We start from the raw sequence: 57671 nt of genomic DNA on the forward strand, positions 1-57671 counted from the left end.
GATCAGATGTGAAACCAGCTATACAAAAAGCTGTTGCATATTTATATAACGAACAGCTGCAAAATGGCGGTTTTTCAGCTGATGGACAAGAAAATTCAAATAGTACTGCGCAAGCAATTATTGGATTATCGCTTGTTAAAGATGTAGATCAAAATCGTCTTCATAAGGCAATGCAAAACCTATTATCATATCAACTTTCAAATGGTGAATTTAAATGGTTACCAAGTGATCAAAATGGTAACGGAATGGCTACAGAACAGGCTCTTTTAGCATTACTTCAATTTAAGGAAATGGGAAAATCTATTTATGATTGGTCTAATGTAGACGCTGGTGATGTAATTAAGCCAAAACCGATTGAAGAGCCAGAAAAGGTCGTTGAACCAGAAAATAATGTAGTAGAAAAAGAAGTTATTGAAGAACCGAAAGAACAAAAACAAGTACAACAAGAAACAAAAGATGAAAATCTAAAAGTAGTTGTAGATAACGAACCGGTTAAGAATAAAAAAATCGGAAACGGTAACAGTCTACCAAAAACAGGAGCACCTTCTCATAGCGCAGCAACAGAAGTAGGTATGGGTGTATTATGTATTGCTTCTGCATATGTATTATGGAGACGTAAAGCAGCTTAACAAAAAATTAGGAGCAATTATTTGCTCCTAATTTTCGTATGAAAGGTGAGAGATAGGATGAGTAAGGTGAAATGGTTCATTTCTTTACTGCTTTCGCTCGGGCTACTTGCCGGATGTGAAGAGGCAGCTGTAAAGCCTGAGAAGAAGGTAGAACCGAAGCAAGAAGAGGTAGCGAAACAAGAAGAACAAAAAGATGAAGCGAAGCCGGAAGAAAAAACAGAAGAAAAGCAAGCTGAATCAGAACAAAAGCAACAAGAAGAACAGAAAGAGAAACAAGAACAAAAAGTAGAAGAGAAGCCGAAAGAGGAAAAGCTGCAGGCACAACCAGAGGTAAAGAAAGAAGAGAAACAACAGGAACAACCGAAAGAACAGCCGGCTGTAAATAAGCAACCAGAGCAGCAACAAGCACAAGAAGAGAAACAACAACCGAAAGCACCAGAAGTAAAAGAAGAAGCAAAGGTTGTGAATCAGCCGAAAGAAACACCGAAGCAGGAGCAAAAGAAAAAGCCAGAAGAGAACAATAGTGTACCAGCTCCACCAACACCGGTACCACCACTAAACCCAGTGCCACCACCAGTACCACCAGTACCTAAAGCAAAACAAGTAACAATCTCGGTAAAAGGAAATAACGGATATATAATGGGTGCGAAAAAGATGGATGTACAAGATGGCGATACTGTGTATAAAGTATTACAACGTACAGGATTAGATGTTGATGCAAGCGGATCTAGAGATAGTATTTATGTAAAAGGTATTAATGATTTATATGAAAAAGATATTGCGGATACTAGTGGATGGAAATATCGTGTGAACGGTGCTTTTCCAAACCATAGTGCTGGTGTAGCTACGGTAAAACCAGGAGATACAATTGAGTGGGTATACGTATTACAATAAGAAAGGCATTCGGTAAAGGGCTATGAAAATAAGTTTTTCTTCTTTACATCCTTTTGTGAATTTTTTCTATTATATCGGGGTGATGATACTATGTACGATGTGTCTTCATCCTCTTTTTTTAATTGGAGCAATAGTATTAATTATTATGTTAAATGTGATGCAAGGAAATAGCGAAAAGATAAGAAAGATGCTACCGAGCACAATTGTTTTCCTTTTTATGGTAATTTTATTTAATTCGTTATTAACGCATAGAGGTCGAACTACGTTATTTTGGTTAGGTGATAGCCGTATTAAGCTTGAGGCGATTATGTTTGGAATAGTAATGGGGTTATTACTAGTTGCAGTTATGTTTACGTTTGCGTCATACAATGATATTATTTCCAGTCATAAATTTTTATATTTGTTTTCAAGAATTTCACCGAAAGTTGCATTGTTAACGATGATTACAGTGAGATTTGTTCCTTTGTTTATAAGGCGATTAAAGAAAATCACACTCGTCCAAAAAACGAAAGGTGTGCAGGTAGATTCAGGTTCGATAATAGAACGCGTCAAAAATGGTATGCAATTGCTGCAAGTATTATTAATTTGTTCATTAGAAGATGCACTGCAAACGGCAGATTCTATGCAAGCTCGTGGATTTGGTGTAACGAAGCGTACGACGTATATTCGCTATAGAATGGAAAGGCGTGATTGGTATACGCTCAGTTATTTAATCATTTTATTTATAGCTGCTATTGTATGTAGTAATTATGGCGGAGGGAAATTGATTATTTATCCGAAAGTCGAATCTATTTTATTCCAGCAATACGATGGAATGATGTTTGTATTATTTACACTGTTTATTAGTTTACCAATTATGATGGAAGGAAGGGAATGGATATGGTGGCGCATGCAGAAATAAACAATTTATCATTTGTATATGCTGATGAAAATAAAAAAGCGTTACAGCATATTTCTCTTTCTGTTCAAAAAGGTGAGTTTATTGCACTTGCTGGAGGATCGGGATCTGGGAAGACGACGTTATTAAAACATTTTAAAAAGGAGTTACTTCCAATTGGTACGCGTTCTGGAGAGATATTTTATGAGGGTGTTTTAATAGAGGAAGTAGCTGATTTGTTATCTGCCCAAGAAATTGGGATGGTATTTCAAAACCCAGAAAACCAGATTGTTATGGATACAGTGATTCAAGAATTAGCATTTTCTTTAGAAAATATCGGATTACCATCACATATTATTCAAAAAAGAATAGCAGAGCTTATTAGCTTTTTAGGATTTCAAGATTTATTGCATCAATCTGTTCATACGTTATCTGGTGGGCAGAAGCAGCTTGTCAATTTAGCTGCGGTATTAGTTATGCAGCCGAAATTGCTATTATTAGATGAACCGACAGCGCAGTTAGATCCAATCGCTGCAAAAGAGTTTTTAGGATTATTAAAACGGATTAATGAAGAACTTGGAATTACGATTATTTTAAGTGAACATCGTTTAGATGAAGTTATCCCGCTTGCAACACGCGTTGTTTGTATGGATAATGGCCGTATTATGTATGATGGTAGTCCTAAAATTGTTATTACGGATATGTGGGGAGTAGAAACATTCCGTCCATTTATTCCGCAAATTCCAAGGCTATTTTTAGAGTGGAATGTGAGAGATATTCCGTTTACAGTGCGAGAGGCGCAAATGAAAATGAATGATTTTGCAGCGATATCATATGTAAATGACCCAATAGCACAAAGTGAAAAGCAAGAGGTAATTTTAAGCGCAGAGCATATTTCCTTCCAATATGAAAAAAATAGTCCGCTTATTTTACGTGATTTATCAGTTCCAATTGAAAAAGGAAAATGGGTAGCGCTCGTTGGGAAGAACGGTACAGGTAAGTCTACACTGTTAACGATTTTAGCAGGATTACAAAAAGCGAGAAGAGGAAAAGTAAAGTGGAACGGAAAAGTGGTACATAAAATCGATTCGAAAGAACGGTTTAAAAGTATTGGGTATGTATCGCAGCATCCGTATTACCATTTTACATTTGATACAGTATGGGACGAGGTTTATGAACGTGCGCGTGAATTATATGGAGAACAAGGAAAAGAAATAGCAGAAGATACGCTAAAACAGTTTTGGTTGTACTCGCTTAAAGAACGCCATCCGCATGATTGTAGCGGAGGAGAGCAACAATTACTTGCGTTATGTACAACGTTATTATCAAAGCCAACGTTATTATTACTTGATGAACCGACAAAGGGATTGGATCCATGGAAGAAAGAAAGAGTAGGAGAACTATTTAGGAAGCTGCAAAAAGAAGGTACAACAATTGTAATGGCAACGCATGATATTGAGTTTGCAGCGAAATACGTGGATCAATGTATGATGTTATTTGATGGAACAGTCATTATGAATGATGCACCGAAAGAATTTTTTAGCGGCAACTTCTTTTATACAACATCTATTAATCGATTCATTCGAAAAGAATTGCCATATGCATTAACGTGGGAGGATGTGTACGAAGCTTGTCCAAACAATATGTTGCATTCATAATATGTATCTTTGCAGTAATAATCGGCACATTACTCTTTACGACACTTGTTATGGATGGTTATTACATGTTAAGTAGTTTGTTTCTATTAGCGGTTATTATGTTACCTTTCTATATCCGTTTTGAAAGAAAGGCGTTTGTTTCACGTGAAATTGTTCTCGTTGCTGTATTAGCGGCAATTGCAGCAGTAAGCCGGGTGCCATTTTCTATTTTACCAAGTGTACAACCAACTTCTTTTGTCATTATCGTTTCTGCAATTGTATTTGGAAGTGAAACTGGTTTTATGATTGGTGCTACAGCAGCAATCGTATCTAATATTTTTTTAGGACAAGGTCCATGGACACCGTGGCAAATGTTTTCGTGGGGCATGATTGGTTTTATAGCAGGTTTACTTCGTAATACATTTTTTATGAAAAAGCTATGGGGAAGACTTCTTTACGGAGTAATTGTTGGCTTTTTATTTGGCTGGATTATGAATTTCTGGGGCCTTCTCGGTTTTATACGAGAAGCAACATGGGAAACTGTCATTTCGTATTATATCGCAAGTTTTTACTTTGATTTGAGCCATGCGATTTCGAATGTTATTTTCTTATTACTATTTAGTACTTCATGGATTACGATTCTTACAAGATTTAAAAAGAAATACGGTATATTAGATGAGCATAACGTGACATAGAAAAGCATACTCATATAAGGTAGGGTCGCGACTTACATATTCGTTTGCCTCTTTCATGCTTCTTACATAATGTAAGGAGCATTTTTTTGTCAAAAAATCGATTCAATATGCATCCGCTATTATATAAAATTATTTGTATAATTGTAGGTGAGAACTTTTTTCAAAAGGGAGGTGTATAGTTAATGAAGTTAGTTATTCCGAAGCAACATGGTGCATGGGCCATGCTTGTTATTCCTTTTTTATTAAGTGTCATACTTGGGAAACCTACTATTTATCATATTCCATTGTTTTTAGCGTGGTTCTTTATCTATTTAGCTACGTACCCATTTCTTACGTACATAAAGCAAAGACGAAAAAAAGAGTTTTTACAAGTTTCCATTATTTATTTTCTTATTGCGTTCCTATTTGGGATGATTTCTTTATTATATGAGTGGCGAATTCTTTTATTCGTAATAGTAATGATTCCATTATTTATAGTGAATATGTATTACGCTCGTCAAAAAAATGAAAGAGCACTATTAAATGATATTTGTGCGATTATTGTGTTTTGTATCGGTGGGTTAATTAGTTATTCCTTTTCAATGAAGCAAATCGATCATACAGCATTATTCATTGCGCTTATTTCATTTTTATACTTTTTAGGTAGTACGTTCTATGTGAAAACGATGATTCGTGAAAAAAATAACCCGAAGTATCGTCTTATATCTTGGGGATATCATATCGTATTAACGATAATCATATTTGTGATTAATCCGTGGTGTTCTCTTATTTTTATACCAAGTGTCATTCGAGCAATTGTGTTGTATGGCAAAAAAATTTCTATTAAAAAAGTAGGAATTTTAGAAATTGCTAATTCTGTATATTTTTTAATCATAACGGCAATAATTATGAAGTATGCCATTTGAAAAAACTTCCCATCAATTGATGGGAAGTTTTTAATCTTTTTCTAAAATGTGAACGGTGTACTCGCAACGTTGAATAGCTTGTTCAACAGCATAAAGTGATTGTTCAATACGAGCGCGATTAAAATCTTTTTCAACTGTTTCGAGCGCTTCTTCTAAACAATTTTTAGCTTCTTGTAATGATTGAAAAGAATCTTGTACATATCCGCGAGCATTTTGATGCATTTCATAATCCTCCTTGCATGTTCGTATATGGGTAGTATGAACAGTAAGGAAGAAAATATAATTTGTTATATTTATTATATTTGTTTGACAATTAAAGTGGAATTACGTATAGTAAGAATTAAGTGAATATTTTCTTATCCAGAGAGGTGGAGGGACTGGCCCGATGAAACCCAGCAACCGCGATGCAGGTGCTAATTCCAGCAGAACATATTTGTTCTGGGAGATAAGACGAAGATATATACGTAACTTCTTCTTATCGGAGAGGTTTTTTTATTGCAAAAAAACCGATTACGAAAATTTATATTAAGAAGAAAGGGGTTGCGCATTACTGTGACACTCGAAAAATACGTAAAACTGCGTAGTACAGTTTATGAATATATGATAGAGCAAGATAAGCCGATATCATTGTTAGATATTCAAGAACATATCGTTTCGCATCATGAAGGAAAATTCACGAAAAAGATGTTGCATCAATTTTATTTATCAAGATTATTAGACGAACTAAAACTGGATGGGAAAATTACATTAGCTGATGAATATCTCTATGCTGAAAAAGGGGTATTGTATAAGGCGAGAAAAGGGAGCTAAGCTCTCTTTTTTTCTTAAAATAACGGAGTATGTAGAGTAAAAGACTGCTAAAGCAGCCTGATACAGGGAATGGTGTTGAGTGTGTAGTGTCAAAAATTGAATGTGCCTGAAAGAGGCAATTCATATCGGCTGCAAATGAAAAGAGACACCTTCGCCGAATAGGTGTCAGTCGTTTTGTCACGTAGACTTGCTACTTAACAGTAATTAGAATAACATGCAGGATTTTTGAAGTCAAAAGGGAATTAAAGGAAGGGGTACAATTATGTACGCTTACTTATTAAAAGATATAACGAAATGGATCCCAAAGTACATTGTAGATAAGGGATATGAATATTATGAAGATGGGCATGTAGAAGATGTTGAAATACAAGATAAAAAAGTGTTTGCTTTCGTTACTGGAAATGCAGGGAATTATGAAGTAGTTATCGATCTCGAAGATTTTTCAGAAAGTAACTGTGAGTGTCCCTATGAAAATTATTGTAAACATATGGCGGCAGTTGTTTATGATATGCAAGGTGCTGGTGAGAGTGCAGTTAAAGAGAAACTGAAAGATTTAGAAAAAGAAGAGTTACTTATATTATTAAATCGATTGTTGCAAAGTTCGAAAAACGTACAAATTGTAGAGAAGTTATTAAAGAAGGAGAAACTTTAACGTATAGAGGGAGTTGTTTTGTAGTGAACGTACTAATTATATATGCTCATCCTAATCCTTCAAGTTTTAACGCGGCGATTTTCAATCATGTGCAAAAAGGACTACAGGAAACAAATCATTCAGTTACCGTACTTGATTTATACAAAGAACAATTTGATCCAGTCCTCGTATTTAATGAAGAGAAGAAAAGACGCGATTTAGTAAATGAAGAGGAAACAGCTCGGTATAGAACGTTAGTAGAAGAAGCAGATACACTTCTATTCATCTATCCAATATGGTGGTGGGGGATGCCAGCAATTTTAAAAGGATTTATCGATCGTATTTTCGTAGCTGGATTTGCTTATAAATATGAAGGGGCTCTGCCGAAAGGATTATTGCAAGGGAAAAAAGCATGGGTTATTAATACGTTAGACTCGCCTCTATGGTACGTCGCATTGTTATATCGATCAGCAGATTGGATTATGATGAAGAGAGGTATTTTACGTTTTTGTGGCATTCGCGATATAAAACGGTCAGTGTTTCAATCTGTGAAAACGAGTAAAGTATCAAAGCGTGAGAAATGGTTATTACAAATAGAAGAAAAGGCTCGTGCATTATGAATGAAGTCGATCGTATTATAAACTGTGTTCAGTATGATGGCGAACTTTTTCGGAAGTATGTTACGTGTTTACTTCAATTGAAAAAATGCAGCGAAACATTTCAGCAAATTCAAATAGAGTTAAGAAATGATTATTTAATAAGAGGAATTTGTGAAAGAGAAGTTGATCAGGTAGTAAGGGGAAGTAAAGAATATGAAACATATTTTCTTCCTAAAGCGTTACAGTGGAATTTTTTGAGGGAACATCCACACCTGATCGGAAAAATTTGCGAAGATTTTTTTGCATTTGAGTCATTACATCTTACGGAGTTAGAGTGGGAGAAGATTATAAATTGCGTGGGAAATAAGTGATTTATTATGTAAAAAAGCTAGTATAAAACTAGCTTTTTGTTTAAATAAATAAGAAACATAGACTAATGATAAAACCCGCATATAGTAAGTTCACAACACAAAATCCCATAATGTCACGAGCACCTAAACCAGCTATCGCTAATGCTGGTAATGCCCAGAAAGGTTGAATTAAATTCGTCCAAGCATCGCCCCATGCAATTGCCATTGCTGTTTTTGCAGCAGGTACACCAAGTTCAGCGCCAGCTGGAATCATAATTGGTGCTTGCACAGCCCATTGACCGCCACCAGATGGAACGAAAATATTAACGATACCAGCACTTAAAAAAGTAAAGAGCGGGAAAGTTGATTCGTTTGAAATGCTAATAAAGAAATTAGAAATAGCTCCTCCAAGTGAAAGTCCTTCACTATTTGCTCCAATCATCATGCCCATAATTCCTGCGTAAAACGGAAATTGAAGTAAAATGCCAGAGGCACTTTTCGTAGAGTCTGAAAAAGCGCGAATATACTGAATCGGAGTGCGGTGGAAAATAAGTCCAGTAATTAATAACATAAAAATCACGATATCGAGAGTAAGATTAAATCCTTTCGTATAAAAGTAATTGAAAATATAAATGAGACCTAACAATCCAACGCAAAGTGTAATAATAATGCTATTTTCCATCTTTTCAGCGAACGTATTTTTTTCTACTTCTTGAGCAGCAGCTTCTTCATGGAACACGCTAGGATCTACTGTAATCGTATGTTTTTCATCTGGATGCATCGCTTTATTAATGAGAGGCATCGTAATGAGAAAAATAATAACTGGAACGAGAGCGTATGGTGAGAATAACGTTTCTGTTATTGGAATCGCCTCTTTAATACTTCCAGCAGTCGTTTTAATTAACGTTTCACCGCCTGTTGCTAACGTAAGAGGGATAGAGGCAGAAAGACCGGCATGCCAAATGAGAAATCCAGAGTAAGAAGAGGCGATTGCTAGTCTATAATCTAATCCGTCCAGCTGCCTTGCCACTTCTTTTGCGTATAAAACAGATACAACAATTCCAAAGCCCCAGTTTATGTATGCACCGAGTAAACTTACAATTGAAATGGCAATAATGCCTTGTCCAGTTGTTTTTGGTAGTCTGGCAGCTTTCGTTAATCCTTTTTTAATAAGAGGAGCATTTGCTAAAGCAGATCCAGTCACGAGTACAAGTGCCATTTGCATAGAAAAGGCGAGGAGTCCCCAAATTCCATTACCCCAGTGATTAATCATTTCTACAGGTGTTTGGTGAGTCGCAAACATACCAAAGAAGATAACGAAAACAGTTAGTAAACATGATAAAATAAACGGTTCTGGCAAGAAGCGTTGCACTAAGGCGACGCAACCATTTGTAAAGGAACGAAACAAAATAGATCAACCTCCTTATGTATATGTATTACAATTATTCGAGGTTGTTTAGGAGATAACCTTCAATGTAAAGAAAATTCAGATATTTACAGAGTGGTAATTTATTGATAGATTGATATAGAGCCTCGTATCAAATTCTGCTTTTAATATACTAGAAGAAAAACGGTTGGAAATGGGGTAGCACTTATAGGGATAGTATAGAGAAAGGTTACTAGCTGGCTTCAAAGCAACTGTTGCAAAGGGAGAGGAGATTCAATACAATAGTGTTGCATTACATGAGAAATATGTTTTAGCACAAATCTAGCTAAAAATGTTTATACAAATACATTTAAAATTGATGGGGGAATTATGATCAAAAGTTTTTATCTTTTAAAGCCTAAAATGTTTACGGCAGATATATATTATAAAGTTTTTATTACAGGTGACTGTATATATTTTATAAAGATTGGCGGACAGTTTCATAGCCGACATGCTTATAAAAAACAATTACCTGGTATTTCAGAGCTATTGTTTTTGTTTTGGTTCAAAAAAATTGAGAAAAAACAATTAAACTTAGAAACTGAAATAGATGCAAAAATACATACTGGCGATGTACATGAACTCTTGCAATTAAAGAATAACTTTTCAATTGAAATAAATATAATTGAAGAGGTACTATTAAATAAACGAGGAACGTTTCATACAGGTTTTAATGATAATGGAACGATTTCCTTCATGTTAAAAAATGGTCAAAAAATAAAGTTCATCATCCCGGAAGAAACTTTATTTTCATCTATAGAAGAAATTTTCGACCAATATGAACAGACAATCTTTGTAAGGGAAGTGTTTTAAAGGAAACGATTAATTTATTATCTTTTTAATAAAGTGATAGAAAGCTTCATTAAAAAGATGAAGCTTTTTACTTATAAAAGATAACAAAAGTAATACATTCATTACTACATTTGTGTGTGAATTCAAGAAAAATTAAACCACCTAGCCCCTAAAGAGAATATAGGAAGCAGATGGTTTAGGTGTTTTGAGAGGTATCCTGTTTTCAGGATTTAGTTCAAATTATTGATTTGCATTTTTATATCGAGTAAATTTAAGTTTCTGGAATAATTGTAATAGCGACAGTCCGAACCGGAGTCTCTATTTCGTCGCCTTTACTTTGGCTATTGTAGTATTTAATCATTAATTCGTTAAGTTCGTTTTGAAATTTTCCAAAGTGTTCTTCATCTAGCTTTAATTCTACTACAGAAAAAGTAGCAGTATCTTCTTGACTGTTTTGTTCCTCTAATTTCTTAAGGTAACTTTGATATTGTGTCATAAGTGATAACTGATAATAGGAAATGTAGTTTAACTTTTCATCATCAGATAATCCTTTCCATTCACTTCCTTCAATTTTTGCATCTTCTTCATTGATTGCGTAATATTTTTCAGAAACAGATTTCACCTTTTTTTCTTTAATTACATGGACGATACCAGAATCAACCATAGTTTGTAGCTGTCTATATAGTGTGGCTTGTGGTACATTTTTAATGATTTTTACCATTTCTAATGGTGTTAGCCCATCTTCCTTATTTCTCATTAACACTTGGCAAATTTTCATTCTTACCGGATGCATTAAAATTTCAACTTTATTATTCATTCGCTCACCTTATTTATTATGTATTTTTATTCTCATTATAAATAATGAGAATAAAGTTTGCAATTCATTCGTTTGTGTTTTATCATTATCAATAATGAGAATGAATTTAGGGAGGAATGACAATAATGCAACTACATTATGGATTGAATGATCTTAAAGACATTGATATTATGACTTTTCTACCCATTATATTGCCAGTTATTGCAGTGGGGGTACTTTTAGTTTTCATTGCATTCATTGATTTATACCGACATAGAAAAACAAGAAAAAATGTACTTGTATGGACGTTCATTATTCTTTTCATTAATGTATTGGGACCTATTTTCTACTTCGTTATAGGGAGAAAGGATAGTGAGAAATTATGAAATTAGAGATTAAAAATGTAACAAAAGTATTTAAAAGAAAAATTGCGGTTAATAATTTCTCGATGGAACTGCAAGCGGGGGAATGCGTCGGATTAATTGGACCGAACGGAGCAGGGAAATCCACATTAATAAAAGTAATTTCGGATATTATTCATCCAACTGCTGGTGAAGTTTTATTGAATGGGATAAAAATATCAAAAATGAAAAGTGAAATTGGTTATTTACCGCAATATCCTAATTTTTTCCATTGGATGACAGCGAGAGAAACGCTTACCTTTATGGGCCAACTTTCGGGATTGAAAAAAGAAGAATTGTCAAAGTCGATTCCAAAGATTTTGGAGAAAGTTGGACTAAAGGACGAAGAAAACGCAAAGGTTAGTACATTTTCTGGTGGAATGAAACAACGACTTGGTATTGCACAAGCATTATTGCATAAACCGTCACTTATTGTCATGGATGAACCGGTATCCGCATTAGATCCAATCGGCCGACGGGAAGTATTGAATTTAATTGAAGAAATAAAAAAAGATACAACCATTTTATTATCAACCCATATATTAGGCGATGCGGAAGAAATCTGTGAACGATTTGTCATTATAAAAGATGGAACAAAAATAGAAGATACAACGATTACGGAACTTTTACATCGTAATAGTGAAAATAAATTAATGATTGAAATAACAGCTAAAGATCAAAAGTGGATTGAAATTGTAAAAAAATTACCGTATGTGAAGGACGTTGAAGTGGTTGGGCTTAAAATCAAAGTGAAGGTTGAAAGCATTGAAATAAATAAAAATATGTTATTGCAAAATGCACTCGAACATAAAGTGAACATCGTTAAATTTGAAATGAGCAACGATACTTTAGAAGAAATCTTCTTGAAATTGGTGGTGCAAAAATGAATAACTCAATTGTATTGATAAAAAAAGAATGTGTTCAAATGTTACGTGATTTCAAGATTATTTGGCTACCAATTGTTTTTATATTTTTAGGCGCAACACAACCGATAGTAACTCATTATTTGCCATCAATTTTAGAAGCGTTAGGTGGAGGACAGGGAATTACCATTGATTCGAGTATGGCAACGCAAAAAGGGGGCGAAGTATTAGCGAGTACTTTGGGATCCCAGTTTGATCAGCTTGGACTTATGATTCTAGTGATTTCTATGATGGGTGCTATTCAAACAGATAAAGCTAATGGTATGTTGGCCTTTATTTTAACAAGGCCTGTTACTGTTCCTTCATATGTAGGTGGGAAAATAGTGTCGAACTATTTAATGGTAGCGTTTAGTGTAACAATTGGATTCGTTACTTCTTATATATATGTAAATTATCTTTTTACTGTTGTTCCATTCGCACACCTAATTACTGGATTACTATTTTATTTAATTTGGGTTCTTTTTATCGTATCTTTCACAACAATGATAAGTGCTATTTTTCAAAGTCAAGGTATGATTGCATTAATTTCAATTGTTTTCCTTTTAGCTTGTAGAGTAATCGTCGGTTTGAATCCAATAATGGATCAGCTTAATCCAGCCAGTATGAGTAAGTATGCAATGGAAATGTTAGTCACGGGGGGAGTAAATTCAAACGCAATAATCAATGGATTACTAACTATAGTATGGATTTTATTGACACTCTTCGTAACGTTTTATTGGATTGCTAATAAAAAGTTTAATGATGAATAACCATGATGAGTATAGTAGATTTACGAATGCTTTTAAACCTGGAATAATATAATGGATTCAAATAAAACACCGAAATAAGAAAAAGCTTCCACTACTGTGGAAGCTTTTCTAAATGATGTGCAATATCAATATACATATTTGAGTAAGTCGAATGTATTTCATTACTTGGCATAGCGTTAGAAGAGAAGTGGACAATTACCATATTTGCTTTCGGATCGATGTAAAGTGTTTGTCCGTAACTACCTAACACTTCAAAAGCACCCTGTTCATTGTGGGGAATCCACCATTGATTATGATAAGAAATGGAAGCTCCAGGGCTAATTGCAAGTTCACCTTCTTGGACATTTTTTATATCTTCAGTAATAGAAGAAGGGAGAATTTGTTTTCCGTTATATTCCCCGTTGTTTAATAGTAATTGCCCGAATTTCGCCATATCTCTAGCAGTTGCATTTAAGCCAGCGCTTGCTTGTTCTATTTTCGTTTCATCTGTAACGTAATACGCGTTTTCTTCCATACCAATTTGAGACCAAATTCGTTCGCTTACATTTTCAGCTAGTGATTTACCAGTAATAGTTCTAATAATCCAAGCGAGCGTTTCTGTTGATCCGTTATTGTAAGAAAAGGCAGAACCAGGCGGTGCCGTTTCTTCGGCTTCTCGTAACATATCATAAATTTTCATCGGACCGTCGTAATTTTTGCCGCGGGGTAAAATATTGCTAGCTAAATATAATTGTGCATCTTGATTTTCTAGCCCAGGCTGCTCATATCCGTGGGTCGGGTATTCTGCTGACACTTGCATGTCCATTAATTGCTGAAGTGTGGCATTACCGAACGGTGTGTTTTTTAATTCTTTTATGTAAGTGTCAGCTGTTTTCTCTAAATCGATACGATTCTCTTCAGCGAGAGATTGTATAATTGCCCCGGTAAAGACTTTTGCTAATGATGCCATACCATGAGGTTCATTCTGTTTATACCCATTGAAATATCGTTCGTAAACAAGTTGTCCATTATGTACAACGACAAAAGCATCTGTTTTGTTATCATCTAAAAGTTTTTTTAGAGGAGTTGTATTTCCGAATCTACGCTCCACAGCAAAATCGTCTAAGTTTTGCAATGCGGAAGGGAAGTGAGCAATTTGGTCAGGATTGTTTTTTACGTTATTAACTAAAGTGAATTCTTTCATGTGTGTGTACGACCAACGTAAGTAAGGGTCATTTAACCAGTTTTCTTTTGTCACATTATGTTTTGATGGGGTCGTTTTATTTTGTTTGAAGTAAGTAAACCCAAGCCCTGTAATTACAAATATGAATGTTAGTATAAGTAAGAGTAGGGGAGATTTTTTTAGTTTCATATATGGCCCTCCTTTTTATTTCTACTATAAGTATACGCTCGTCTTGAAAGAAATACAAAATAAGGAAAGTAAACGGGGAAGTTTACTTTCCTTATTAACGTTAAGCGGAAATTTTTCCGTCTGTAGGTTGTTTCTTGAATTTTTGTTTTCGTCCGTGTAATCCATAATATAAAAGTAAAGTGAACGCAACGATAATAGCTGCGATAAAATACATATTATGATAACTGGATTTCGCTGCGACAATACCTAAAATGAAAGAACCAAAACCAATACCACTATCAAAGAATGAGAAATACGTAGCTGTCGCAGAACCACGTCTATGGTTTGGAGCGGCAGAAATCGCAATCGTTTGGAAACTTGGAATTAATGTCCCGTAACCTAAACCGATTAGCATACCTGCGCCAAGGAACCAAAATGAAGTTTGTGCTTGGCTTAATATGAACATTCCGATTGTGAAAATAATGATAGCAGGGTAAACGAGTACATTTTCACCGAAGCGATCAAAAATCTTTCCTGTAAATGGACGAGAAATGACAACAACAAGTGCGTATAAAATAAAGAAGTAACTTGCAATTTCACTTAAACCGAGTTCTTTCGCATAAATAGGAATAAAGGATAAAATACCACTATAAGAAAAGGCTAAAACAAATCCTGTAAGTGCAATCGGAATAGAAGATGGTTCGATTAAGTCTTTCCATTTCATTTTTTCACGTTTTTGTTTGCTAACAGGTGCTTCGTGCGGAATATCTACAAGTAGTCCTAATAAAAATGCAAGTAATGAAAATACGGAACAAACGATAAATAATACAGTAAACGAAAAATGAGAAATAATTGTTAAACCTAAAAAAGGACCAATTACCATCGGCAGACTCATAAATACGCCGAAATATGCAAGCGCTTCGCCTCGTCGATGAGCTGGCGCAACATCAGTTACAATCGTACCAGTAGCTGTCGTTGCCATCCCGAACCCAATACCGTGCAAGAAGCGAAGGGCAAGTAATAAGAATAAACTTTGCGCACCGAAATACATAACAGTAGCGGCTAAAAATAATGAAAGTGAAATAAATAATATTTTCTTTCTTCCTAAATCATCGAGCCATTTTCCTGTGAATGGTCTACATAAAACAGAAGAAATAAGAAACACAGTTGCAACTAAACCAATTTCCTCAGGTTTTCCTTTTAGGCCGTCTATGACATAGACAGGCAGAGTAGTCATAAGCATGTAAAATGTTAAGAAGAGAAATAGACTACTAAAACAAGTTCCGAGGAAATCCTTCGTCCAAAGTTTCTCACTTTGCATCGTCATCCCTCCAATTTAATCTAAATTTTTAATAATTTGTTGTAACACTTGAAATGCTTGATGTAAATCATCTTCATTAATACCTTCTAGCGTTTTTTCTTCGAAAGTATCAACTTCTTCTTGCCATACTGGAATCATCTTTATCGCTGTTTCGGATAAAGAAATGAGCTTCTCGCGGCGATCTTTACCTTCTGTACGAATAATCCATCCCATCGTTTCCATACGTGTTAACGTACGAGTCATCGTTGGTGATTCAACATTTAAATACTGGCACAATTCTGTTTGCGTACAAGAACCAGTTTGATTAATGCGGAAAATAACAGCCCATTGCGCACTAAATAACCCTGTTGGAGATACACGTTCATTAAATTTCTTCGTAAACTTTCGAGAAGTCTGGCTGACGATGTGAAAAAAATGTTGTTTTTCGTCCATGTATTTTGATCCTTTCAAATTAGTTACCTAGCTAACTATATACTTTTTTATAATAATTGTCTAGTAATAGACATGTTGATTTATGTAAAAAATTCTTATAGGTTTTATGTTGCGAACGTATATTCTACGTGCTATTCTTTAATTAAGTAAAGAATTTTCTTTCTATTAAATAGAATGGGGGAACTTGTGATGATTAAGCCTGCAACAATGGAGTTTGTTTCACTATCGAACGGAGAAACGATTGCATATCAGGAAGTTGGAAGGCGAAATACAGATATTCTTGTACTCATTCACGGGAACATGACATCGTCACAACATTGGGATTTAGTTATTGAAAAGTTGCAAGATCAATACCATATTTACGCTCTTGATTTAAGAGGGTTTGGACAATCAACGTATAATCAGTCGATAGATTCATTACAAGACTTTGCAGACGATGTAAAATTATTTATTGACGAGTTAAAGCTAGAGAAATTTTCATTAATGGGCTGGTCAATGGGTGGTGGCGTTGCGATGCAATTTACAGCGAATCACCCAACTTTTGTAGAAAAGTTAATTTTAGTAGAATCAGTAGGAATGAAAGGATACCCAATCTTTAAAAAAGATACGAATGGGCAGCCGATTGTATCAAGTTTAGTAAAGACGAAAGAAGAAATTGCGCAAGATCCAGTACAAATCGCTCCAGTATTAGATGCGATAAAAAATATGAACAAACTATATTACCGTACAGTATGGAATCTATTAATATATACACATAATCAACCTGAACCGGATCGTTATGAAAAGTATTTAGATGATATGTTAACGCAACGTAATTTCGTAGATGTGAATTATGCGCTCATTACATTTAATATTTCAGATGAACATAATGGGGTTGTAGAGGGAAGTAAACAAATTCATCGTATTAAAGCGCCAACACTCGTCATACAAGGTGATAGAGATTATGTCGTACCGCAAGTAGTCGGTGAGGAATTAGCGAAACATTTGCCAAATGCAGAGTTGAAGGTATTAGAAGATTGCGGACACTCGCCGTTTATTGATTGTTTAGATGTATTTATAAAACATGTAGAGGATTGGTTAGAACAGAAATAATCCCCGAAATGAGAAGTGTTGCATATACTATAACATTTGTATGTATAAGGGGAGATTATCAATGCATAAACCATCCTTAATCGCTTATTCGCCATATAATCATCATATCTATACAAAAATAATGATAGATCCGATGTATATGCAAGTTTCACCAGCTGTAGTTCCTTTACAAATGCAGCAGCCACTAACAGCTCATATGCAACATTACTTATATGGACCTTCATTTTATGAAAATCCATATTTTAAACACTTTCATTACAATGTGAAAGCGCAAGTTTGGGAAGGATAAGATAACAAGCTAAAAGGTTCATTCTTTTAGCTTGTTTTTTATTGCGAATATTCGTACACGCATTTGAAGAAACAGTTTATAATGAAAAGTGGAAGCGTGAGAAGGAGAGGGACAGAGGATGTCAATGCGTTTTACTTTTTGGATTATGGTTGGGATTGTAGCAATCTCGGGTTTGTCACAAGGAATGCTCTTACCGGCCATTGCAATGATTTTTGAACAAGAAGGGGTTAGTTCAAGTATTAATGGTATTCATGCGACGGCATTGTACATTGGGATATTAGTTATTTCGCCGTTTCTTGAAAAACCGATGCAAAGGTTTGGAATGAAGCCGATTATTGTTATAGGTGGGTTTCTCGTTATTATTTCATTATTCTTTTTTACACAAACATTTTCATTTTGGGTATGGTTTATCCTTAGATTTCTAGTTGGAGTTGGAGATCATATGCTTCATGTCGGAACACAAACATGGATCACGACAACATCAGACCCAAGTAAAATAGGGAGACAAGTATCGATATACGGTGTATTCTTCGGAATTGGTTTTGCCGTTGGTCCGTATTTAGCAAGCACTGTGCAGTACGGTCTTGCAACACCATTTATTATATCTACTATACTTTGTTTAATAGGTTGGCTTTTACTACTTCCAACAAAAAATGCATTCCCAGCGCAAGATGAAAGAGAAGTGAAGAGTGAATCATCATTTTCTCGTTATAAACAAGTTGTTGGATTAGGATGGATTGCACTGCTGGGTCCACTTGCATATGGCGTACTTGAAGCAATGCTAAACAGTAACTTACCAGTATACGCACTTCGTAAAGGGTGGTCTGTTTCAGATGTATCCTTCTTATTACCAGCATTTGCAGTTGGGGGTATTATTACACAAATTCCGCTCGGTATATTAAGTGACAAATACGGAAGGGACCGTATATTAACGTGGACGTTTAGCATAAGTACGGGCATTTTTCTACTTGCCGCCGTATTTGATCAATATTACTGGATCGTCTTTGCCTGCATGTTGTTAGCGGGTATGGTCATTGGATCGTGCTTCTCGTTAGGACTTGGATTTATGACAGATTTATTACCGAGACACTTATTGCCAGCAGGTAATATATTATCCGGAATCGCTTTTAGTTTAGGAAGTATTATGGGACCTGTATTAGGTGGCGTATTTATAGAAAAAATACAGTATACAAGCTTTTTTATTGCGGTTATGATTATAATGGGAATTCTCGCAATGTTATATATGGTCTACATGAAAAATCAATTCGCATCAAGAAAAATAGAAAGTAGGTTAGGGCATGACAAAACAACCTAATAAAAAGAAATTTGAAGTACTTGAAAATGAAACAATTACAGACTGCTTAGCACGTATGGAACAAGAAGGCTACGCTCCGTCTCGTCGTATGGAAGAGCCAATCTTTCATGAAGTAAAGAAAGACGGCAAAACAGTAGTTGAGCCGTGCGGTAGGAAGATTGTTTTTGAAGGGAAATTGAAGTAATCCAATAACAAATTCTCTTTATAGTATAGAGCCATCCAATAGTTGGGTGGCTTGTTTTTTTATTAATCAATGAAGGAATTGAATAGAATGAATCTCTCGTTCATTTCTCCTAATTGCCTTCTTTATATGGGGCAAAAGATTGCTACTTTTTTCGTATATTGGTAAAATAAGTTCTTGGGTCTTACTTATTGTTATCGGTATAATGTTTGTCGCTTGAATGAAAGAAATTAGTTGCAAAAATTTCGTACTATGTAAAGGGGTATAGCAACGATCCCTTTTTTTGGAGGCACCTTAAACATAAAGCGAGAGAAGAGGCTATATGAACGATTCTCCTATCTTGTTTAAATATTAAACGAGTTACTGCAATTGGAACAGGTATATCAAACTAGTCGACATCCTGATGGATCATCTTTTTCTAGTAATCTATCACTTCTGATGGAATCGATAGATTGCTAGAAAGCGGAAAATAATTATTAGTATATTCCGAAGCAGGTGTAACAGAGTGTCCTTCCATAATTAAGGGTAAAACCAAAATACGTTGTTGTAAAGAATGATTTGTTAGAACTAGTTATAAGGAATAAAACAGAAAAGAGGATCACATGTTAGATACTTTACAGAGAAGTAAAAAGTTTTTTTTAGTATGTCTTATTTTTTTAGTGCTTTTAACCGCTTGTGGTAATACTGATGTTAAGACATCTAAAGCTTCATTACCACCGGCTGAATCCAATATAGATACATCATTAAAAGCACCAAATTGGGTAGATAAAAGTCCTATCCAACAGTCTCCTAATTTTACGGAAGATAAAAAAGTACAATCGGTTGTGAATTTAATAGCAACGGGTGATAATTTATATCATGACGCAGTAATTAAAGATGGCAAACAAAAAGACGGTTCATATGATTATAATTATATTTATGAAAATATCAAAAAAGCTGTTAAATCAAGTGATCTTGCTATCGTGAACCAGGAGACTCCGATTGCCGGAAATAATTTAAAAGTACAAGGATATCCGACTTTCAATACACCTGAAGAAGTAGGCCAATCTTTAGTGGACACTGGATTCAATATAGTGACTCAAGCGACAAATCACGCTATGGATATGGGTATTAAAGGTGTTGCGAATACAAGAGAATACTGGAAGAAATATCCGGATGTTATCCCGGTAGGTATTAATGAGAGTCAAAACGAGCGTAATGAAATAAAAACGATTACAAAAAATGGTATTCGTTTTGCGTTACTCAATTATACATATGGTACGAATGGAATTAAAATTCCAGCTGATAAGTCTTGGGCTTTAAATTTAATTGATAAAAAAGCGATACAAAATGATGTGGAAAAGGCAAAGAGTAGCTCTGATATGGTGATTGTTATGGTGCATTGGGGAGTAGAATATACCTCAACACCTTCAAAGCAACAAAAAGAAGTTGCTCAATATTTAACAGATTTAGGTGTAGATGTAGTAATTGGAAATCATCCACATGTAATTCAACCAATTGAGTGGAAACAAAATAAAGATGGACATGAAACGCTAATCTATTATTCTCTTGGAAATCTTATTTCTGCGCAAGAAAAACTAGAAACATTGGTTGGAGGATTATCTTATGTACAATTTGTTAAGTATGAAGATAAAACTTTTGGTATACGACAAGCGGCAATCGTACCGACAGTAACCGACTATGCCGATGGTAAGAAACAATTTAAAATTCAATTTTTAAAAGATTATTCGGATGAAAATTCTAAAAAACATGGAATTAAAAAATTTGTCGGCCCCGTTTCTTTGAAGGATTTCAAGGAGATTCCTAGAGACGTGTTGGGAAATTGGTATAAAGACTAATAAACAAAAAGGGAATGAGATACAATTAAAAAATTTATAATTTTAGCATTGGTATTAGCAATGGGATGGAGTCTTGCTGCTTGTAGTGGAAAGCAAACATCTCAGGCAACTACTAATAATAACGATAAAAATAAAAATGAAATACATACGAAGAAAAAAGATGTTTTACCTATCTCTGATGTTAATGATTGGAGAATTATCCTTGTAAATAGAGAGCATATGTTATCAAAGGAACTAGGAATTGAATTAACAAGTATCACCCAAAATGCGAAGCCAAATATGAAAATAGATAGTAGAATTGCAACTTCCTATCAGGATATGGTAGCAGCTGCAAAAAAAGAGGGAATCAATCTTTATTTAAGATCAGGTTATCGAGCTATAAAATTACAACAAACTTATTATGATGCTTCAGTTAAAAGCTATAAATCTCAAGGCCTGTCGGATAAAGAGGCTAGTGCTAAGGCATTGGAATATCTTCAGTATCCTGGTGCAAGTGAACATCATACTGGATTAGCGTTAGACATTATTTCAGTTGAATGGCAGAATACTGTAGAAGATTTAAATGCAAAATTTGAAACTACCGATGCATTCAAATGGTTAGATAAGAACGCTGCAGAATATGGATTTACTCTCCGCTATCCAAAAGATAAAGAGAATATTACTGGCATTAAGTATGAGCCATGGCACTATCGTTATGTAGGAAAAGAAGTTGCTGTTTATCTAAAAGAAAAAGGGTTAACTTTAGAAGAATATAACGAAAAAATTAAGTCTGGTAAGTAAAAATATGCTGTAATTTTATTAAACATTATGCACTGCTACAGGAAAAGGTGAATCTGAGGATGTGTTAACCTTCCGCCTAGTATTGTAAAAACTGAGTATGATAATTTGAGCACGTATGAACCAGTTATCGTGTAAAAAGATGTATGTATTAAGAAATTAAAGTTAAGGATCTGATATTCATATCAGATCCTTTTTCTATCGTTCTTTTAAGAGCGACTGAGCCAAAATATTGGAATGAATATAAAAATAAAACAGCCCAAGGAATAGTAAAACGAATCCGGGAGCCTACTCGTACGCTTCATTGGGATTATCCAGAAATAGTTGTTGATGAAATAAGAAAGAATGGGTCTTACTCTCAAGCAAGAATTTAATATGAATGAATTGGATAGAAGGTAGTAATAAAAAACACTGCGCCTGGCAGTGTTTTTTATTATTTCTGCACATAAATACATAGTCATATTGATTAAAGTTTCACTTTATTGAAGAAAAATGCGAAAGCCATTCATAAAATATGGAAATGTTAAAATCCTTTGATAAAATAGCAATATGTAAAAATAATTATTTGTTAATTCTTAATGTAATGAATATTCATGTTTAAATATACGAATTTAACTACATAGTTATTGTGCTAAAGGGGGAGAAAGATGTTAGATGAATTATACAATGCTTTTTTAAATGCGTCTGGTTTTACAGAAAGTGCGAGGAAACGAGATCGGTATGATGATTTACATGATTATTTAAAAGATAAAGAAAGAGAGTTAAAGCAATTCATTCAAGAGGCTGAATCAGCGAAGAGAGAGTATGAGAGTAAAAGTAATGGCTTAGAAGCTAATAAAATTCCGGCAGTTGAATTTGAACAAAAACGTCATGAAAAGGATGAAGACTTAAATACAGTATTATCCTATTTTAAAAGTGCATTAAGCGATGTTGGATCTGCAAAAAGTACAGCTTATGCAAAGTATTTGGAATATAAAGCGAAAGCAGAATCAGAGAAAGCGTCAGCATACGCCGCAGCGACCAAGGCTTTTGAAGAAAAGAAAAAGGAATTTGAAAACTTTATCCATTAAGCATACAAAGAATGGAGGGAACCAACATGAGTGGTAAAGAGGTTGAAATTATAGGAAGTAACACTGCAAGTGCCATTTCTTACGCACAAAACATTGAAAATGGTATGAAGGATTCTTTAAACCAAGCGAAAGACTTAAAAGCATATGTCACAGGTGCGAAATGGAATGGAAAAACGCGAGATGCTTTTTTAAGTTATCTTGATTTGATCATTCAATATAATTCAGAAATGGTAGAGGCATTTGAAGGGCATACGAAAGCTTTGAAAGAGTTAGATAAAAGCATTCAAACGTACGGAGATAAATCGGAAGTAAGGGCGATAAAACAACTGTGATGGAGAAACGAGGGATAAAAGAATGGGGAAAGAAATGAGTTTTGCACCTGCTGAATTATATGTTCTCGCAGGTGCAGCTGGGGTTACCGATATATTTGGATTGCCAAACCGTGACGCAATTATTTTACTTGATGCAGAATGTGTCACGAAAGCAACTACGAGTTTAAAAGAAAAAGGCCTACTTACAAGTGAAAATGGAATTACCCCTGCAGCTTTTCAAATAATTGAACTATTAAAGGAATATGAAAATTGTCATGAATACACGAGAATGAATAATGTATTAATTGGCTTTTTGAAAGAGGATAAAGACCGAGTGGCTGTATTAACGGAAATAGAGCCAAATAAAAAATACGAGATCGACTACATACCAAAGCCAGACGTATATTTTTCCTTATTAACACGCATCCCTTTCTTATTGAGAGAACCGAGGGAAATAGAAGATACATTTTTCTCAAAGAGAATGACAGAGGCAGAACAACAAACATTTGAGGAAAAAGATTTATCAAATAAAGACGTTATAGCGATAGAAACGTATACGAGGCCTCGAAGTAATAGAGGAGGAAAATGGGAATGTTTCTTATATTTTACTGAAGGAGAAGATTTCGTTCAAATAGATGTAGATCGTAATCGATATGACTGGGTGAGCCTCTATGCGGTTAATAAGAAATTGTATGACGTGTTAAAAATGCCATATAAAAAGTTAATTGACCCGAGACAATTCTCGTTAGGAGGTATTCAATAATGCAAGTATCAATGGGAGATAGTGGTTCTGGTGGTGGAGAAGAAGTATTAGTTAATTTTCAAGAACTACTAGATATAGTAATGAAGTTAGAAAATATATATAAAATCCATGTAGACGTCATTGGAACGAATATTGAGAGTTTATTAAGCTGTGATTTTTATCAAAAAGGTGAAGCGATGAGAGTAATTGAAAAATATCCTGATATATTACACAAAACACTAGAATTGGCTGAACACTATTCTAGGTCAGCGACAGTTGTAGGGAATGTATGTGTAGAAATGCTTGAAAAGGACGAACAATTACGTGAAATATTAAGTAAGTTGTAGAAATCACCATACGGCTGGGGGGATGAAAACGAGATGGATGTGAAATATAGACCTGAACCATGGCAAAACATGGGGGATGGTATGAATCGAATTACAAAAGATGCACTCATGAAATTACGGGAAGCAAATGAATCATTAAAAAGAATTGATGGAAGAATACGAGATTTAGACTCGGATGGTAGTATACATTTTAATCCTAAAGATCAATCGCAAAAAATCGGGGAATTACTTGATAGTTATACGACATTACAAAAATATTGCGGAGAAGCAGGGCGATTGGTGTCTGAACATATAGATAAACCTTTTTTAGTAGAAATGGATAAATTCGCTCAAAAAATGAGAGATACATCTATTCTCAGTTTTGAAACAAATAACCGAATTGGCTCTACAACAACGACAGTATTACCAGGTGCGCATGCGGGCTACGGAAGTGTACCACAAACAATACAGAAGAAGAAAGATAAAATAACAGTAGAAGATATTTTTAAAGATTCACCTGCATTTGATAACGTACTGAGAGCGGAGTACGAAGAACTAAAAAAACAAAATCCAGATGCAAAATTAAATTATGAAGAATACAAGAAAGTGGTCCCATCCACACGAGGATTTGAATACAAATCGATAGAAGATGAACAGAAAAAACTAGAAATGGTGCGAGACATAGGAATAGGCGTAGGAATCATCATCACAACAATCCTTTGTCCACCACTCGGGGCCGCTGCCGCAGTAGTATACGGCGCTGTACAAATAAAAAGTGGTATCGACGGAGAAGACTGGGGAACACACCGGAAATTGAGCCAAGAAGAGCGGGTAGGAAACATCATTTTTGGCGGATTAGATGCAATCCCAGTTGTTGGAGCGGTAGGAAAAGGAGTAAAAGCATTCAAAGGGACGAGTGAATTAGCTGATTTAGCCAAATTATTAAAATTCAAAGAAGGAATGCCTGGTTTTAATCCAAATTTGGGTAAAAATGTGGTACAATCGCTTAAGGAAAATAAGACTTTAAAAAATGCACTAGATGCTATGGAAAATACTCCTATTCCAGTAGCAGTTAGGATGGTGGATACTGGAATAGGAATGAGGCTTCCTTATATAGAATCTTCAACTGTTGGAGAAGTAGCTGGAAAGTTTTCAAAGGCAAGTACGGCAGCTAAGGATGACGCTTATCAACTTGCTAAGGGTAGTGGAGGGGGTAAGGGTACGGGTGAAAATCCAGAAATAGTGAAATTTACAGAGGAACAATTATCTACTAAACCCTTATATTCTAGAGATCCTGAAAAATGGCAGAAAAAAGGTGGGAAAATCGAAATTAGTGAGGAAGGAATATGGACTTATATTGATTGGGAGATTCCTCCAAATCGAGTTTCTTATCCTGGAGGTTTTCCCGACTTTAAATCTGCTGGGTTGGTAAGACAAGAAGTTCCGATAGGTGAATTTAATAGATATGACATTGATTTTGCTAAAGCTGATGAATTAGCTCCAAATGGACCAAAATTAGATGAAAACACATGGCACCATCATCAAGATTTAACAACAATGCAAGAAGTTAGTAAAGAGATGCATAGAAGATTTCGACATATGGGTGGAATGTCATTAGCTAAGAAGTTAAAAGATTAAATAGGAGTGAAATAAATGAATTTAAATGCTTTTGGTAAAGCAACTGAAGAATCAATTGAAGAATTAGAAGAGTTTTTAGGATTTTTACTTCCGGAAGATTATAAAAAATTTTTAAGTGAATATAACGGAGGTACTTCGAAAGTTAGGTATAGTAAATTTTTTGTTAAAGAATTAAATCAGGAAATCCCTTTAGATGTTTTGTATGGTATAGGTGTAAAAAAAACTTTTGATTTAAGTGAATGCTATGAAGAGTTTGAAGAAGATATGTTACCGACCAGTTTAATCATAGGAGATGATCCGAGTTCAGGGTTAATTGTACTTATTACAGATACTGAAAACCATGGTGTATATTATTGGGATCATTCTTTTTATTTTCCACAGTCTAGTGAAGAAGAAAATACGTATAAAATAGCTGATAGCTTTAAGGATTTTATTAATGGATTGAAGAATCCTTAATTACCAACTTTTATATGTTGTAATTAATAATTTAAGATATTAAGCAAATATACGAAATGGATTACAGTAACTTTATAAATGCTAAAACTATACTTTATACATGAGAATGCTAAAAATGTGGTACTTGGTTAAAGATAACAATCATATATGTAGATGAATAGAAAATAAAGTGTATTTGCAGTGGAAAAAAGTAGGCTATTAAAAAGTGCATACTTCAAAACACATGGAATGCATATTAAACTAACGAACTGATAGAAACTCGTAAGTTTTAATGTAGTAGTTGTCATGACATATAAAAGGTGTCGTACTGTTACTAAAAAACTTACAGATTTATGCTATTTAAAAATACATGAACTTAAAGCACTTGATTGTCTCCGAAAGGCAACGAGTGCTTTTTTATTAGATAGACATGCTATAAATTTTTAGAAATTATTTTTTATGAATTCAGGCTAACATAAATTATTAGTATTATATAATTGAAAATACATTAGCAAAAGGTGTGGACTCCGTAACCCCATTCGTAAAAGGTGTAGAAATACTGCCAGATGGAAGTGTCGCTAGAACTGGAACGAACTATAGCGGGAAATTCCAAGAAGCCCATGATGCCTCAAAGGCGAGTATTCAGAGTAGGGTCTCGAATTTGGAGAGTGGTGGGGTTAAGGTTACGGGTGAAGGTACTCAAACTAAAAAAATTAAACCGACTAATGAAAGAACTGCAGAATATGAAGAAGCTATGACAAAAGCAGCTAGAGATTTACCTCCTTATAGTAGAAAACCTAATAAACCAAGAGATTTTGAAGAAAAAGTAGTAGATGATTCCACAGGAATTACTACTTATACATTTAAATTCAAGAAAAATGTGGAAACTTATAAAGTTAAATATGATAAAGATGGTTACCCAATTTTCGATTCAAAATATGAAACATCTTTATCAGAGTCATATCATATAGAGCCTGACTCTGTGCAGTTAAAATATCTCTCACAAAAAATATAGGACGATATAATGAAAGATCCAAACTTAGCAAAACAATTCAGCCAAACAGATATTGAGTTATTCAAATTAGGTAAGAAGCCAAAATCAGTCACATGGCATCATCATCAAGAGACTGGTAAAATGCAACTTGTTGATTATTATGAACATCAGGTTGCGGGTCATACAGGTGGTAGAGCAATTTGGGGTGGTGGAGATGACGGTAGAACAGGTAAATTGAAGGAAATTATTTTGGAGATGATAAAATGAGCCGAGTAACTTGGCTATTTACGGATGGAGCGATAGATGAGCAAGTAATTATTGCTGTGGAGAATTCATTTTGTGTCAGATTTCCAGATGACTACCGTGAATGCATTAAAAAAAATAACGGTGGTTATCCTGAGCCGAATATTTATGATATTAATGATGATGAGGGTGGAGCAGTCTTTGATTGTCTATTAAGTTTTACAAGCAGAGATGCAAATATAGAAGTTGTTTATGAATTAACTTCACTTCCGGAAGGTATTATTCCATTTGCAAGAGACCCATTTGGGGGACTTATTTGTTTTAATTACTGTGATACTAAAGATTCTCCGTCAGTAGTTTTCTATGATCAGGAATCAGTGAATGAGGATAAAATTAAATTAATATGCGACTCTTTTTCTGAATTGATTGAGAGATTATACTCTGATTGAGAAAAACAAAATGAACAGGAAAGAAGGTTAATTGTATGAGGAATTTAGATTTTGAATATACTTTTACCCCTATTGGCATTGAAGATATCGAATATTTCGAAAATAAGTATGGTATATTGTTACCTGATGATTATAAACAATTTTTGCTGTCTAAAAATGGAGGGAAAACTGAGCAACGAAGATTTAAAACTAATGATACAACTAAGAAAGGCGTAATAACATCGTCTGTTTCAATGTTTTTTCCTCTATCAATAGAAAATGAAATAAATCTAGAAGAGAAATTAAGAAGGTATAATTTGATGCAAGTGGTACCAAGTAATTTTCTTCCAATTGGAATTGACCCAGCGGGGAGTTTGATTTGTTTATCAATTGATGGGAAAGAGAGAGGTAGTGTATATCATTGTGATATGGATTACTTTGAAGAAGATAACGAGTTAAGAGAGGAATACATCCGACTAATTTCTAAAAGTTTCTCTAAATTTGTGGATAATTTATATATTCCTGAAAACTAATGGTAGGATTTTATTGAAGGAAGAAAAGCTTTAGGAGAATATCTTGACCGTAAGCTAAAGAATAATAACGTTGGTAAGATTGTTACGTATACATCCAGTGAAGGGCATCTTACGCGTCCGGATAGTATAGGTCGTAATGCTAAGGATGAAATCGATTTAGTTCATGATCACAAACACAAAATAAGTGACAAAGAACACGTTATTCATAATGACAGTCAAATGCGAGCTGAAAGAGAGATGCTCGAAGATAAAAATGGAAGTCATATTGTGACAATATCAAGCGATAAACCCGATTTGAATGGGATTCCTCCTCATCCAAGACCAAGTGGGCCTTTGGGTAAGGATAGTGATGTTTACTACACTGATCCAAATAGCGGTAAAGTGACTCATAAATGGGAGAACAATACACGTTTACCTGGTGGAGGTAGGTGGAAAAAGCTGTGAATAAAAATTATTATGTGACTATATTTTTTAATATTAAGGGGGATATACATGAAACCAGATTTTTTCACAATTACAATGTATCCTACAGTATCTTTTAACGAAGAAGAATTATTAGGTCGTCTTTTGGATGTGTTTGAGTCAAATGAAAAATTTGCTCCTACTCATTGGGGCAACTGTGAAACGGTACGGGTAGAATATAACCGTCAGGAAATTCTGGAAAAAGTAGTTTCAGAGCGTATAGTATCAGAAGTTTACCTGTATCGTGATAAATCTGTGAACTACACAGGACGTTTTCAAGTTAACTGGAGCCATCGTTCATTTTTAGAGTTTGAGTTTCATAAATCAATACCTAAAAAATTATGGTCTGCTTTTTTTGAGTTATCTGATCAAATCGCAGAAGCTGCGAAACCAAGTTACGGAGTAACTCAAATTTTTTGGCCTTTATCATATCCGTGGAATACCGACCGTGAACGTTTACAGATGTGGATGGAAATATCTTCCCAGCCAATACCGGTTAGGTTTCTTCCTAACGGTCCCTTAGGGATAGGCGCTAGAACATACTTTAGTGGTCATATTTTAGAAATGTTTGATAAGGAATTATTACAAAATAGTCCAGCTGTGGTATCTGAGCTAGATTGGGGTGGGCTTTGTATTGATATTTTAAATAATCCATTAGGGAGTGATAGTGATACATTACTTGATAATTGGCTACAAGTAATGAAGTATTTGGAACCAGCACAAGTAATGGCTATACCAAGTTTTGATGAAGATCAAATGGGTGTAACTTATTCTCCAAATATTGCTTGGAAGGACTATCTGAAAAGCTAAATGAAAGGAGATCGTAATAATGAATGAGAATGGTAATGATAGAATAAGAGTCATGGAAATATTAAATAGATCTCAATACAATGATGAGGTTATAGATGGACTAGATATGAGTGATTTAGATCTTACTTTTTCAGATTTGTCAGAGGTGATGGCAGAGGGAATCATGGCAAAACAAGTCCATTTAAGAGCTTCTTCACTAATGAGAGCATCTTTTTTTGATTGTGATTTTGAGTTTGCTGATTTCAGGAGCTGTAATTTAGAGGAAATACATATTGCAGATTGTAGATTTGGTGAAGCTAATTTCTCTAAAGCCAATATGAAATATGCAAAGGTAAATATAAGTAGTTGTTTTGAAACATGTTTTGATGAAGTTGATTTTTCATATGGAGAATTAGTTGGAACAATATTAAATCATGCTACTTTTCGACAAGCAAATTTATATAAAATAGATGCAAAACAGGCCGACTGTACGGGAACGGATTTCAGCAACGCGAATCTTACAGAAGGTAACTTTGAAAAAGCATATTTAGAAGATGCTAATTTATCAGAAGTAGATGCTAGAAATACAGATTTTACAAACGCGGATTTAACAGGAGCGAACCTTTTAAATGGGAATTTCACGGATGCGAATTTTACCGGTGCCAAACTAGACAATGTAGTTTGGAAGGGAGCACAGGTAGAAGGAGCCAAGTTTGACGAAAATGTGAAGGAACAAATCTTAAAAATGATTTAAATATGATGGGAAGTATATACATTTGAGCACTCGAAAACCTATTATTGGTAGCGAGTGCTTTTTTCGTAGAGATATTAGAGATTACTAAATTAGTGAAAATCAATATAGATTATTTTTAAGGATTATTAGATAGATTAAGTCGGGAATATTATATAATTGAAAATACATTAGCAAAAGGTGTGGACTCCGTAACCCCATTCGTTAAAGGTGTAGAAATACTGCCAGATGGAAGTGTCGCTAGATCTGGAACGAACTATAGCGGGAAGTTCCAAGAAGCCCATGATGCCTCTAAGGCGAGTATTCAGAGTAGGATCTCGAATTTGGAGAGTAGTGGGGTTAAGGGTACGGGGGATAGAAGTAAGACAGCAAGTGAAGTTAATTTAAATAATATAGCTGATTTTATTAACGGAACTAAGAATTTTGATGATGTATTAGATGATTATGCTCGACATTATATTGAGGTAATAGATATTAAAAACTGGTCTTGGGCCAATAATATTAAAGGTGGGAACAAATTAACAAGTAATAAAAGGAAAATGATAAAACAAAGAGCTGAAGAATTAGGTCTTATCCCGAAAGTTGAAGTGAAAAAAGTAGAAGGTATGCGCTATGGATTTGCTGATTTTGAAGGACTGGGTCTAGTAGTACATAAAGATGAACTTCCAAAAGATTTATGGTTAAAAAGAGATGTGGAGCAATTTGACTGGTTGAATAACAGGCTTCCAGAGGATATAAGGGCTATGGTGGAAAATGGTTCTTATACGTGGCATCATACTGAAGTACCAGGGAAAATGCAACTAGTTCCTTACGGAATCCATGGTATTACTGTTCATAATGGTGGAAGGACTAAAGGAATGTGGGCAGATGCGCCAAGATAATAAAAAAGGAGTGTTTTGAATGGAAATTAAAAAAGAATCTATAATTTATCCGTTACCGTCTGATAGTTTAATATTAAAGAAAGAAGAATTTTGGAGAGTTCAACTACCGGTAGATTATAAGAATTTCATAAAAGTTAATAATGGTGGTTCCCCAGAAAAGAAATCTTTTGTGTGTAATAACCATAGCTATGCAGTTATTAGGTTTTTATGTATTCTTGAAGCCCCAGAAAATATTGAAATAGGTATGTTTGATATTGATGTAACATGGACCCAGCTAGATGAGAGACTTACAGATGATGGAGATTTACTGGGAGTAGCTTTATTACCAATTGCTGTATTATTTGCCGGTGATTTTTTATGTTTAGATTTTAGAGAATCAAGAAGTAACCCGAAAGTTTGTGTGTGGGATCATGAGAATTCTGCTGAACTTGAACCAGTAAGTCATCATGTTGCAGATACATTTGCTGAATTTATGGGTATGCTTCACTAATACATCTATCTAGACAAATCACATGATTAAAACTAGATAAAGGAACTCCAAAAAGATTTTTGAGTGATACAGAAAAACAATGAGAAGCTTGAAAATAATGACTCATGATGGTTGTACCATCATAGAGTATTATGTGCAATGATAGAATAGAAAATAAAGTACGAGCTTAGGCGAGATGACATTTTATCGGGCGATAAATATAAACACATGGAATGTATATGAAACTAACGAACTCGTACAAACTCGTAAGTTTTAACATAGTATTTGTTATGAAGTATAAAAAGTGTCATATTGTTACTACAAAACTTATAAATTTATGCTGCTTAAAAACAAATGAACTTAAAGCGCTTGATTGTCTACGAAAGACAACAAGCGCTTTTTTATTAGATAGGCATGTTATAAATGTTTAAAAATTATTTTTATGAATTAAGGTTAACAAAAATTACTAGTATTATATAATTGAAAATACATTAGCGAAAGGTGCGGACTCCGTATCCCCATTCGTTAAAAGTGTAGAAATACTGCCAGATGGAAGTGTCGTTAGAACTGGAACGAACTATAGCGGAAAATTCCAAGAAGCCCATGATGCCTCAAAGGCGAGTATTCAGAGTAGGGTCTCGAATTTGGAGAGTGGTGGGGTTAAGGGTACGGGTGAAGGGCCTGTAAAAGTAAACTATGGAGAACAATATGCTAGGGAAAAACGTAAAAAGATATTAAAGCAAAATGTTGAACAAGTAAAGAAGGATATACATATACAACAGATAGTCAAGGGTGTGTTGCAAGTTGCGAGGGTAGCCTTCAATTAGGTGATGGTAAGCGGAATAACTACGCTCAGAGAGTGGTAGGTGGGAATGATCGTTTGGATGATGATGACGGCGGACATTTAATTGCAACTATATTTAAAGGCTCTGGTAATATGGATAATTTAGTTCCAATGAATAGTAACTTAAACAGAGGAGAATGGAAAAAACTAGAGAATGAATGGGCTAATGCTCTTAATGATGGTGATAAAGTTAGGGTGAAAATAACGCCGAATTATAGCGGGAATTCAAAACGTCCAGACAGTTTTGTTATTAGATATAAAATTGGTGATGAAGATAGATGGAGATTGAAGAATTTTGATAATGTACCAGGAGGAAAACTAGATGAATGATGAAAAATTAAGCAAGTTATACAATGAAATAGCAGAGGTTGTAATTGATACAATTCCAGAGAAGTGGTTTAAGGTTTACCTGTATGGTGAGGTTGGGGAAGGTGCTCAAGAGTCATATTTTTAGTACTATCCTGAAGAGAATAGTACTCCTATTTACAGTCATAGTATTGTTGAACTCTTTAATGTCCCAGAAGAAGAATATTTTAAGAAGTGGCATCGTTTGTTAGATTGTATTAAGAGAATGAAGAAAGAGTTTATTGATAATGATCAAGAAGCTTGGACAAATTTCAATATGATTTTTGATAATACAGGAAAGTTTAATATTGACTTTAATTATGATGACCTTTCAGATGAAAATTCCCACGAGAGAATGATTATTTGGGAATATGAACATCTTGGTCTTATGCCTAAAAGTAATTCAGGGAAAAAATACTTAGAAAAGCATCTTAAAAATCTTGAAGATACAAAAAATTGAGTGCAATACCATATATGATAAAAGTTTATAGTGGTTTAACGTAAACATGCATAAGCATATATGAGAAGTGGGTAGAAAAAGAAATGGCTATTTTGAAGAATAAACTCCATGATGGTTGTACCATCATGGAGTACTATGTACAATGATAGAAAAGAAAAAGAAGTACGAGCTTTGGCGAGATGACATTTTACTGAGTGATGAATATAAACACACGGAATGTATACTAAACTAACGAACTCGTACAAACTCGTAAGTTTTAACGTAGTAGTTGTTACCACATATAAACGGTGTCATACTGTTACTACAAAACTTACAAATTTATGCTGCTTAAAAACAGATGAAACTTAAAGCACTTGATTGTCGACTAAAGGCAACGAGTGCTTTTTTAATGGATAGGCATGTTATGATTTTATTGAGTGATTTTTCAGGCTATATAAACAATTTGAATTCAATTAATAGAAACGATGGATAACATCGTAGAAGAATGGGCAGAGATTAAAATTAATAAACCCATAATGGAGTGTAAAATATGGACTTAATTGGTATATACAATTTAATTGAAACCGAATTTAAAATGATTAAAGGGAAAAAGATATTATTTATGTTGCACCAGTAAGTGGAGATGATTATCCTGAAGCTATTGTTAAGTTAACTTTCAATGAAGTAAATAATCAGTATGAGCTTTTGAAGTTGTTAGAGGAAAAGAATACAAAGTAGATGTATTTTCAGGTAAATATAAATCAGCAGTGGCTTTATATATTTTTTCGAAAAGTAAGTTAGAAGTAAGAAAATATGATGAAAATGTTCAAAATGAGATTGAAAATACAACACCATTAAGTAATATTCAAAACTTTTTAGATGAACAGTATTATTCTTTTTATGCACTTAAGCCAGACAGAATAATTTTAGAAAAAGCACAAATGATAGATATAATGTATTATTTTTAGGAAAAGGTGACTCTAAGATTCATATAAATAAATCTAGAAAGTTAAATAGAGCCGTAGTTGTTCTATATAATTTTCTTTTAAACTAAGCCAACTTTATGATCTGATTAATATGATTGGAGTAAAGAAGGATTCTGATTTTATGGAAACTCTAAAAGAATTATATCTTTTGGGTTAAAAATACAAATATATATTTTATGAATTGTTGAAAAAGCAGGTTGTTGCCTTTTCATAGAGAGAGCTAGTAATGGTAAAATATATTTTGTTGAAAATTCCTTAGATGAAATGAATGCTTTGGAAAGGTATTTTCGATGTTTTAGATATGAATAGGATAAACGTTGGTTTTTAATAGAGTTGCAGAAACTATTTCATACAATAATATTACGTTGTACTGGTTTTTAACAGATATACAAAACAGCTTAAGCGTGAAGAGATATTGAAGTTTATAGAGAATACTAGAAATAATTTATTAACGGGAAAATAGAATTCCTATATAAAGATTAAGAGGAGTAGTTTAATGAAAATATGGAAAAATATTAGCAATTCTAATTTTGATCAATTAGAGTGTGAGAATGAGGAAGGACAAGAAATCTTTGATAATGCTTTTCAAGGTCAATCAGTAATTGATAAATGGGATCCACTGCAAATGAAACTTTTAAATGAGGGGGAACCATCAGATTTATTAAGTGAAATACCACTTATTTTTACAAAAAAAGCGATAGAAGTAGTATTTGATTTAATTAAAAGGAAAGTTGAAATTCTTCCACTTGTTCATGAACGATACGAATGTTATGCAGTAAATGTATTAAATGTATTAGATTGTATTGATTATGAGAATGCGGACCCTGATGATTTTGGTGGATTTGATAAATTTGCATTTATTACAGAGAAAATTAGGGGGGAGCATATTTTTTGTACATTGAATACAAAGCATAAATATGGAGATTTTCCGATTGTATCTGTACAAACTTTCGTATCAAACGAATTTAAAGAGAGAGTTGCAAAAAGTGAACTAAAAGGATTTGAGTTTGAATTAGTATGGAAATCTGATGAGAAAAATGATGAACAAAAAATAGAAAATAATCCAATGATACGCCCAACGTCAATAGAAGATTTTAAGTCACATATTCAGCTACATTATGGAATGATTACGAATCATATAGAAGCCAATACAAAAATAATCACCCATGTAGAATTATATGATGTTGGACCAAATAAAATGGTTGATTTTCATACAGTAGTAACGTATCGAAATAGCTATTTCCGTATGCCAGCTCCATCGAGTGTAGATAGTGGTTATGCAGAGCTTGTCATGCATCTACCTAAGGATTGGGATGTATCAGTAGCCGCTTTGGCGAGTTCGAAATATGCTTGGCCTTTACGCCTTTTACAGGACTTTGGACAAGATGTAATGCGAAATGGATATTGGTTGGGGCAGTGGCTTGTATTTCCAAATCAATCAAAGGAATATTTAAAAAATTCATATGTAGCCCAGTTAGGTGGAGCAGAACAAGATCTAAATGCGCCAATTCATCCATATAGTGAAGAAACAAAATTTTCCGGTGTTATGGTGGTACCACCGCTTCCACAATGTTCAGGTGCATTCAAAATGGAATTTCGTGAAGATGGTAAAAGAATAGAGGGTGACTGGCCAATATACTTCCATACATTATTACCATTATATAAAGAAGAAATCCATTGTTATTACACAGATGGACTTGATGTATTATTACAAAAATTAATGAAAAATGGCGTTGAAGCAGCATTTGACTTTAATCGAGAGAATACTTGTAAGTAAGGAATAGTAAGATATTAAAAGATACTATGAAAGTATAATAATGAAGCCGTTAGTGCATAAGGTAATAATATGATCAGAAATTACACCAACCTTAAAACTATTATAGCTAATAAAATAATTGTTACTTTATAGTGAACTAAATGGTTTGATTTAGTAAGCGATAATTGGAAATCCAGTTATCGCTTTTTGTTTTAACTAAGGGTACGGGAGAATCCAGATTAGAATATTTGAGAGGGAAATATGGCGAATTAACTTCTGAACAGCTCCATGCTAATATTAATGAAAGGGCCGGTATTGCATTTCCGCAAAGGTCCACTAGGAGTCAACTTAAAAATGGAGGTTATATTGTTGAAGATGTTGACTTGTATAAAAAAATGAGTCCAAATAAGAATCGTGCTCTAGGTTTTCGGAATACAAAAAATGATGGATTGGTACAAGCGCATCACGCAATACAAGATGAATGGGCTAAAACAAGCGGTAATAATTATAGCAGTCGACAAGCACCATCAATATTACTCAAATCTACCTCTGGTGAACCACATGCTATAATATCCGCTCTTCAAAGAGCTAGAAGAAGGAATGAAGGTTTTAGTACGAATATAATATACGAATTTAATATTAGCTATAAAGAAATGATTGAAGCGGGTGTAGATTTAAAAGTAGCAAAAAAAGTAATGCGAGAAGCATATAGATATTTTGATGGATTAGGAGGATTTAAATGATAAATGTTCAAAAATTGTCAACTTATGAATTATATTCTCCAGTTGATGAAAATGAAATTAAAAAAATTGAAGAGGAAATGGGATTAATACTCCCTAATGCTTATAAACAATTACTAAAGCATACAAATGGTTTTGTGTCCGATAATGGAGTCGTTATATTTGGAGTGGATATAATAGATGAAATGAATAAAACATATGAAGTCCATGAATATGCAAAGGGTTATGTTGCTGTAGGAAGTAATGGTGGAGGCAAAATACTGTTAATGAATGCAAATGAAAACGCAACAGAGTTAGTACAAGTTGATTCGGGGATTATGGATCCGAATTATGCAACCACAGTAAGTGAGAATTTAATACAGTGGATAAATGACGGAGCGATAGATATTGACTGTGTGGACGAAGAACAGGAAGTGTTTAAGGAAAAACTGTGTAATCTTATATTGGTAAGTCCACCAGTAGGAGGGGCTATGGATTTAAAGAAAATACAAGAGGTATTTATCATCAAAAAGGGATTGTTTGACTTATTAAAAGGATCAAAACAATTACCATTCGTGCTAATGAAAGACATACCTGTTGAGTTGGCTTTAAAAAACATAGAACTGTTAGGCGAATTAGGGGATATATTGAAAATATCTAGTACTGATTAACTGATTTTAGGGCTTAAAATAGAGGGTATTTGAATTAAGAACCGTTTAATACAATTATTAATTCAAAATAATATTGTTGAAAAATTGCTATTGGTTCCGTGTGTGTCTTATATAATCAATAAATTAAACTCTTAGAAAATATTATTTGAATTTAGAGCACTTGATTGTCTATTTGAGGCAGCAAGTGCTTTTTTGTGTTTTAGCGTAGAAATAATGTGGTACAATCGCTTAAGGAAAATAAGACTTTAAAGAATGCACTAGATGCTATGAAAAATACTCCTATTCCAGTAGCAGTTAGGATGGTGGATACTGGAATAGGAGTGAGGCTTCCTTATATAGAATCTTCAACTGTTGGAGAAGTAGCTGGAAAGTTTTCAAAGGCAAGTACGGCAGCTAAGGATGACGCTTATCAACTTGCTAAGGGTAGTGGTGGTAGTAACGCAAACCCAAACAAAATTAAACTAACCCCGGAAAGAGAAAAATACTATCGAATAAAAATAGATGAAGCCAAAGCACGGGGGGATTATAAGGAAGCAGATAACATTAGGTATAATCGTCATTGTGAAGAAACAAAAGAGCCTTTAGAACGTAAAGAGTGGGATGTTAAGCGTGAAAATTTAAAGAAAAGTCAAGAGCGTGGAAGAGAAGAAGAAATAAAAGGGAGAAAAGCCTTGGGAGAACACCTAAATCGTACATTAGAGGACAATAACTCTGGCAAGGTTGTTACGTATACATCCAGTGAAGGGCATCTTACGCGTCCAGATAGTATAGGTCGTAATGCTAAGGATGAAATCGATTTAGTTCATGATCACAAACACAAAATAAGTGACAAAAAACACGTTATTCATAATGACAGTCAAATGCGAGCTGAAAGAGAGATGCTCGAAGATAAAAATGGAAGTCATATTGTGACAATATCAAGCGATAAACCCGATTTGAATGGGATTCCTCCTCATCCAAGACCAAGTGGGCCTTTGGGTAAGGATAGTGATGTTTACTACACTGATCCAAATAGCGGTAAAGTGACTCATAAATGGGAGAACAATACACGTTTACCTGGTGGAGGTAGGTGGAAAAAGCTGTGAATAAAAATTATTATGTGACTATATTTTTTAATATTAAGGGGGATATACATGAAACCAGATTTTTTCACAATTACAATGTATCCTACAGTATCTTTTAACGAAGAAGAATTATTAGGTCGTCTTTTGGATGTGTTTGAGTCAAATGAAAAATTTGCTCCTACTCATTGGGGCAACTGTGAAACGGTACGGGTAGAATATAACCGTCAGGAAATTCTGGAAAAAGTAGTTTCAGAGCGTATAGTATCAGAAGTTTACCTGTATCGTGATAAATCTGTGAACTACACAGGACGTTTTCAAGTTAACTGGAGCCATCGTTCATTTTTAGAGTTTGAGTTTCATAAATCAATACCTAAAAAATTATGGTCTGCTTTTTTTGAGTTATCTGATCAAATCGCAGAAGCTGCGAAACCAAGTTACGGAGTAACTCAAATTTTTGGCCTTTATCATATCCGTGGAATACCGACCGTGAACGTTTACAGATGTGGATGGAAATATCTTCCCAGCCAATACCGGTTAGGTTTCTTCCTAACGGTCCCTTAGGGATAGGCGCTAGAACATACTTTAGTGGTCATATTTTAGAAATGTTTGATAAGGAATTATTACAAAATAGTCCAGCTGTGGTATCTGAGCTAGATTGGGGTGGGCTTTGTATTGATATTTTAAATAATCCATTAGGGAGTGATAGTGATACATTACTTGATAATTGGCTACAAGTAATGAAGTATTTGGAACCAGCACAAGTAATGGCTATACCAAGTTTTGATGAAGATCAAATGGGTGTAACTTATTCTCCAAATATTGCTTGGAAGGACTATCTGAAAAGCTAAATGAAAGGAGATCGTAATAATGAATGAGAATGGTAATGATAGAATAAGAGTCATGGAAATATTAAATAGATCTCAATACAATGATGAGGTTATAGATGGACTAGATATGAGTGATTTAGATCTTACTTTTTCAGATTTGTCAGAGGTGATGGCAGAGGGTATCATGGCAAAACAAGTCCATTTAAGAGCTTCTTTACTAATGAGAGCATCTTTTTTTGATTGTGATTTTGAGTTTGCTGATTTCAGGAGCTGTAATTTAGAGGAAATACATATTGCAGATTGTAGGTTTGGCGAAGCGGATTTTTCTAAAGCGAATATGAAATATGCAAAGGTAAATATAAGTAGTTGTTTTGAAACATGTTTTGATGAAGTTGATTTTTCATATGGAGAATTAGTTGGAACTGTATTAAATGATGTAAATATAAAATAATTGGAAATTGCATGGAATTATTGGAGGGGTAATGTGAAAGCTAATAAAGCATTTGAATGCGTATGTAATCTAATATCTGAAAAGTATTTAGATAATGGCTGGAAATATTCGAAATCTGGTCATTGGATGAGTAAAAAAGATAAAAATTTCATTTATAAGGTACTCTTTTATACAAGTTGGAATAATATATCTGATAAAAACGTAGTATTTTATGGTGAATGCGCAATTCTTCCTTTAAAATCTGAAGATAAAATATTTCATATTAATACACGTCAGTGCAATGTACCAAGCGGTCAGTTATATTGGAACATAGCAAATGAGGAAGAGTGGGAGCGGACAGTTAACGAATTCACTAATTGGTTAAATAGTGTATTTATGCCAATTGTAGAAAGGTGTACGAATGATTTGAACAACTTTGTAAAAGAGGTTGTTGAAAGGGGTTTTTATCCTCAAAAGGGTTATATGGTAGATATTAATTTTATATTAACGCACGGGTCGTGTGAATTGGCAGAGGAAGCTATCAAAAGATACTATGACAGTTTGGAAGAGTCAATAAAAAAAGAATTTAAAGATAACTATGAAAGTATGGTGTGTGGTAATGAAGCAGTTAGTGCATATGGTAATAATATGATGAGAAATTACACCAATTTTAGAACTATCGTAGATAATAAAATAATTGTTACTTTATAGTACATAAAATGGTTTGACTTAGTAAGCGATAATTGGTAACACAATTATCGCTTTTGGTTTTAAATAAGGGTACGGGTGATATTGGAACACAGCCTCGATACGGGGAAAGAAGAATCTCAAAGGAATTATATGATGAATTAAGAGATGGAACGCCTGACCCTGCTATACCTGGTAAGTATATTACAGATAGACTTCAAGCTGATCATATCGTATCAATGAAAAATATAGCAAAGATGGAGAATTTTGATAAACTAACAAAAGAACAACAACTTAAGGTTTTAAATAATGAAGAGAATTTTTTAGGTTTAAGTGAAGCAGCCAATAAATCTAAGGGGGCTAAACCTTATTCTGATTGGACAATTTATAAGAAAGAAAAAATTGAAGTTAATCCTAAGTTTAGAGAAGAGATGATAAAGAAGGAAAAAGAATTAGAAATGAATTTACAAAAACAAATTGATGATTTTGTTGAAAGGAAATAAAAAGGATATAGATAAATAAAGGAGATGACATAGCATTATGGAACAAAAACTTGGTTTTTTAAGAAAATATAAAAGAAATGCACAACTTATATCATGCCATGGGATTAATAAACTTGATTGTGAGAAAATACCAAATTCATGGTATGAATTGTTTCAAGAAGAAAACGTAGACAAGAGAGTTGAGAGTATTTTATCGATATGGAAAGAGCAAGTAGGAGTGGAATTAAGAAACACTATTTCTTATTTGTCTAGGCACCTTGAAGAAGTAGAGCTTATGAACACAAATGGTAGATATTCAATTTTATACACTATTAAAACAGATAATGGGGAAATTCTATATTATGAGGGGGGAAATCCCAAAGATGAGTTTAATAATGAAGAATTAGAAAAATCTTGGGATAAGATTCCTTCAACAATACGAAATTTTTATCGAACTGTTCATAATGGTTTCTATTTTTATGCGAGTCAATCTATGGGGTTAGTTCCTTTAGAAAATGTAACTTTTTTTGATGATGATGAATGGGGTATTATTGAGGAGTTAGAAGAACCTTTACAAATTGATTTACAAACTACTTTTGGTTTCTTTAAAAGTGGTATGGGTGGTTATGTTGCAGTAGATTATAAGAATTCTAATAATGATAATGCGACTTTATGGTGGACGAATAAAGAGCCTAGATATAATATGAATTTTTGGGACATTGTTGATGAATGGATAGTAATTGGATTTGAAGTTTAGTTTAAAGGTTCTGTTGCAAAGTTTTTATATAAACAAAAAAATCCTAATTTAGTAGGTAGAGTTTATACAACTTTGAATAGATTCTCTAATTCATTGTACGTCGAAAAAACGAAGTACGAGCTTAGGTGAGATGACATTTTACTGGGTGATGAATATAATCACATGGAAAGTATATTAAACTAAGAACCCGTACAAACTCGTCAATTTTAACTTAGTAGTTGTCATGGCATGTAAAAGGTGTCGTACTGTTAATACAAAACTTACAGATCTTATAAATCTTACAAATTTATGCTACTTAAAAACATATGAACTTAAAGCACTTGATTGTCTACGAAAGGCAACAAGTGCTTTTTTTATAGATAGGCATACTATAAAATTTTAAAAAATATTTTTGTAAATTAAAGTTAACATAAATTACTAGTATTATATAATTAGTAAAAGTTGTGGACACGGAAACCGTAACCCCATTCGTTAAAGGTGTAGAAATACTGCCAGATGGAAGTGTCGTTAGATCTGGAACGAACTATAGCGGGAAATTCCAAGAAGCCCATGATGCCTCGAAGGCGAGTATTCAAAGTAGGATCTCGAATTTGGAGAGTGGTGGGGTTAAGGGTACGGGTGAAACTCCTAAGATAACTGAAATAAAAGAGAAAGATCTTGGGAAGCACATTGTTAAAGGAAAAAATGGAAGGAAAGAACTTGCGCCAAACGTACGCTATATCACTGAGGATGGTTATAAATATACAACAGATGAACTTGGTAGAATAGTAGATGTTGAGGCGGAAGGATTAATACTTCAAAAAGGAAAACGAAGCACAGGAATGCAAGTGGCTGCAGGAAGAGAAGATAGATTGCCTGATGATGGTGGGCACTTGATAGGGACGCAATTCCATGGATCCGGTGATATTGATAATTTAATCGCTCAAAATAAACAAATTAATCGTTCGGGTGGAGAATGGTATAATATGGAGAAAGAATGGGTTAATGCATTAGGTGGGAAGCCTCCTAAAAAAGTATCAGTAAAAATTGAATCAGTATACTTAGGTTCATCACTAAGACCAAACTCATTTAAAATAAATACCAAATTGAAGGCCAACGTAAGGTAATACGTGAAATACTTAATAAAACAGGAGGTTGATGTAAAAGTGTTCGAATTAGAATTAAATAAAATCTATCAAAATATAGCGCAAAAAATAAATGATACAATTCCCGTAGAATGGGATATCTTTTATTTTAATGCAGAGATTTATAACCAAGAGGGTGGGGTATTATTCTTTTCAATACCCCAGATAGATCGGATGAATATATATATTCCCATGATATACCAGATATATTTAATGTGAGTGAAAAAGAATATGATAAGACATATGATGAATTATTTCATTTAAGTGTAGAGTTACAGGAAATATTTATAAAAATAATCAGGAACCTTGGTATTCTTTTGATATGATTGTGACATCTGAGGGGAAAGTAAAAATTTATTATGGGTATACTAAATGGTATCAATCTACTTTTGGATCGAATGACCGAGTGGATTATTTTGAATATAAATATTTAGGAAGAAACCTAGTAATGAAAATGAGCGAAGAAAATTCGAAGAGATGAAAGAATATGAAGAGCAAAATAAATCTTAAAATGTTTTTTGTTAAATTAAGGAATGTATTATTAGCGAGTAAATATGTAAAATATCCAAATTAACTAGCTTTAGTTGGACTATTGAAAAAGAATAGTGACGGATTAATGTTACTTATAGAACATATGAAGTTAAAGCACTTGATTGTCTACTTGAAGCAACAAGTGCTTTTTGTAGAAATTTAACAGATCACTATAATTTTATTATGTAAACTTTTACATAGTTTTCTATACAACTAAAGAGAAGAAAAAGGTTCACTATTACTTTCATTTCTGTTATAAAATTCTACAATAGAAGACAGAACGTATATTTGGTATAATCAAAATATACTATATGAAATGATGTACATGAGTTTGAAATTCATGTAACGAGGTAAGCACTACATAACAATGACTAATATTTAAAGTTTTCGTACCTATAGAATTCAATTCATGTTATATAAATCAATTGTTAGAAAGGAACAGGTGTAATGAATCAAATTTCATTCGAAGATTTATTTGAAGAAGAAAAAGAAAAGGTGGAGGTAGCTGAGGTATGTAAGGTACCAGCCCCGTTATCACCATTACAAAAAGATATTTTAGAATTAATTGATTCTGAAGAAATAAGTGCGCTTGAGCTATGTGAACGATTAATACGATCTGGTAAAATACCCGATGAAAGATTCACTACGAATAAGCCTAAAGCATATGGACAAGTATGTTTACTATTAGAAGGTTTTGTTACAGAAGGAAAACTTATTTTTATCAAAGATGATGAGAAAAGAGATAGGGTATATAAATTGAAAGAAGAAGTTTGAGATGTATAGTGGGAGATGAATGATTGGTTTCCTTTAACTTGTAGCTCCGTTAGTCTAGTAATGTCCACTAAAAAGGTGTCAATCTCTCCTAGATTGACACCTTCATACTTTTAACATCTTACATACTTACGCTTAAAACCAAGTCTTCCTCTATCAAGTTCTTTCTGAATACTTTCAGAAGCATTTAACAAACTGCTTTTTTTATTATCACGTTTGACTTCAACTATACCAACTTCTTTTGCAATCTCGACTGCTTTTTCATGTAGTGGTACATATGAGATTGCCACAGTGTTTAGGAAATTATTCATAGCGGATTTTGTTCGTTCTGGAGAATGATGAATTGTATCTTTCACCATTTCAAGCATATCGGAAATTTTACTTTCGGAAAACGCATTGTCTTTGCGATTTCCTAAAAGCCAACAGTAGCAACTCCAGCCTGCAGACATTTTAAGTTCGTCCCCACTTGCAATCCATTTATCAGCAACATCTTGTGCGATATTTGACTCTGATAAAGTTACTGCCACTACATAATCAGATAGCATATAAAAATATGCCCCGTCTATCCAGCGATCAAAATCAGACTCACTCATAGCTTTTGGATCGGCAATAATACCTGCAAAGTACATAGCATCGTAGTTACCTGTGGCATAAAGCTCTTCAGCTAACTCTTGATTTAATTTTATTTTTTTAGCGATTGGTTTCATAGCACCTGTAGCTACTCCGAATACTGGCTCATGCGCACCGTTAGATATGTATATTTTTTTCGTTCGTTCCTTACCTAGAGCCTCAAGTTCTTGCATAACTGTTTTAAAATCCATAGCTGTGCACTTCCTTCCTTCATGTAAGAGCCTTTTTAAGTCTTTCATATTTCTTATTTTAATACTAATTGTATTCAAGAGGTATGTCTACTTTCTAAAAGTATCGAAACTTGGTTTGAATTTTAGATGAAATAAAGAGCTAATTAAAAGGGTGGTATAATATAGAAAAAGTGAATGATGAAAATCAAATAGGGGGTATTCAATTGGAAATAAAATTGAATCGATTATATAGAGAGATAGCGGAAACGGTTCATGCCATGATTCCAGAAGAATGGGAGAAATTTTATTTTTATGCACAAATATCAGAAGATGGAGGGGGAACTTACTTTTTCTATAACAACTTCAGAAATAAAGAAAATTATAAGTATAGTGTAGAAATTCCTTTTAAATACGAAGTTGATGAAGAGGAGTTTGAAAGGAAAGAAGATTTTTATATAAATTGAGTAAGGAATTAAGAAATGTTTTCAAAGATAACCACCAAGAACTTTGGTATTCCTTTACAATGTCTCTTGAACATAGTGGGAAATTTAACATGCATTTCGATTATACAAATTGGTTCGATACAGAATATAGTTTTAGTGATCAGATGATTATTTGGAAACATAAATACTTAGGTGAAGTACCAATTGATGAAAATGATAAAGCGCTAATTCATAAGTATGACAATGAATTTCCGAATAATCCTATTTGACTGAAAGGAAAGAAGAAATGGTTTTTATAAAAATCATGAATTTTAAAGCGTAAGTTGAATGAGAATATATATTCATAATGGAGGACGCTATTAATGGAAGTACACGGAATGGTTTCAATATGGTTCGGTAATATGCAAACGCAAGATCAGTTGGATACATATATAGATGTTACGTATGATGAAGAAGGAGACGCTATACCAGCAAGATTTTTTGTTGATTTTAATATTGATATGATTGATGTAGATGAAGATTTTATTGAAAAGGAAGTGTTAGAAGAAGCGAGTGATGACATTTCTATGTTATTAACGGGATGTTCATATGATGATAAAATACTTTCTCGAATTAAGGAAGTAGTTAAATTAAATAAATCCTATAATTCTATCGTTTTAATTTATAATTTTCAATATGACAATTCAGTAAGTAATTGTGAAGGTTTTAATTTTGTAACTGCTACAAGTTATCTATAGATACAAGAAAATTGCAGTAGAATAAAAATACATTTGTATAGTTTTTCCAATGAATATTTGGTATGATGGTGAATGGGAAAAATATACAAGCAGTTAGTGGTTCATAAAAGGGGATTGAATTGAAAAGAACGCCTGAATTTGTATTAGGTTTAATTGGTGGCATTTTGGGAATTATTATTTCTATAATATTAATAGTTGTAGCGTTTAATATTATGGAAGGTGTTGATTACGAACTTTTAGCTTATTACTCTATTATTTTAACGGTTCAAATAGGGTTGTTCATTTTATCGTGTTTAGTAAACAAGGTTAATAATAAAGTTTATGGAGTTTGTATGATTGTGATTCCTATAGTTATGTTATTTATGTCATTATTCTTTTACTTATTCCGACAATTTTACAAATTATATCTGGTTCATTTGCATTTAGAACATTACAGTTAGAATCGAATGTAAGCTAAATGTAACTATCAACGTCTGAATATTCGGTTTTTTAAACATTTTCGTTTGCAGTTCAAATTAACATAAAGTACAAAGTTGTACGCTTTAGGAGGAGAAATAGATGATTATTTGGTCTGGTTGGGGTTTTTTAGTCGCAATTATTGTAATTATTAATACTCTTTTGGGTAAGGCTATCTTTGGATCTATAACGGGGGACGCTACATATTTTCAAGACCATAGTTGGCCAATGGCGGTAATGTTTATTATATCAGGGGTTATGTCTTGGTATTTAGGTAAATATATTAATAAGCCAGATGGGAAAGTTTATATAGATGCCGAAACTGGTGAAAAAGTTATGTTTAACAAAAAGCACTCATTATTTTTTATAAAAATGGAATATTGGGGACCGATTCTAGGAGTTATTGCGATTGTAACTTTAATTACAAGATAAAAAAAGAGGATGGGTATAGCAAGAGTAATCCATTCAAGTAGAAGGAGAAATCAGTCATGAATGCAAAGAAACTACTAGGGGTAGCAGTTCCGGTCATGTTGTTATTTGGTTGTGGAGTTTCTGAGAAAACGAACACTTCTAAACAGGAGAAAACGGAAGAGTCTAAAGTAAAAGAATCGAAGTCTAATAGTAAGAAAGAAAAAGTTTCAAAGGAAGACTATCCTAATAAAGTGTATAAATTAGGGGTAGAGTTTGATAAGTTGTTTGCGGAGCATAACAATATTACAAGAGAGGTTTTTGACGGTAAGAAAAAGAAATCAGATATAGTAGATAGTGTGAAAGAATTAAATAAAGTGTTAGATAAATTTGAGTCGATAGATCCCCCTGCAGAGTATGTAAATCAACAAAAGGATTTTGAAAAAGCAATTGGTTATTTTAGAGAGTCTTTTTCTTTAATAAATGAAGTATTCACCCGAAAAGAAAAAAGAGAAAAAGGCGATAAGACTGATAAAGAGTTAATGGAGAAATCCGAAAAGTTAGTGAAAGAAGGAGATATTTACTGGCTTAAGGCATTCAAAGATCTTGAAGGGGATATTAAAATCGGTGACGGTACAGTATCTATGAAAGATTTGAAAGAGTTAGATAAGAAAGCTGGAATTAATACAGATAACGTTATGAAGAATGTGAAAGATGGTACGGAATTAATCGGTAATTGGGGATTCCAAGGAACAGACGGTTTTAATATGTCACTCATTTTAAAAGGTGATAAGACATTTGAAACGTATGGTAAAGGTGAGTATCCAAATAAAAAGAATTATATTGAAGGAACTTGGGAATATGATAAGGAAGCTTTTACAATCTATTTACATCTCAATAAACGTTTAGTAGACGGTGTAGAAGATACAATTCAAAAAAAGAAAATAGCATATAAAGTTCAAGATTATGATGGGAAAAACTTGCAATTATTTAATGAGACGTCATTTCATACAATTAAGTATGTGAAGCAAAGTTAAAGTTATGGAGGACTAGGTTTAAATGGCCTGGTCCTTCATTAAAGAGTGGGTATGTAAATAATATGTTATCTTTCGTTCTGTTTACTTAGTATCATGTTATTCTTTAATAGAAGTAATAAATGGAGTTTTACATTAAATATATGAGGTTGGTTACAAATGATAAAGAAATTTACTAGATTCGTATTAATAGTGGTTATCCCAATCAGTCTTATTACAGGTTGTGGGGCTGCTGAAAAAACTGAAGCACAAAAGCCGAAAGCAGTACAAACGGAGAAAAAGGACTATATGGATTACTCATATGGTAGCAAAGGTATATTAGTAAGTGGCAAAGCGAAAGAACGGCAACAATACGAGATTGGATATATGGATGATAATAAATTAATTGGGATTGATGAAAATATTGAAGACTGCATTATTTTAGATAATAAAGATGAAGCAGGTCTCATTTGGAAACAAATAGAGCGAGGATCTATTATTGAAGTGCAATACGGTAAGGATCGCAATGATATCGTAGGCGTGCAATTCGTAGGAGATCGTGAGTCATATGAAATTAGTGATAAGTTTGATCGGAATACGATAAATGAGATTGTTGAAAACGTTAAAGGGAATTTGGAATAGATGTATTTCGATAGTATAGGATCTCTTATTATGAAATTGTATGCCAGTTATTTGTCTAAGTCTAAATTGATTATTTTGACGGTATTTGTAATTAGTTGTAAAATAATGTTTGTTGATGAATTTTATAAAAAGTATGTTAGATGAAATTCATCTGTAGGGATGACATATAAATATTTTCTTAGTGGGTATAAAATATGATAATTTAAATATATGAATAAAAGAAAATGCATTAAAAGTACATAGTAGATTCATATTTTAAAAAATTAATGTGACAATAAAGGGAGGTTGAGATACATACACGGCGGGAATGTGTATGTATCTATTATAATAATGAATAAGACAATCAAACAACAAGTAATCGCACTATCAACAAGTCTAGTGATTTTAGGGAGCGTACCTTTATCAGCATCAGCAGAAGAGATCAACAAATCTCAAACTGATCAACTTAATATTGCCCAAGGAGAACACGGAACGAGCGGATTAAATTATTCTAATTTCAAGTTGGAAGTTCCTGATCATGTACAAATTAACGAAGCAGAAGTATCTGAAAATGAAAAAATGCTTTTAGAAGAATATAAGCATAAACATGATGAAACAGAAGAATTAAACAAAATGCAAGATGCTAAGAAGGGACAAGTAGCAGAAAAGGAAGCTATTTCAAACATTGAAAAGGCATTTGAATCTGTAGATGGTCGAAATGATGGATCTGATCGTCAAATGAAACCTGTTGCAAAGCCAAGAGGTATTCAATATAGTGCACAGAGTACGAAGAAATATGGAACACTTGCAGGAGTTCCATTTGTGGAGTGGATTGTTCCAGCAGGAAATCCTGATATTCGTCCTGCGAATCCGATGAAAGCACGTTACATTACAATCCATGAGACCGCAAATACAGCCGCTGGTGCTAATGCTGAAAATCATGCGAAATATTTATACAAGCAAGCAACTGAAGGCACTTTCCGAACAGCTTCATGGCATTTTACTGTAGATGATAAACAAATTTATCAACACTTACCAACAAACGAAAATGGTTGGCATGCAGGAGATGGAGATGGTTCAGGAAACAGGGAGTCTATCGGTATCGAGATTGCGGTTAACCAAGACGGTGATTACAATAAAGCGTTAGAAAATGCAAAACGACTTGCAGGTTATTTAATGAACAAAGAAGGAATTGGTGCAGATCATATATACAAGCATCAACAATGGAGTGGGAAAAAATGTCCTGACATTTTAATTTCACGAGGTAATTGGGCTGGTTTCGTACAAGGAATTCAGTGGTATGCAAATATAAATGCGCAGATTGATACGCCTTTACAAGATAAAAATGACTCATTTAATCCAAATGAAAATAATCCAGCTGAACCTAGCATGGAACTAGTGGTAAATGGTAGTGGCATCAATGTACGTAGTGATGCGGGCATTGAACATCGTGTTGTACGTAAAGCTTCAAACGGAGATCGTTACAAAGTATTAGCGGTTAAAAATGGTTGGTATAAAGTAGGTAATGGAGAATGGATTTTCTATGACCCAAGTTGGATTAAAATTAACTACAATGTACCAAAGGAAGAAGTACAAAAGCCTAAGGAAGAAGTACAAAAACCAAAAGATGATATTACAGGTGGATGGTTTGAAGGGCATATTCGTAAATTAAACAGTCTAGGTATTATGCAAGGCGAAGGCAATGGTGTATTTGCTCCATATCGAAATGTAACGAGAGCGGAGTTTGCGAAATTAATCTCGAATGCTCTTAAACTACCAGAGGGAAATAAGTCATTTGTAGATATCAATGAGGCACATCCATCACTTCATGACGGTATTAAACGTTGTGCAAGTGCAGGAATTATTAATGGTCGTGGTGAAGGGATTTTTGATCCTAACTCACCAATTACTCGTGAAGAAGTATCTATTATGATTGACAAAGCATTACGATATAAAGGAATTACAGGTGAGTTAGTAGCATTACCATTTACAGATAAGCATTTAATAACATACAAAGAATCGGTTCAACGATTATACAGCTTAAAGGTAGTTAATGGTATTGGAAATAATGAGTTTGATCCTCGAGGCACAGCAACTCGTGGTCAGGCGGCTGCCTTTATTGTGAAGATGTTAGATTCAATGCAAAAATAAAAGGAAACTTTAATCAGTGAGGGCCACTCGCACTTACATCAAGCAGTTTATTCACCAAATTTTGAAATGAGAGTTTTACTGCCCGCAAATAGCAGAAGAAATTGTATGTAGAAGCTGACATTGGTAGAAGTAAAAAATAAGAAGAATTTGAAAGGAGCTATCCAAAATAATAATTTGGAATAGCTCCTATTTAGTAGGAAGAACAATTGTATTTGATAGATTGTAATGTAGAATGCCCTTCCAAGCCCCTCATAAGCCCCTACCAAGTAATAAATCACTAAGAAAAAACAAAAGCAAAACAAAAACAAAAACAAAAACAACTACAAGAACAAAACAAGCACGAAAAAATGAAACCGGCGTTGTAGTAGTAAAAAAAATTGTAATTCGAATGCCAAAACCATTCCCGCATGCCTATCTTTATAATGAAGGATTAAAATTTTCCTATTTACTAGCAAAGAGTGGAGGGAAACATATGGCGGTATACCGTAATGTGCAGGTGAACTTTTGGCAAGATGAATTCATATTAGATTTAACGCCAGAGGAGCGTTATTTTTACATATATTTGTTAACTGGTACGAAAACGAAGCAATGTGGTATTTATATATTACCGAAGCGTGTGGCAGAGCTTGAAACAGGTTATAGTATGGAGACTGTTGAGAAGTTGCTAAACAGGTTTGTTGAGTATGGAAAGATTCTATATGATACGGAAACGAAAGAGGTATTCATAATAAATTGGTTACACTATAACCCTATTTCAAATACGAATGTGGAGAAGTGCGTATTACGTGAGTTAAAGACTGTAAAAAGTAATGAGTTCATACATATATTTTTACGTAAATGCCTTGAAAAAGAATACAAGATTCCATTAGTACTGCAGCATTTTGGTATGCCAAAAGAAGAGGATAATAGTAGTTCACAAGTAGTTATTGAAGAGAAAGAAGAAGCGGAAGAGGTGGAAACCATAGAAGAGGACGTTCCAAATAGTGAAGTTTATAAGTTTTATGAACAAAATATTAGTAATTTATCCCCATATATTGTGAAGGAATTGAAGAATTGGATACAAAGACTTTCTGGAGAGAAAGTGTTAGAGGCACTTAAAATTGCGTTTGAAAATAATAAGAAAACGTTAGCTTATGTGAAGGGGATTTTGAGGAATTGGTGTAGCAAAAAGTTAAAGGATTTTAGTGGGGAGAAGTCTGTAATGGGAAGTTTAGAGAGAAGGAAATGTATGTTGAGTAGTGTATTTTAATTTACATTAATTTAATATAGAATGTACGTTCGTTTTTGTTGGTTTTATGCTATACTACCATTAAATAAGGGTATTTTTATAATAGATAAAAAGATGCGGGGGGTACAAAGTTTGACTACTAGTACATCTGAGTTGTTTCAATATATTAATATGACAGAAGAACAGAAACAATTATCACAACGATATTTACAGACAAAAGAAGAAGAGATTTTAAAAAATATTCAACTAACGACAATTCGTGATCAAAAAAGAAGTGATTTTGCGGAGAGATTTATAAACGATTTTAGGAAAGTGCATAAACAAGATCCGGATTTTTTTCGATTATTTTACCATATACTCGAGGAGCAATTATTAAATGTTCTTGTAGTCCGTTTTGCGCATGTCAGTTTTTCTAAAATGAAGATTTATTTAGAAAAAAGTGCACTTCCTTTGGACAAACTTGTAGCAATCGCATGTAAATATTTATCCAGTATTTCAAGTTATGTAAATGAAGCAGATGTTTTTCTTAGAGAGTTAACAAAAGAGAGTCCGAACTATATAGAGGGACAATTACATACTTTACCAACTAATCAACAATTAACATTACTTCTCATAATGTTTGATGTAGATTATGAAAAGTTTCGTACATATAGTTCTTTATTGAATGAAAGGTTAGAAGAACATACAGAATTTATATTAAAACTGCTAGGGGAAAAGGAAAAGGTTGAAGCAGTTAAACGGTATTTAAAAGGTGAAGATGATAGTGAAGTATTTATAGGTGGGAATTTACCGGAACATATTTGGCGGCTATTATTTTGTGTTCATAAATATTCGGATGTTGCGAGGCGATATATTGAAATATTGGCGAAGAAAAATGTTTGGGGTTTTATAAACTATGCAACACGTTATATGTGTCACACTCTCGGTCAGTCTCAAAACTACAAAAAAACTGGTAGTGTAAATAGAGAAACATATGAAGAAATTCAAAGTTTTTGTACACAGTTTTGGATTTCTAAGGAAAGATTTTTTGCGCATCGTCTAAGGCAACATGATTTAAATAGTGAGGATTTTTGTAAGACGTATGAATATGAATTGCTATGCTTTATGTTGGAGGAAGATCCTGAATGTATTCAACATACTTTGCAATATGTAAGTAAAATGAATTATCTCATCATCGCACGAACGTTAGCTGAAAAAGGATATGAGCTAAATAGAGGGAAAATGCGAGAAGAATTTTTTGTTGCTGCTTTGCAAATAAAATTGTCTACAGTGCGGGATACATATCGTGATTATTTACAAGGGAAATTGTCACTTGAGGATATGAAGCAAATACTTAAAAATCCGAAATATAGGAGTATGTATTGGGGTATGCCGGTGTTAGAGGTTGCGCTTCTTTGGGATATAGATGATGTAGCGAAGAGGGAAGCTGTACTTACACTACAGTTTGGAGATGATGATAGTGTTAATTTATACGAACTTCTTTACGAATGTTCTGTCAGAGGAGTAGAACCGAAACAAGTATTAGAAGATCTGCTTTCGTATGGGTTAAGTAAGGAAAAGCTTATCGCTTATGCAGTTGAAGAAGCTGCATGCTACAGTGAAGAGAGAAATAAGGCGAAGGAAGCGCTTGTTTGTGTAATTGTAAAAGAACAAGCGTACATCATTGAAAGATTTGATGAGTATTCTGCTGTGGCAAAAGTATATATTTTAGAAGAGTTAGCAAAGGATAACATGATTAAAATGCGTCCAATTTTAATTAAAAGCTTAGGAGATTCATCTAAAAAAATGCGTGAGTCTGTAGTTAAACTGCTTTCAAAAGATGTGGAAGCTGCAGCAGATGTAGCAGTTGAACTTCATAATAAAAAGAAGATTGTTCGTGAAAATGTGATGAAAATACTAATAGAGTATAAGCTTGAAAAATATACGAAAATTGTACAGGAAGCTTTGCAAGAAAGTAAAAATGAATCTTTCGCAGGAAAATTCTCATTTTTATTCCAAACGGAGGAAGAAAAAATAGAAGAACTATGTGCACGTATTTTAACTGAACAAATAAGAAATTCACTTCTGCAATTGATTGGGGATGAGCCACAAATCCGTTTACGTGACTCTGATGAAATTGCTGATGCTGCAATTCCGTTAGCCTATTTACAACAGTATATTTCAGATGCTGTTATTGAGAAGAAAGGAACGGCAGAAGTAATTGGTAGAGCTTTAAATGAAGAGGACTTAAAAGAATGTGTGCAAACAATATATCAAATATGGATTTCTCAAGACGCAGATGTAAAGAAGCGTGGAATTCTTTCGTTATACGGAATGTATAGTGACGACAAAATGGTCGACATACTTATAAAGCAAATTGATGAATGGGTGCTTCAAATGAGAGGAAAGATAGCAGCGGATGCCGTTCGTGCTTTAGGTTTGTCTTCATCTAAGCTTGCACTTATGTCTATTCATGCAATAGCATTTAAATATAAACATAAGCAAGTACGTAATGCAGCAAAAGAAGCGCTAAGTCTTGCTGCGAAAACACGTGGTATAACAGAGGAAGAGCTGGAAGATCAATTGGTGCCGGACCTCGGCTTTACTATACAGGGTGAAAAGATAATTGATTTCGGGAATCGAAGTTTTACTGCCATTTTAACTACAGAGTCAAAAATTGAATTAGAGACAGAAGAAGGAAAACGTATGAAGTCACTTCCAAAGCCGAATGCAAAAGATGATGTAGAAAAGGCTGAAGAGGCTAAAAAAGAATTAGCCTCTTTAAAGAAGGAACTCCGAACTACTCTTTCAATGCAAAAACAACGATTAGAAGCGGCACTTTCGTTAAAGCGTTATTGGTCACATAATGCATGGAAATCTGTATTTATGGATAATCCAATTATGAAGCAATTTTCTATTTCACTCATTTGGGGTGAGTATAAGGAAGGGAAGTTGCTGAAGGCATTCCGTTATGCAGAAGGTGGCGTGTTCTGTACAATTGACGGGAAGAGTTATGAACTTTCATCTGGCACTGTTATTGGTTTCGTTCATCCGTTAGAATTGTCTGGGGCGGAGAAGGAATTATGGAAAGAGCAATTAGAAAGTGCGGGAATTGTTCAGCCGTTCCTACAAATTGAGCGTCCAGTGTTTGTAGTAGAAAAGAATGATAAGAGTGCTATTGAGAGATTTGGCGGTATTTTACTAAATGGTCGTTCGTTATTCGGTAAGATGACGAAGCTTGGATGGATCCGTGGGTCTGTTCAAGATGGCGGTGTATATTATACATTTTACAAAGAAGATACTCGTACCGGATTAGGCGTGCAATTGTCATTTAGCGGAGCTCCGATTGGTTATGAAGATGAAGAAGATGTATGTGTATTTGACATTCAATTTTATAAAGCAGGTACAGTGAAGCGTGGTTCATATGAATACGATGAGATTGATGATGAAAGACGCATTGTACCAAAAGAAGTAGATAAACGCTTCTTTAGTGAAATGTTATATGATGTCCAAGTAGCGACAGATTCAAATCTTGGGCATAATGAAAGTTGGCGTAGCGAACGATAAGAAAAACCCCCTTCATTGGTAGGAAAATGAAGGGGGTTTTTCAATGTCTTTAAAAGGTTCTTTCTCAAAAAGAAGCGAATAGTGTGAGAAAGGGGTGGTTATATGGAAGTCGTTATAAAGAAGAAACGAAAAAGGGGAAAAAGAATTTTTATTTGGGCTAGTAGTATCGTTCTTTTGTTAGTTATTTCCGCTGCGATTTTTTTGAACATATATACGCTGAAATCTATGCCAAAGATAGATGGAACGATAAAGCTAGAGGATTTACAACACGCTGTTACGGTGAAGCGGGATAGTAAAGGTGTCCCGCATATTAAATCGGAAAATGCACATGATTTATATTTTTCACAAGGATATGTACAAGCGCAAGATCGTTTGTTTCAAATGGACTTAAGTAGAAGACAAGCGTCTGGTATGTTAAGTGAAGTTGTTGGGGAAGCAGCTGTTGACCGAGATAAATTGTTTCGAACACTCGGTTTACGGCGAGCGGCCGAAGCTTCAGTTAGTCAATATAATGGAGAAGCGAAATATGCCCTGCAGTCATTTGCTGATGGGGTGAACGCTTTTATACGTGAGGCGAAAAAGGAAAAGAAATTACCAGTTGAGTTTACTATATTAGGTTATGAACCTGCTGAGTGGTCAATTGTTGATACTTTAACGATTGGGAAGTATATGGCGTTTGACTTAGGAGGACATTGGCACGGACAGGCATTTCGATATTGGGCGCTGAAAAATCTTCCGAAAGAGCAAGCGAATGAGCTATTTCCTGCATATCCGAAAGATGCTCCTAGATTGCTAGCTGAACTGAAAAATACAAATGTGGACGTAGCACAAAGTTTTTCAAAAACGATAATTCCGCCGGAGTTTAACGGTAGTAATAACTGGGTTGTGAGCGGTGAGAAGAGTGCGTCAGGTAAGCCAATTTTAGCAGATGATCCTCATTTATCTCTTGCGACGCCTTCTATTTGGTATCAAACGAGACTTGAAATGAAAGGTTTAAATGTGAGTGGCGTTATTTTCGCTGGAGTACCAGGTGTTATATTAGGACACAATGACAAAATAGCGTGGGGTGTTACGAATACAGGGCCTGATGTGCAAGATTTATATATTGAGAAGAGAAATCCTAATAATGAAAATGAATTTCTGTATAACGATAAATGGGAGAAAGCTACCGTTGTAGACGAGTCTATTAAAGTAAAAGGCGGGAAGACAATTCCTTATAACGTTACGATTACGAGGCATGGACCAGTAATTTCAGAGTTTGCGGATAAGGGGAAGGAGAAAACGAAAACAGTATTCTCTTTAAAGTGGACAGCTTTAGAACCGTCAGCTGAGTTAAAAGCTGTATTAAATATGAACAAAGCAAAAGACTGGAATGAGTTTGAAACCGCTCTTCAAGATTTTCATACACCAACCCAAAACTTTGTGTTTGCATCAAACGATGGCACAATTGCTTATAAAGCGAATGGAAACATACCAGTGCGTAAAAAAGGTGATGGTAGCTTACCTGTTCCAGGATGGACAGATGAATATGAATGGGAAGGGTATATCCCGTTTGATCAACTTCCAAAAGTAATTAATCCAAAACAAGGGTTTATTTCAACTGCGAATAATAAAATTGTTGATGATGATTATCCGTATCATATTAGCAATACGTGGGCGCAGCCATATAGGCAAATGCGTATTCAAGAATTTTTGCAAGAGAAGGAAAAGTATACGGTGAAAGATTTAGAAGAGTTACAGATGGATCAAAAGAATTTATATGGGAAAGAGTTTACTCCTATATTTTTAAAAGAGTTAAATAAAGCATCTTTAAATGAGGTAGAGAAAGAAGGCGTAGACCAATTAACAAAGTGGAATTTTTACGATAGTAAAGATGAAGCGGCACCATTAATATTCCATTTGTTAATGAAAGAGATTTCAAATACGTTATTTTCAAAAGAAATACCGAAAGATGTAATGGAGTTATTTGAAGGGAAGTCACAAGTTGTTGATGAATTGATTCGAAAAGAAGTAGCGGGAGAAAATAGCGTTTGGTTTACGAAGTACGGAGGTTTCACAAAAGTTGTGCATACAT

General features: G+C 34.0%; 56 protein-coding genes, 9 pseudogenes and 1 riboswitch (2 of these 66 cut by a window edge). Of the genes and pseudogenes, 58 read left to right on the top strand and 7 right to left on the bottom strand.

The features are described 5' to 3' along the window. The 6 genes from IQ781_RS26760 to IQ781_RS26785 all read left to right on the top strand — a co-directional run. Positions 1–629 carry the 3' end of a DUF4430 domain-containing protein gene (locus IQ781_RS26760; protein ID WP_139847141.1) on the top strand. Its footprint begins 1210 nt before the window's first position, so only the last 629 of its 1839 coding nucleotides appear in the window; its start codon lies off the left edge, out of view; its stop codon occupies positions 627–629. A 57-nt stretch (positions 630–686) separates the two neighbouring features. Further along, positions 687–1523 carry a DUF4430 domain-containing protein gene (locus tag IQ781_RS26765; protein ID WP_033695789.1) on the top strand — a complete coding sequence of 279 codons (837 nt, stop codon included), beginning with the start codon at positions 687–689 and terminating at the stop codon, positions 1521–1523. Between the two features lie 22 nt (positions 1524–1545). Further along, positions 1546–2424, top strand: a complete 879-nt coding sequence (locus IQ781_RS26770; protein ID WP_063220610.1) for an energy-coupling factor transporter transmembrane component T — start codon at positions 1546–1548, stop codon at positions 2422–2424. Continuing rightward, positions 2397–4058: an ABC transporter ATP-binding protein gene (locus IQ781_RS26775; protein WP_065382099.1), complete on the top strand. Its 1662-nt coding sequence runs from the start codon at positions 2397–2399 to the stop codon at positions 4056–4058. The genes IQ781_RS26770 and IQ781_RS26775 overlap by 28 nt, the downstream gene beginning before the upstream one ends. Next, positions 4031–4732: an ECF transporter S component gene (locus IQ781_RS26780; RefSeq protein ID WP_000043896.1), complete on the top strand. Its 702-nt coding sequence runs from the start codon at positions 4031–4033 to the stop codon at positions 4730–4732. Before IQ781_RS26775 ends, IQ781_RS26780 begins: the two co-directional genes overlap by 28 nt. A gap of 182 nt (positions 4733–4914) precedes the next feature. Beyond that, entirely contained in the window at positions 4915–5637 is a 723-nt protein-coding gene (locus IQ781_RS26785) for a YwiC-like family protein (RefSeq protein ID WP_063220612.1), read from the top strand. Between the two features lie 30 nt (positions 5638–5667). Here the strand turns inward: IQ781_RS26785 and IQ781_RS26790 are convergent, their stop codons facing one another. Next, positions 5668–5859, bottom strand: a complete 192-nt coding sequence (locus IQ781_RS26790; protein ID WP_000554032.1) for a hypothetical protein — start codon at positions 5857–5859, stop codon at positions 5668–5670. A 131-nt stretch (positions 5860–5990) separates the two neighbouring features. Next, a riboswitch (SAM riboswitch) is annotated at positions 5991–6089 on the top strand. A gap of 100 nt (positions 6090–6189) precedes the next feature. On the opposite strand from IQ781_RS26790, the gene IQ781_RS26795 reads away from it, so the two are divergent. From IQ781_RS26795 to IQ781_RS26810, 4 genes are all read left to right on the top strand, one after another. Then, positions 6190–6447 (top strand): hypothetical protein, encoded by a 258-nt coding sequence (locus tag IQ781_RS26795; protein ID WP_000171476.1) that lies wholly within the window; start codon positions 6190–6192, stop codon positions 6445–6447. A gap of 262 nt (positions 6448–6709) precedes the next feature. Then, positions 6710–7099 (top strand): SWIM zinc finger family protein, encoded by a 390-nt coding sequence (locus tag IQ781_RS26800; protein ID WP_000271526.1) that lies wholly within the window; start codon positions 6710–6712, stop codon positions 7097–7099. Between the two features lie 23 nt (positions 7100–7122). After that, on the top strand, positions 7123–7698 hold the full coding sequence (locus tag IQ781_RS26805) for an NAD(P)H-dependent oxidoreductase (RefSeq protein WP_001101572.1): 576 nt from the start codon (positions 7123–7125) through the stop codon (positions 7696–7698). Then, the gene (locus IQ781_RS26810) at positions 7695–8048 is read left to right on the top strand and encodes a hypothetical protein (protein ID WP_001006477.1); all 354 of its coding nucleotides are present in this window, start codon (positions 7695–7697) and stop codon (positions 8046–8048) included. Before IQ781_RS26805 ends, IQ781_RS26810 begins: the two co-directional genes overlap by 4 nt. Before the next feature lie 40 nt (positions 8049–8088). Here the strand turns inward: IQ781_RS26810 and IQ781_RS26815 are convergent, their stop codons facing one another. After that, positions 8089–9435, bottom strand: a complete 1347-nt coding sequence (locus IQ781_RS26815) for a short-chain fatty acid transporter (RefSeq protein WP_063220613.1) — start codon at positions 9433–9435, stop codon at positions 8089–8091. A gap of 348 nt (positions 9436–9783) precedes the next feature. Here IQ781_RS26815 and IQ781_RS26820 point away from each other — a divergent pair, with 348 nt between their 5' ends. After that, the gene (locus IQ781_RS26820; RefSeq protein ID WP_000597307.1) at positions 9784–10266 is read left to right on the top strand and encodes a hypothetical protein; all 483 of its coding nucleotides are present in this window, start codon (positions 9784–9786) and stop codon (positions 10264–10266) included. A gap of 250 nt (positions 10267–10516) precedes the next feature. On the opposite strand, the gene IQ781_RS26825 is transcribed toward IQ781_RS26820, so the two are convergent. Further along, positions 10517–11062, bottom strand: a complete 546-nt coding sequence (locus IQ781_RS26825; RefSeq protein WP_001060889.1) for a transcriptional regulator — start codon at positions 11060–11062, stop codon at positions 10517–10519. Between the two features lie 125 nt (positions 11063–11187). Here IQ781_RS26825 and IQ781_RS26830 point away from each other — a divergent pair, with 125 nt between their 5' ends. The 3 genes from IQ781_RS26830 to IQ781_RS26840 are packed head-to-tail and all read left to right on the top strand — an operon-like array spanning position 11188 to position 13114. Then, a complete protein-coding gene (locus tag IQ781_RS26830; protein ID WP_001175971.1) occupies positions 11188–11427 on the top strand; it encodes a PLD nuclease N-terminal domain-containing protein in 240 nt (79 codons plus the stop codon). Further along, the gene (locus IQ781_RS26835; RefSeq protein ID WP_000764116.1) at positions 11424–12329 is read left to right on the top strand and encodes an ABC transporter ATP-binding protein; all 906 of its coding nucleotides are present in this window, start codon (positions 11424–11426) and stop codon (positions 12327–12329) included. The genes IQ781_RS26830 and IQ781_RS26835 overlap by 4 nt, the downstream gene beginning before the upstream one ends. Beyond that, on the top strand, positions 12326–13114 hold the full coding sequence (locus IQ781_RS26840; RefSeq protein WP_001065773.1) for an ABC transporter permease subunit: 789 nt from the start codon (positions 12326–12328) through the stop codon (positions 13112–13114). The genes IQ781_RS26835 and IQ781_RS26840 overlap by 4 nt, the downstream gene beginning before the upstream one ends. Before the next feature lie 91 nt (positions 13115–13205). Here IQ781_RS26840 and IQ781_RS26845 read toward each other — a convergent pair whose 3' ends face one another. The 3 genes from IQ781_RS26845 to IQ781_RS26855 form a co-directional block, all read right to left on the bottom strand. After that, the gene (locus IQ781_RS26845) at positions 13206–14465 is read right to left on the bottom strand and encodes a serine hydrolase domain-containing protein (protein WP_063220615.1); all 1260 of its coding nucleotides are present in this window, start codon (positions 14463–14465) and stop codon (positions 13206–13208) included. A 100-nt stretch (positions 14466–14565) separates the two neighbouring features. Continuing rightward, positions 14566–15765: an MFS transporter gene (locus IQ781_RS26850; RefSeq protein WP_001190318.1), complete on the bottom strand. Its 1200-nt coding sequence runs from the start codon at positions 15763–15765 to the stop codon at positions 14566–14568. Between the two features lie 15 nt (positions 15766–15780). Beyond that, on the bottom strand, positions 15781–16197 hold the full coding sequence (locus IQ781_RS26855) for a MarR family winged helix-turn-helix transcriptional regulator (RefSeq protein WP_000343680.1): 417 nt from the start codon (positions 16195–16197) through the stop codon (positions 15781–15783). 189 nt (positions 16198–16386) lie between these two features. Here IQ781_RS26855 and phaZ point away from each other — a divergent pair, with 189 nt between their 5' ends. From phaZ to IQ781_RS27040, 34 genes and pseudogenes are all read left to right on the top strand, one after another. Further along, positions 16387–17289 carry an intracellular short-chain-length polyhydroxyalkanoate depolymerase gene (phaZ, locus tag IQ781_RS26860; protein WP_000594877.1) on the top strand — a complete coding sequence of 301 codons (903 nt, stop codon included), beginning with the start codon at positions 16387–16389 and terminating at the stop codon, positions 17287–17289. A gap of 61 nt (positions 17290–17350) precedes the next feature. Then, positions 17351–17578, top strand: coding sequence for a hypothetical protein (locus tag IQ781_RS26865; protein ID WP_000549500.1), 228 nt, complete (start codon positions 17351–17353; stop codon positions 17576–17578). A 118-nt stretch (positions 17579–17696) separates the two neighbouring features. Beyond that, positions 17697–18893: an MFS transporter gene (locus IQ781_RS26870; protein ID WP_000062798.1), complete on the top strand. Its 1197-nt coding sequence runs from the start codon at positions 17697–17699 to the stop codon at positions 18891–18893. After that, entirely contained in the window at positions 18877–19077 is a 201-nt protein-coding gene (locus IQ781_RS26875; RefSeq protein ID WP_000166303.1) for an NETI motif-containing protein, read from the top strand. The genes IQ781_RS26870 and IQ781_RS26875 overlap by 17 nt, the downstream gene beginning before the upstream one ends. A 599-nt stretch (positions 19078–19676) precedes the next feature. Next, complete coding sequence (locus IQ781_RS26880; RefSeq protein WP_000887602.1) at positions 19677–20912, top strand: CapA family protein; 1236 nt, start codon at positions 19677–19679, stop codon at positions 20910–20912. Positions 20913–20960: 48 nt separating this feature from the next. Then, a complete protein-coding gene (locus tag IQ781_RS26885; RefSeq protein WP_282093698.1) occupies positions 20961–21692 on the top strand; it encodes a M15 family metallopeptidase in 732 nt (243 codons plus the stop codon). A gap of 644 nt (positions 21693–22336) precedes the next feature. Then, positions 22337–22759: a hypothetical protein gene (locus tag IQ781_RS26890; RefSeq protein WP_000883466.1), complete on the top strand. Its 423-nt coding sequence runs from the start codon at positions 22337–22339 to the stop codon at positions 22757–22759. 26 nt (positions 22760–22785) lie between these two features. After that, a complete protein-coding gene (locus IQ781_RS26895; protein WP_000014535.1) occupies positions 22786–23091 on the top strand; it encodes a WXG100 family type VII secretion target in 306 nt (101 codons plus the stop codon). Positions 23092–23113: 22 nt separating this feature from the next. Beyond that, positions 23114–23833, top strand: a complete 720-nt coding sequence (locus IQ781_RS26900) for a DUF5081 family protein (RefSeq protein ID WP_000514121.1) — start codon at positions 23114–23116, stop codon at positions 23831–23833. Beyond that, on the top strand, positions 23833–24159 hold the full coding sequence (locus tag IQ781_RS26905; RefSeq protein WP_001198201.1) for a hypothetical protein: 327 nt from the start codon (positions 23833–23835) through the stop codon (positions 24157–24159). The genes IQ781_RS26900 and IQ781_RS26905 overlap by 1 nt, the downstream gene beginning before the upstream one ends. 33 nt (positions 24160–24192) lie before the next feature. Next, positions 24193–25776, top strand: a complete 1584-nt coding sequence (locus tag IQ781_RS26910; RefSeq protein WP_139847137.1) for an HNH endonuclease — start codon at positions 24193–24195, stop codon at positions 25774–25776. Between the two features lie 15 nt (positions 25777–25791). Next, the gene (locus IQ781_RS26915) at positions 25792–26232 is read left to right on the top strand and encodes an SMI1/KNR4 family protein (protein WP_001052204.1); all 441 of its coding nucleotides are present in this window, start codon (positions 25792–25794) and stop codon (positions 26230–26232) included. A gap of 499 nt (positions 26233–26731) precedes the next feature. Further along, positions 26732–27472: pseudogene (locus tag IQ781_RS28345) on the top strand (HNH endonuclease). After that, positions 27469–27897, top strand: coding sequence for an SMI1/KNR4 family protein (locus IQ781_RS26935; RefSeq protein WP_139847136.1), 429 nt, complete (start codon positions 27469–27471; stop codon positions 27895–27897). The pseudogene IQ781_RS28345 and the gene IQ781_RS26935 overlap by 4 nt, the downstream one beginning before the upstream one ends. Positions 27898–27932: 35 nt before the next feature. Beyond that, on the top strand, positions 27933–28409 hold the full coding sequence (locus tag IQ781_RS26940; RefSeq protein WP_139847135.1) for an SMI1/KNR4 family protein: 477 nt from the start codon (positions 27933–27935) through the stop codon (positions 28407–28409). Positions 28410–28901: 492 nt separating this feature from the next. Continuing rightward, entirely contained in the window at positions 28902–29681 is a 780-nt protein-coding gene (locus IQ781_RS26945; protein ID WP_000801403.1) for a hypothetical protein, read from the top strand. Between the two features lie 19 nt (positions 29682–29700). Next, positions 29701–30414, top strand: a complete 714-nt coding sequence (locus IQ781_RS26950) for a pentapeptide repeat-containing protein (protein ID WP_074555389.1) — start codon at positions 29701–29703, stop codon at positions 30412–30414. Between the two features lie 179 nt (positions 30415–30593). Next, the gene (locus tag IQ781_RS26955; protein ID WP_074555386.1) at positions 30594–31292 is read left to right on the top strand and encodes an HNH endonuclease; all 699 of its coding nucleotides are present in this window, start codon (positions 30594–30596) and stop codon (positions 31290–31292) included. 19 nt (positions 31293–31311) lie between these two features. After that, positions 31312–31782: an SMI1/KNR4 family protein gene (locus tag IQ781_RS26960; protein WP_000403325.1), complete on the top strand. Its 471-nt coding sequence runs from the start codon at positions 31312–31314 to the stop codon at positions 31780–31782. Positions 31783–32000: 218 nt separating this feature from the next. Continuing rightward, positions 32001–32192 (top strand): hypothetical protein, encoded by a 192-nt coding sequence (locus IQ781_RS26965; protein WP_071743237.1) that lies wholly within the window; start codon positions 32001–32003, stop codon positions 32190–32192. A 45-nt stretch (positions 32193–32237) separates the two neighbouring features. Continuing rightward, positions 32238–32935: pseudogene (locus IQ781_RS28350) on the top strand (DNA/RNA non-specific endonuclease). Next, positions 32928–33410 (top strand): annotated as a pseudogene (locus IQ781_RS26980) (antitoxin YezG family protein). The pseudogenes IQ781_RS28350 and IQ781_RS26980 overlap by 8 nt, the downstream one beginning before the upstream one ends. 1461 nt (positions 33411–34871) lie before the next feature. Beyond that, entirely contained in the window at positions 34872–36152 is a 1281-nt protein-coding gene (locus tag IQ781_RS26985; RefSeq protein WP_242808205.1) for a suppressor of fused domain protein, read from the top strand. Between the two features lie 227 nt (positions 36153–36379). Next, complete coding sequence (locus tag IQ781_RS26990) at positions 36380–36874, top strand: hypothetical protein (protein WP_002026138.1); 495 nt, start codon at positions 36380–36382, stop codon at positions 36872–36874. Next, positions 36871–37521: an SMI1/KNR4 family protein gene (locus IQ781_RS26995; protein WP_000611384.1), complete on the top strand. Its 651-nt coding sequence runs from the start codon at positions 36871–36873 to the stop codon at positions 37519–37521. Before IQ781_RS26990 ends, IQ781_RS26995 begins: the two co-directional genes overlap by 4 nt. A 215-nt stretch (positions 37522–37736) precedes the next feature. Next, positions 37737–38606, top strand: a complete 870-nt coding sequence (locus IQ781_RS27000; RefSeq protein WP_242808206.1) for an ADP-ribosyltransferase — start codon at positions 37737–37739, stop codon at positions 38604–38606. 48 nt (positions 38607–38654) lie between these two features. Beyond that, positions 38655–39433 (top strand): annotated as a pseudogene (locus IQ781_RS27005) (hypothetical protein). 19 nt (positions 39434–39452) lie between these two features. Next, positions 39453–39860 (top strand): annotated as a pseudogene (locus IQ781_RS27010) (pentapeptide repeat-containing protein); the annotation flags it as partial. A gap of 36 nt (positions 39861–39896) precedes the next feature. Beyond that, complete coding sequence (locus IQ781_RS27015; RefSeq protein WP_088054561.1) at positions 39897–40553, top strand: hypothetical protein; 657 nt, start codon at positions 39897–39899, stop codon at positions 40551–40553. Between the two features lie 32 nt (positions 40554–40585). After that, on the top strand, positions 40586–41032 hold the full coding sequence (locus tag IQ781_RS27020) for a hypothetical protein (protein ID WP_231691646.1): 447 nt from the start codon (positions 40586–40588) through the stop codon (positions 41030–41032). 37 nt (positions 41033–41069) lie between these two features. Further along, on the top strand, positions 41070–41768 hold the full coding sequence (locus IQ781_RS27025) for an SMI1/KNR4 family protein (protein WP_088054560.1): 699 nt from the start codon (positions 41070–41072) through the stop codon (positions 41766–41768). Between the two features lie 488 nt (positions 41769–42256). Further along, positions 42257–42906: pseudogene (locus IQ781_RS27030) on the top strand (DNA/RNA non-specific endonuclease). A gap of 7 nt (positions 42907–42913) precedes the next feature. Further along, positions 42914–43402 (top strand): annotated as a pseudogene (locus IQ781_RS28355) (immunity protein YezG family protein). A gap of 468 nt (positions 43403–43870) precedes the next feature. Then, positions 43871–44197 carry a DUF3895 domain-containing protein gene (locus IQ781_RS27040; protein ID WP_001071909.1) on the top strand — a complete coding sequence of 109 codons (327 nt, stop codon included), beginning with the start codon at positions 43871–43873 and terminating at the stop codon, positions 44195–44197. Positions 44198–44307: 110 nt separating this feature from the next. On the opposite strand, the gene IQ781_RS27045 is transcribed toward IQ781_RS27040, so the two are convergent. Continuing rightward, complete coding sequence (locus IQ781_RS27045; protein ID WP_000346313.1) at positions 44308–45015, bottom strand: DNA alkylation repair protein; 708 nt, start codon at positions 45013–45015, stop codon at positions 44308–44310. Between the two features lie 203 nt (positions 45016–45218). Between IQ781_RS27045 and IQ781_RS27050 the strand changes: the two are divergent. From IQ781_RS27050 to IQ781_RS27095, 10 genes and pseudogenes are all read left to right on the top strand, one after another. Further along, positions 45219–45706: pseudogene (locus IQ781_RS27050) on the top strand (antitoxin YezG family protein). 93 nt (positions 45707–45799) lie between these two features. Then, the gene (locus tag IQ781_RS27055; RefSeq protein WP_000451789.1) at positions 45800–46174 is read left to right on the top strand and encodes an immunity 22 family protein; all 375 of its coding nucleotides are present in this window, start codon (positions 45800–45802) and stop codon (positions 46172–46174) included. A 119-nt stretch (positions 46175–46293) separates the two neighbouring features. Beyond that, positions 46294–46631, top strand: a pseudogene (locus IQ781_RS27060) (DUF4064 domain-containing protein). 101 nt (positions 46632–46732) lie between these two features. Beyond that, positions 46733–47062: a hypothetical protein gene (locus tag IQ781_RS27065; protein WP_000587853.1), complete on the top strand. Its 330-nt coding sequence runs from the start codon at positions 46733–46735 to the stop codon at positions 47060–47062. Positions 47063–47118: 56 nt separating this feature from the next. Then, a complete protein-coding gene (locus IQ781_RS27070) occupies positions 47119–48075 on the top strand; it encodes a DUF3994 domain-containing protein (RefSeq protein WP_139847131.1) in 957 nt (318 codons plus the stop codon). Positions 48076–48231: 156 nt separating this feature from the next. Further along, entirely contained in the window at positions 48232–48693 is a 462-nt protein-coding gene (locus tag IQ781_RS27075) for a hypothetical protein (RefSeq protein ID WP_074047352.1), read from the top strand. A 330-nt stretch (positions 48694–49023) separates the two neighbouring features. Then, entirely contained in the window at positions 49024–50823 is a 1800-nt protein-coding gene (locus IQ781_RS27080; protein WP_002026061.1) for an S-layer homology domain-containing protein, read from the top strand. Between the two features lie 388 nt (positions 50824–51211). Beyond that, complete coding sequence (locus IQ781_RS27085; protein ID WP_180358752.1) at positions 51212–52072, top strand: DnaD domain-containing protein; 861 nt, start codon at positions 51212–51214, stop codon at positions 52070–52072. A 111-nt stretch (positions 52073–52183) separates the two neighbouring features. Further along, a complete protein-coding gene (locus tag IQ781_RS27090) occupies positions 52184–55597 on the top strand; it encodes a DUF4132 domain-containing protein (RefSeq protein ID WP_139847130.1) in 3414 nt (1137 codons plus the stop codon). A 102-nt stretch (positions 55598–55699) separates the two neighbouring features. Next, positions 55700–57671, top strand: the 5' portion of a protein-coding gene (locus tag IQ781_RS27095) for a penicillin acylase family protein (RefSeq protein WP_074047355.1). 419 nt of this gene lie beyond the right edge of the window; 1972 of the gene's 2391 nt are visible here — the first part of the coding sequence; it begins with the start codon at positions 55700–55702; the stop codon falls past the right edge of the window.

It is taken from the genome of Bacillus sp. N447-1 (assembly GCF_022701035.1).
Lineage (GTDB): Bacteria > Bacillota > Bacilli > Bacillales > Bacillaceae_G > Bacillus_A > Bacillus_A cereus.

What these genes read in the sequence shown, in the direction of transcription:
- IQ781_RS26765 (WP_033695789.1), top strand. Translation starts at nt 687, where the DNA reads ATGAGTAAGGTGAAATGGTTCATTTCTTTACTGCTTTCGCTCGGGCTA.
- IQ781_RS26770 (WP_063220610.1), top strand. Translation starts at nt 1,546, where the DNA reads ATGAAAATAAGTTTTTCTTCTTTACATCCTTTTGTGAATTTTTTCTAT.
- IQ781_RS26775 (WP_065382099.1), top strand. Translation starts at nt 2,397, where the DNA reads ATGGATATGGTGGCGCATGCAGAAATAAACAATTTATCATTTGTATAT.
- IQ781_RS26785 (WP_063220612.1), top strand. Translation starts at nt 4,915, where the DNA reads ATGAAGTTAGTTATTCCGAAGCAACATGGTGCATGGGCCATGCTTGTT.
- IQ781_RS26790 (WP_000554032.1), bottom strand. Translation starts at nt 5,859, where the DNA reads ATGCATCAAAATGCTCGCGGATATGTACAAGATTCTTTTCAATCATTA.
- IQ781_RS26800 (WP_000271526.1), top strand. Translation starts at nt 6,710, where the DNA reads ATGTACGCTTACTTATTAAAAGATATAACGAAATGGATCCCAAAGTAC.
- IQ781_RS26810 (WP_001006477.1), top strand. Translation starts at nt 7,695, where the DNA reads ATGAATGAAGTCGATCGTATTATAAACTGTGTTCAGTATGATGGCGAA.
- IQ781_RS26820 (WP_000597307.1), top strand. Translation starts at nt 9,784, where the DNA reads ATGATCAAAAGTTTTTATCTTTTAAAGCCTAAAATGTTTACGGCAGAT.
- IQ781_RS26825 (WP_001060889.1), bottom strand. Translation starts at nt 11,062, where the DNA reads ATGAATAATAAAGTTGAAATTTTAATGCATCCGGTAAGAATGAAAATT.
- IQ781_RS26830 (WP_001175971.1), top strand. Translation starts at nt 11,188, where the DNA reads ATGCAACTACATTATGGATTGAATGATCTTAAAGACATTGATATTATG.
- IQ781_RS26835 (WP_000764116.1), top strand. Translation starts at nt 11,424, where the DNA reads ATGAAATTAGAGATTAAAAATGTAACAAAAGTATTTAAAAGAAAAATT.
- IQ781_RS26840 (WP_001065773.1), top strand. Translation starts at nt 12,326, where the DNA reads ATGAATAACTCAATTGTATTGATAAAAAAAGAATGTGTTCAAATGTTA.
- IQ781_RS26845 (WP_063220615.1), bottom strand. Translation starts at nt 14,465, where the DNA reads ATGAAACTAAAAAAATCTCCCCTACTCTTACTTATACTAACATTCATA.
- IQ781_RS26850 (WP_001190318.1), bottom strand. Translation starts at nt 15,765, where the DNA reads ATGCAAAGTGAGAAACTTTGGACGAAGGATTTCCTCGGAACTTGTTTT.
- IQ781_RS26855 (WP_000343680.1), bottom strand. Translation starts at nt 16,197, where the DNA reads ATGGACGAAAAACAACATTTTTTTCACATCGTCAGCCAGACTTCTCGA.
- phaZ (WP_000594877.1), top strand. Translation starts at nt 16,387, where the DNA reads ATGATTAAGCCTGCAACAATGGAGTTTGTTTCACTATCGAACGGAGAA.
- IQ781_RS26865 (WP_000549500.1), top strand. Translation starts at nt 17,351, where the DNA reads ATGCATAAACCATCCTTAATCGCTTATTCGCCATATAATCATCATATC.
- IQ781_RS26870 (WP_000062798.1), top strand. Translation starts at nt 17,697, where the DNA reads ATGTCAATGCGTTTTACTTTTTGGATTATGGTTGGGATTGTAGCAATC.
- IQ781_RS26875 (WP_000166303.1), top strand. Translation starts at nt 18,877, where the DNA reads ATGACAAAACAACCTAATAAAAAGAAATTTGAAGTACTTGAAAATGAA.
- IQ781_RS26880 (WP_000887602.1), top strand. Translation starts at nt 19,677, where the DNA reads ATGTTAGATACTTTACAGAGAAGTAAAAAGTTTTTTTTAGTATGTCTT.
- IQ781_RS26890 (WP_000883466.1), top strand. Translation starts at nt 22,337, where the DNA reads ATGTTAGATGAATTATACAATGCTTTTTTAAATGCGTCTGGTTTTACA.
- IQ781_RS26895 (WP_000014535.1), top strand. Translation starts at nt 22,786, where the DNA reads ATGAGTGGTAAAGAGGTTGAAATTATAGGAAGTAACACTGCAAGTGCC.
- IQ781_RS26900 (WP_000514121.1), top strand. Translation starts at nt 23,114, where the DNA reads ATGGGGAAAGAAATGAGTTTTGCACCTGCTGAATTATATGTTCTCGCA.
- IQ781_RS26905 (WP_001198201.1), top strand. Translation starts at nt 23,833, where the DNA reads ATGCAAGTATCAATGGGAGATAGTGGTTCTGGTGGTGGAGAAGAAGTA.
- IQ781_RS26910 (WP_139847137.1), top strand. Translation starts at nt 24,193, where the DNA reads ATGGATGTGAAATATAGACCTGAACCATGGCAAAACATGGGGGATGGT.
- IQ781_RS26915 (WP_001052204.1), top strand. Translation starts at nt 25,792, where the DNA reads ATGAATTTAAATGCTTTTGGTAAAGCAACTGAAGAATCAATTGAAGAA.
- IQ781_RS26935 (WP_139847136.1), top strand. Translation starts at nt 27,469, where the DNA reads ATGAGCCGAGTAACTTGGCTATTTACGGATGGAGCGATAGATGAGCAA.
- IQ781_RS26940 (WP_139847135.1), top strand. Translation starts at nt 27,933, where the DNA reads ATGAGGAATTTAGATTTTGAATATACTTTTACCCCTATTGGCATTGAA.
- IQ781_RS26945 (WP_000801403.1), top strand. Translation starts at nt 28,902, where the DNA reads ATGAAACCAGATTTTTTCACAATTACAATGTATCCTACAGTATCTTTT.
- IQ781_RS26950 (WP_074555389.1), top strand. Translation starts at nt 29,701, where the DNA reads ATGAATGAGAATGGTAATGATAGAATAAGAGTCATGGAAATATTAAAT.
- IQ781_RS26960 (WP_000403325.1), top strand. Translation starts at nt 31,312, where the DNA reads ATGGAAATTAAAAAAGAATCTATAATTTATCCGTTACCGTCTGATAGT.
- IQ781_RS26965 (WP_071743237.1), top strand. Translation starts at nt 32,001, where the DNA reads ATGAAACTAACGAACTCGTACAAACTCGTAAGTTTTAACATAGTATTT.
- IQ781_RS26985 (WP_242808205.1), top strand. Translation starts at nt 34,872, where the DNA reads ATGAAAATATGGAAAAATATTAGCAATTCTAATTTTGATCAATTAGAG.
- IQ781_RS26995 (WP_000611384.1), top strand. Translation starts at nt 36,871, where the DNA reads ATGATAAATGTTCAAAAATTGTCAACTTATGAATTATATTCTCCAGTT.
- IQ781_RS27025 (WP_088054560.1), top strand. Translation starts at nt 41,070, where the DNA reads ATGGAACAAAAACTTGGTTTTTTAAGAAAATATAAAAGAAATGCACAA.
- IQ781_RS27040 (WP_001071909.1), top strand. Translation starts at nt 43,871, where the DNA reads ATGAATCAAATTTCATTCGAAGATTTATTTGAAGAAGAAAAAGAAAAG.
- IQ781_RS27045 (WP_000346313.1), bottom strand. Translation starts at nt 45,015, where the DNA reads ATGGATTTTAAAACAGTTATGCAAGAACTTGAGGCTCTAGGTAAGGAA.
- IQ781_RS27055 (WP_000451789.1), top strand. Translation starts at nt 45,800, where the DNA reads ATGGAAGTACACGGAATGGTTTCAATATGGTTCGGTAATATGCAAACG.
- IQ781_RS27065 (WP_000587853.1), top strand. Translation starts at nt 46,733, where the DNA reads ATGATTATTTGGTCTGGTTGGGGTTTTTTAGTCGCAATTATTGTAATT.
- IQ781_RS27070 (WP_139847131.1), top strand. Translation starts at nt 47,119, where the DNA reads ATGAATGCAAAGAAACTACTAGGGGTAGCAGTTCCGGTCATGTTGTTA.
- IQ781_RS27075 (WP_074047352.1), top strand. Translation starts at nt 48,232, where the DNA reads ATGATAAAGAAATTTACTAGATTCGTATTAATAGTGGTTATCCCAATC.
- IQ781_RS27080 (WP_002026061.1), top strand. Translation starts at nt 49,024, where the DNA reads ATGAATAAGACAATCAAACAACAAGTAATCGCACTATCAACAAGTCTA.
- IQ781_RS27085 (WP_180358752.1), top strand. Translation starts at nt 51,212, where the DNA reads ATGCCAAAACCATTCCCGCATGCCTATCTTTATAATGAAGGATTAAAA.